This is a genomic window from Novosphingobium aquimarinum, assembly GCF_009746585.1.
GTDB classification, from domain to species: Bacteria; Pseudomonadota; Alphaproteobacteria; order Sphingomonadales; family Sphingomonadaceae; genus Novosphingobium; species Novosphingobium aquimarinum.
The window spans coordinates 1-55,404 of record NZ_WRPO01000021.1; the positions used below are offsets into that span (position 1 = coordinate 1).

The window sequence follows — 55,404 nt, forward strand, 5'->3', positions numbered from 1 at the left end:
AGTTGTCGTCCGAGAAGTCACCGTGAAACTTAACGACATGGATGTGGTCCGGCTTCGCATCCGCGATGTCGACCACCGACGCGATCTTCGACACATCATGTCCGCGCAGTCGGAACGCTCGCTCGAGATTGCTGTCGTAGTTCGTCGTGTAGATGAGGGGAAATCCGAGATCGACGATCTGGCGATGGACCTTCGAGGCGAGCAGCTTCTCGTCGGTTACGTTCCAGCTCCTGTCCATCCAGCTGCGTAGGTCTCCGATGCTCCCCTTCCGTAGTTTGTAGAATTCTGCCACCTGCAGATAGTCCGCACCTGGGCCGACCAGAATGGCAGGATCGAAATCCAGCTCTCCGGCCATGTGCTCGATCAGCTCTCCCCACGACGGGAGACCGAGCGGCCGAGACAAGCCCGCTCCTGCGAAGAGGATCACTCTGCGATCCCGAACCTCTCGTGCAAGCATATCAAGCATCGGCCTTCCCCTGCAGATGTTCCGCAAACGCGTTCAGGGCGATCCGGCGCATCGATATGTCGTTCTTTCCCTCACCCATCTCCGCGAACGTCTGCTCATGTCCGTCAGGGACGAATACGCAGTCCCATTGAAAGGAGGGATCACCCCGCGGCGCCGATGCAACGGTGCCGCGAATCTCGCCCTCGAAGTGATGGATCCGCCTGCCGTCACAGTAGCCGATCCAAGTTTTCGCGGTGAGGCTGCGTTTCTCCCCATGGCCGAACAGTTCGCAGAACCGGTCGGCCTCCAGCGAATCCCAGAACGGCTGGGTTAGGCCACCCGGAAAGCCGTTGAGCGCATCGATATAGAGGCACGTCTGCTCGACAAAGAGCCTGTGTCCGATGCGTTGGAAGGCACGCAGCACCTTGTCTCGCACGATTGCTTTCACGTCGCGGGTTTGGATCTCATCGATCGCGACGCTGATCGGAATCACCTCGGCGCCTAGCGGCTCAAGAATCTTCCGTGCCTCATCGATCTTATGCTCATTTTTCGAGAGAAATCTGATCCGCATCCCGCCTTCCACTTCGTTGCGATGGCCTTTATCGCCGCCCTTTATGCTAGTCGACCTTCACGTCCATCTCCGGGGAACGCTCGTCAGGGAAACCGTACTCTTCCTTGCGGAGCGCAACGCTGTCGCGATCCCCAAGGCCATCCTCGCCGACGCGCGATATGGCTGGCACGATTTTACGACCTTCCTGAGGGCTTACGACCTCGTCACCTCTGTGGTGCAGTCCGCCACCGACCTCGAAGTAATCACGACCTCCTATCTTAAACGGTGCGCGGAGCTGGGCGGCGGCTACGTGGAATTTATGCTGTCACCGCCGGACCTCGCTCGCACGGGCGTCCCGTTTCCCGATCAGTTGAAGGCTCTCGGGGCCGCAGCTGACCGGGCCGCCGAGGAATGGGGCGTGCGTTCGCGCCTCATCGCTACCGCGGTCCGCCATCTCGGGCCGGGAGCCGCCGTCGAGGCAGCACGTATGGCTACCTCAATTCAATCCGACATGCTGGTCGGCTTCGGACTGACCGGCGACGAGCATCAGCATGATGTGGGCGAGTTCGCCGAGGCGTTTCGTATCGCGCGGGGAGAAGGCCTGCGCGCCACCGCGCACGCCGGCGAACATCGGCCAGCCGACACGGTGATCGAGGCAATCGAGACGCTGGGTCTCGACCGCGTTGGTCATGGCATCAGAGCAGTGGAGTCGCCGGACGTCATGCGGCAGCTAGCCGAGGCCCGGATTCCGCTCGAGGTCTGCCTCGGCAGCAACTTAGCCCTCAGCCTCTACCGCTCGGTGGCGGAGCATCCGGTTGGAAGGCTGGCAGATGCGGGTTGCACAATTGTGCTCGGCACGGACGATCCTGGTTTCTTCGGCACCGATCTCGCCAAGGAGCACGCCCTCGCGCTTGAGGCCCACCCAAGTCTGGGGATTGAGACAGTATCTGCGAACGCCATCGCGGCAGCTTTCTGTGACGAGCATACTAAGGGCGTCCTCGCCCACCTGCTCGAGAGCAACCTGCGCCGCAATTCATGACCTCAAGCCGCCTAGCCGCATCCCCTGCTCCGCGTCCACCAAGCACTTTCCGGAAACCGCCGACATAGCGCTCGCTCCGATGCCTCGATTCACTCCCTGAAAGCCGCCTCCCGTTCAAATCCCGCCCTGACATCCGCTTAGTGGGGTCGCGACAGGCCGCTTTTGGATGCGGAAGGCGCAATAGCTGTCGTCAGCCTAGAAATAGGCTGACCGGCACTGCACCCGTTTAGAGGCTCGACGGTAAAGGCTCCCTCACGGCTTGTTCGAGCGAGCGCTCCAATGCTTTGGCCCGCCACCATATGGCGAGGAACGCGTGGGCCTCGCCGCTTTTCGCGTCGAACACGAACGCTCTCCGGCACGGCTGCTCCACGACTGCCATGACCCCAGACTGCGGATTGGGTACGTCGGAGCCACCGCGGCTATGCGATGCGGTCGCTTTGCCCGATACAGGTGAGCCAGCGCGTCGGACATCAAACCTCTGGCAAAAAACGGCCGACAAAGGCAGTATCAGGTCGGGGGCTTCGTGACGAAAAGCAGAAACGACCAGACGGCGAGCAAAATAGAAGAGTTGAAGCCGCCCACGCCGTGGCCGGGTGCGAACGCACGCTTGCTCGGTTTGGGCGTCGGATTGCCAATATCGCCACTCGATCGTCTCGCAAATTTCAGCGCTGCGGAGTTCGAACGCTTCACCCTGGAATGGGCTTCCGATTATCTGGCCGTGAAAAGACCAGAAATCGTCGAGGTTCAACAGCGCGGTGGCGCAGGCGATAAGGGCCGCGATGTGATCGCCTGGCATGATCCAAACACCGTCGCGGCCCGCAAATGGACGCTCTATCAGTGCAAACACTACGGCTCAGCGCTGGGGGCTGGCACAGCGGCAGCAGAAATCGGCAAGGTGCTGTTTTACAGCCACCGTGGCGACTACACCTTTCCGGAAGAGTATCACTTCATAACTCATAAGGGCGTGACCTCGCCATTCCAGGACCTGCTGGATAAACCTGAGGATCTCCGAAAGTTCATCATCGATAGCTGGGATGAGCATTGCCGGAGCAAAATCCGCAAAGATCCGCTCGAATTGACGGCCGAACTCAAGGCCCACATCGAAAGTGTCCCTTTCACGGCTTTCCGTGCGAAGCAGCCGCTGACCCTTCTGAACGAACACGCCCAGACGAAATATCATCTAACTGTTTTCGGCGCGCCGCTGATCGAGCGCCCGAAGCCGCCCGAGCCGCCATCCGAGGTGGCACCAGGCGAGAACGAATATGTCACGCAGCTCATGGAAGTGATTTCAACTGACATCGGCCACACCGTGTCGAATCTGACCGATTTCCTGCATTCGGAAAAGCATCGCCGATTGTTCGATCGGTCACGCCTGACCTTCTATCACGCCGAAGGCCTCAAGGAGCTGGCGCGGGATCAGATGGCCGACATTGCGTTCTTTGATACCCTCCTGAAGGAGTTCCACGATGGCCTGTATCACTGGCACACGAGCGAGCCTGGCGGCTATCCGCGGCTGATCCAAACCGTTAGGGCGTCTCAGAACATACAGCTCAGCAAACACGTGCTCGAGCCTCACGTTCTCCCGAACGACCGAGAAGGTATGTGCCATCAGATGGCGAACGAAGGGCAAGTCCGGTGGTGCGACAAATGAGCTTGCCGGATCAACAGGCACGACCCTTCAACACCCCGATAGAGTCGGGGCTACGGCTTCTCTTCGTCCTTGATGAAGCCAAGGGCGAAGCCTTCGATCTCCAGCGTCTGGTGTCCTACGATTATCTTCTCGTCCATTCCGGCGATGTGGAGGGCGGCCCGGCGAGCCTTCACCCCGCCGTGCCGTTCAGAGGAGGAGAGCTTCTGGTGAAGCGCGAACTCGTACTTGCGGGTCTCGACGCAATGTTCGCGAAGGAGCTTTTGGAGAAGAAATTCGAACCTACTGGCATTTGCTATCGTGCCACTGCGCTCACAGGCGCGTTCCTAAAATTGCTCGTATCCGCCTATGCATCCTCGCTGCGCGCGCGGGCGGCCTGGGTGGTTTCACACTTTGCGACTTACACGGACGAGATGCTCGAAAGTTACATGACCGAGAACGTGGGCCGCTGGGGCGCGGAATTTGATTGTCTGACGGCGATTAAGGAGCTGGAACTGTAATGCTCCAGATCAGGGAAATACGCCTAAGCGGTCCAAATGTTGAAGACGCCTCCGTCAAATTCGGCCCCGGCCCGAACGTCATCGCCGGTGAATCCGACACCGGCAAAAGCTATCTGCTTCATTGCCTCGATTACATTTTCGGAGCCGAGGAGCTGAAAAAGCGGATCCCGCAAGCCGAGCCCTATGACGAACTGAAAGTCGAATTTCAAAACACGGCAGGCGACTATCTTACCTTGGTTCGCAGCCTTGCGGGCGGCGATCTTAAGGCGCATCGATCCCAGATCGACGCCATCGACGGAGATGGCGAGGCGATCGCATACCGGCGGCACGGCACAAGCAAGGCTGATGACGTAACATCGGTTCTGTTTCCTTTCGCGGGCATCAAGGAAGCCATGCTCCGCAAGGATAACGATGGGAAAGTTCAGCGGCTCACCATCCGTACATTCTTGCCGACGATAATCGTCGACGAAGTCTCCGTGATCGAAGAGCAGTCACCGGTTCTTGGGCGGGGAGGGTTCGATGAGACGGCGCGGAAGCGCATGTTCGCCTACATGCTCTCTGGCAAGGACGACTCCAGTGTCGTCGCCAGTGAAAAGAAGGCGATCGTCACGGCTCGTTTGAATGCCCAAGTCGCGCTGATCGATGACCTGTTGGCACCATTAGAACAACAGCTCCAAGCTGTGCCGACCGATGAGACAGAGGATTCCATTGAGAAAATCGATGAGGCAATCGCCAGGGTCTCCGACGAGCTTGCCGCGATCGAAACAGAACGCGCGACCTTGCTGAATGAGCGCGACACCGCGAGCGAAATAAGAACCAAAGCCGAAACTCAAGTCTTGGCAATTGATCAGTTGCTGACACGATACCAGCTCCTCAGCGAGCATTACACCTCCGACCTGAGCCGTTTGGACTTCGTCGCAGAAGGGGCGCATTATTTCGATGGTTTGCAAACCATCGCCTGTCCGCTCTGCGGCCAGAATATGGACGACGAGCATACCCATAAGGCTGCGCAAGCCAGTGCAGAGGTTTATGCGGCCGCCAGAGCGGAAGCCGCGAAAATACTTGCTCAGCGTGCTGACCTAGAAGACGCCATTGGCAGCTTGGAACAGCGGCGCGAAGCGCGCGAAGTGGAAAGGGCGAATGCACTAGCCGCGTATCAGAGTGCCGAACGCAGGCTGGCCAGCATTTTGCAACCTGCTGCCGCGAACAGCACCGCGCAGCTTCGGCGCCTCAATGGGCGGCGACTGGAGTTGGAAACTGCCCGCAACACGAGCGACCAGGTCGAAACCTTGCGCGCGCTCAAAGCGGAAATCGAGCAGAGTAACACTAGTAAGGGTAAGGCCAAAAAGCAGTGGGAAAGCCTGCCCGGAACTTCCCTGCTGGCATTTTGTAAGGAAGTCGAAGCGGTTCTCAAAGAATGGAAATGGGAAGGCGAAGGTCGTGTCGAGTTTGACGAGAAGAATTTCGACATCAAGGTCGATGGGCAAACTCGACAGTCGCACGGGAAGGGCTTTCGAGCTGTCTTGTATTCAGCCTTCGTGATCGCGTTGGTTCGCCACTGTCAGAAGAAGAATCTACCCCATCCGGGGGTCGTGATCATCGACTCGCCATTGACCAGCTATAAGCGGCGGGGTGCGAGAGATGTGAAGGGTTCTGACAGCACAGTAAGCTCCGGCGTCGAGGCAGCTTTCTGGGAATCACTCACCAAAATTGCCAAGGATGTGCAGGTCATCATCGTCGAGAACAAGGAGCCGCCTGCCAGTGTGGCCGCCGCCGTCCACTATGAGTGGTTTGCCGGAAATGAGGCCGAACCCGGCGATCGGGTTGGCTTCATTCCCGACGCACCGGACACCTAGACCTCTTCCTGGACACCGTCAGTACCCTTCGGCAACTCACCCTAATGGCCGGGGACAGGTTTTTTCCAAACCTCATAGAACGGAGCGAAAGCGAAGTGAGCGCCGTTCGCATGCTCGATCGTATCCGAGAGCGTGAAATTTTTTGCCACCCCGCAGGATCTCCGCACCAAGATAGATTGGATCACCGCAAGGAACGTCCGCTATCCAGATCGGCGGTGCTGAAAGGAGACGTTCCGGAGTGTCCAACTTTGCAGCCAAACCACGATGAAGGTGCCGATGCTCGGTTTGGGCTTCCACGATATCGTCGAACGCAAAAACGCCGTACGCTGACCGATTTTACTCGCATGATTTCTCGGCCCGACGCCTGTAATCCGGTCGCCATTTCCCACGTCCGCCAGCACGCCACTGACTGCGATCTCTTCACGGGTCTGATCTGCCCGGGCACGGCTGCGCCTCGGTCGTCTAACCGCAACGGCGGATCGGCAACTTTCTTCCCCTGACCTTCGGTCATTCCTCGCGATTCAAGAAAGCCGCCTTCCGCCATCCTCCGCTGCGCTTCGGCCCTACGCCCACCCCAGAAAGTAGTACTTTCTGGGGACCCCGACCTGGGTGCGGCGACGCCCATCCCGGCCTTTCGATCACCCGTCGAGACCGCAAGTCCGCGGCTCGCAAAGACGGAAAGGAATTGAACATGGCTACCATCGGAACCTTCAAGAAGGCGGGCGAAGAATTCTCCGGCGAGATCGTCACCCTCTCAGTCCAGGCGAAGAACGTCCGGATCATCCCCGAAGTAACGCGCGCCAGCGAGAACGCCCCTTCACACCGGGTGTTCGCCGGCAAGGCGGAGATCGGCGCTGCCTGGGAGAAGCGCTCGAACGAAGGCCGCGACTATCTCGGCCTCAAGCTCGACGATCCGAGCTTCACCGCCCCCATCTACGCCAACCTCTTCGACGACGAAGGCAGCGAGAGCTACTCGCTCATCTGGTCCCGCCCGAACGGTCGCCGCAACGGTGACTGAGCCGAACCGACACCCCGCCCGGGTACGCCCGGGCGGGGCTGTTCGTCATTTTTCTATTGCGCCTTACGCACCTTCATCGCGTTTTGGGCGCTTCAATAGATCGGCGGCTTCCACACTGAGTTCGCGTGCGAGGCGATCGACCACATCGATCCCGGCGGCATACACGCAGCGTTCGAGTGAGCTGATATAGGTCCGGTCGATGTCGGCCCGGTGGGCAAGTTCCTCCTGCGACAGACCCGCCGCCTTGCGATAACGCTTCAGATTGCCAGCCAAGACCTCGCGGATATCCATGCAGCCGAGAGGCCACGCTTGTGGAGTATTCCGCCACGGAGTATTCTCTACAACGACTCGGCGGCAGCGGCGGTGGGCTCTCCGAACAACCGCATCAACAGATCGCTATTGATCGCGTAGGGCCATGCGATTGCGCAAGAAAGGGCGGCGCTTTACTGCGCGCCTTGCATGCAGCGATGCAGTAGTTGCGCATAGTCCAGCACGGTATTTGCTCTATTGTGGTTAACACATTTTGTGCGAGCGGGGCGCGCTATGACCAAATGCAGATTTGACGATCAGGCGCCCGATGCACCGGTTCTGACGCCGTACGACGATGACCACCTGACCGACTATCTCCGTCTGCTCGATGCCGAGGATGATGGGACCGACTGGCGCGAGACTGTCGTCGTTCTCTTCGAGATCGATCCGACCTCCGAACCTGCGCGGGCTGAACGAATGCATGCCAGCCATCTCGCCCGTGCGCGGTGGATGACCGAGGTTGGATATGCGCAACTTCTGGGCCACCAAGGCACGCTAAAGCGTTAACTTTTTGTCCGAATTTGGGCAAATGACCGGTCCGTCCGCGCATCGCTTGGTGCGGACTCGGCGCTGTCCGCTCGCATCCATGAAGCCCACGCTGCGGTTCCAAGATCGCATCAAAGGCGGTCAGGAGGATGCCATGCCGAGATCATCGAAGCGACGTGAGGCAAACAAGTCCCCGGCGCGCGGTCGCGCAGAACTCGCAGCCGAGTTTCTGAAGCGCAATCGACAATACCGATCCGAGCACGCGCGGATGCGACAACGCATCGCGCGCGGTGCCGTCGCCGAGGAAGCCGCCGAGGCGGCCTTCGCCCGGCGATGGGGGTTGTCCTTTCGCTTATGCGCCGGATGACCTCGACAGGACGATTGTCTGGCGTCCTGAGCTGACCGCGGTCACCGTCATCCTGGATACAGCGCCGGAAGGGTTCGACGCTGCAATTGGCGTCGAGCCGCGTTCGCTCGGCGCGCTGCTTGTCGACGATGCAGGCATCGACGGACGCCATGTCGTCGTTGCCGACGACGCCGGTGATCACTGGCTGTGGCTGCGCGATCCCGCACCCGACAAACCTCTCGCTGCGATCGTTCCGCTTGACAAGGATTTCGTCACACGAATGACGAGCCTGCTGCGCTTCTACCGTCGCCTGTTCGACAAGGAACCGGGCCCGCCGCCGCGCGGATGGCCGCTCAGCGCCTATCGGCTTGCGCGCCTCGATCTGATGCTGCGCGCGCTCGATTTGCGCGAGGCGGGCGCGACCTATCGCGAGATCGCGGTGGCGCTGGGGCGCGATGACGATGCGAAATTGCCCGCCACCGAGTGGAAATCGTCTGCCGGACGCTCCTTCGTCATCCGGCTCGTGCGGGACGCCACGGCCATAATGAACGGCGATTATCGCAAGCTGTTGCGCATCCGCTGATTCTGGCGGGGGTGGTCACATCGGCGCCATCGCAGATCTTCATACTCCATCGCGCCGCTCGCGATCCGCCACAAACGCCTCCTGCCGCCCGTGACCGCAGGAGTATGACCTTGGCCGATACGACGAACAATCTTCCCCCGCGCTATCTGCGGACGCCCGAAGCCGCGCGCTTTCTCGGCCTGTCCGGCCGGACGCTCGAAAAGCACCGCTATTTCGGAACCGGCCCTGCTTATCGCCGGATCGGCGGGCGGGTGATCTATTCGGTCGACGATCTTCAAGCCTGGGCTGATCTCGGCATCAAGCATTCGACCAGCGATCCCGGCCAGGACGATCTCCTGCCGCGCGAAGGCTCGGCATTCGCCCGGAGCCGCAAATGACGCGCGCGCCGGTGAGCCTCCGAACGCTCGATCCGGACGGTCTGACGCATGTCGAACTGACCTGGATCGAGAAGCGGATCGAGCACTGGATCCGCTTCGGCCGCGTGGCCAAGGATCAGATTATCGATCGCCGTCGGCGTATCGTCAGCTTCCGTCCTGGTGCGATCTTCGCGTTCGTCCGCTGGGCGGCCAACGATTACGGAACGATCATGTCGCGCATCGATGTGGTGCGTGCGGTTGCCGCGAACGAGCCGTTCACGACGCTGCCGTTTGTTCGTCCCGGTGGCGAGATTCTGCTCTCTATCCAGGGCTGGCCGAAGGTTTCGAAGGTGCTCGCCGCCATCGATACAACCGATGCGGCGGGCGTCGATCCGTGCGACGCCGCGCCCGATCACTGGCGCCATGTTCACAACCGGATCACCGCCGGACAGGAGCCGCGACCTTACACGCTGGAGCGCCACCGTGCCTGGCTCAAGCGGCGGAAGACCGGAGGATGACCCGCCGGTTCTACATACGTGCGACGGCGATCGCCGCATCGCTGTTCGCTGCCGGCTATACCGCCATTGCGATCACCGATCCGCTGCCGCGCGTCATCTGGAACGCCAGCGCCAGCGTTCCGATCGGGTTCTATCGCGTCACGCCGGATAGCGATCCGCCAATTGGTTCGCTGGTCGCGGTCGCGCCGCCCGAGCAGCTCGCGCGCTGGATGACAGAGCGTGGTTATCTCGGCGAGAACGTACCGCTTCTGAAGCATGTCGTCGCCAAGTCCGGCGCGCGTATATGCCGTATCGGCGACATCGTCAGCATCGATGCGCGCCCGGTTGCAATCGCACTTTCCAGCGACAGGCTCGGGCGTCCACTGCCTGTCTGGCAGGGCTGCCGCACGCTTCGCGATGACGAAATTTTCCTCCTCAATCCTGCGCATCCCGACAGTCTCGACGGCCGCTATTTTGGTCCGTTGGATGCGTCCGCCGTGCTCGGTCGTGCACGCCCGATCTCCAGCCGCGACGCCTCCGGCATGCCGATCGGACGGCGCTCCAACACCCCCTGATTTCGCAACCCATCCAATCCACGAAAGGACATTCCCATGCAGATCGGCAACTTCATCCGCACCGACAATGGTTATGAAGGCATGATCGAGACGGCAACCCTCGATCTTCGTATCTCCATCGTTCCGGCCGAACGGAACGATGCCGACAAAGCACCCGACTGGCGCGTCCATCGCGGTTCCGATGCCGAAGGTCCAGAGATCGGCGCGGGCTGGAACGAGACCGGCGAGCGTGCGGGCGATTATGTCTCGCTGCGCATCGACGATCCCGCCTTCGCGCAACCCTTGCGTGCCGCGCTGTTCCGCAACGAGGTCGACGAGAGTTCCTGGGTGCTGCGCTGGACCCGGCCGCAACCGCGCCGCGGCCAGGACTGAGCTTGTGCACTCGCGCCATCTATTCCCTGCCATCCTGCTGCTCGTTGGCTTCACGTCGCCCAGCATTGTCCGGGCGCAGGATATGCCTGCGAACCGCGAGTCGGCGAGCCATCCCTATGCGGGCCACGTCGCCGAAGGCGCCCATCGCTTCGGCATCCCGGCAGCGTGGATATGGGCGGTGATGCGCGTCGAGTCCGGCGGCAGGCGTACCGCCATATCGCACGCCGGTGCGATGGGCCTGATGCAGATCATGCCCGGCACCTGGGCACAGCTGCGCGTACGCCATCGCCTCGGGTCCGATCCGTTCGACCCGCGTGATAACATCATGGCGGGCGCAGCGTATTTGCGGTCGATGTACGACCGCTATGGCAATGTGACCGCGATGCTGGCGGCCTATAACGCGGGGCCGGGTCGCTACGATCAGTACCTATCGCGCGAACGTCCGCTTCCCGCCGAGACGCGCGCATACCTTAGAAGGCTAGCGTCGATATCGGGCTCTTCGGGCGCCGCGCAGGTAGTGACGGCGCCGCCTGTCGATCCGCATGTCTGGCGCCGCGCCGGACTGTTCGTTCGCACTGCGAGCACCGCCGGACTGTCTCCCACGCCGCCGCCGACCGGCATGGTCGCTGCATCTGACGGTGCTCGCGATATGCAGTCTGAGCGTGCGCAAACCGTGCACGATGACGCGTCGGCGCTGCAATCACCCGCGCCGACGGACACGCTGTTCGTCCCTCGCGCCGGCACGGGCCGACCGCAATGATCCCGGCTGTCTGCGTCATCATATCTCCACCTGTTCAGAAGGGAGGAGGAGCTGGAAAACGGGGTGGGAGACGATTGCAAGATACAAGGCGCACCCCGTTTCGCCGAAAAGTCTATGGATTTCCGTGGCTTAACATGAGGGCGTCGGTCGACGAGCGTGCCGCTCGGAAGGAAAAGGCCAGCAAAAACAATGCAATTCATGGCACCATAGGCGATTTTTGGCGGAAAGCGGTTCGGCTATGAGCGAGGACCACGACTTCCGCATCCGGCCGGGCAAGGCGAGGCGCAGCAAGGCGGGAGCGCGCAATACGCGAGGCCTGGTCGCCGAGGTGCTGCGCGTCGCCGCACTCCATGGTGGAGCGAAGCGTGCGGGCTGGGGCGGACTGCGCCGACGCGGCCAGTCGAACTTCGGCCAAGGGCGCACGGCCTTCGCGCGCAGCCGTCTGTTCGGCTCGGGCCGGCGCGTGCTGGTGAAAGCGCTGCCTGTCCGCCACCGCATCGGCGGGCGGCGCATGGCGCCGCTGTCCGCGCACGTCTCCTATTTGAAGCGTGAAGGCGTCACCCGCGATGGCTCGCCAGCGCGCATGTTCGATGCCGAGTCTGATCGGGCGGACACGTCCGCTTTCGCCGAGCGCTGCAAGGATGATCGGCATCACTTTCGGATCATCGTCTCGCCCGAGGACGCAGCCGAGCTGACCGACTTGCGTGAATACACTCGCGATCTCGTGCGCCAGATGGAGACGGACCTCGACACTCGGCTCGAATGGATCGCGGTCGATCATTGGAACACCGACAATCCGCACGTCCATCTGCTGTTGCGCGGCGTCAACGAGCATGGCGCCGATCTCGTCATCGCCCGCGACTATATCGGCCAAGGGCTGCGCTCGCGCGCCGAGGAGCTGGCCTTCGCCGAGCTGGGACCGAAGCCCGAGCACGAAGTCCAGCGCGCCCTCGATCGCGATTTGACGGCCGAACGCTGGACCCGCCTCGATACCGAGATCGGCCGCGCTGCCGACGAACTTGGCGTGATCGATCTGCGTCCCGAACGTCCCGGTCCGGACGATCCGCGCCTCCGCCGGCTGATGATCGGTCGCTTGCAATATCTGGAGACGATGGGTCTCGCCGCCGAAAGCGAGCCCGGCGACTGGGCCGTTGCAGAGGGTGCACAAACCAAGCTGCGCGAGTTGGGCGCGCGTGGCGACATCATCCGCACGATTGGCGCGGCGCTGAAAGATCACGGGCAGGATCGACCGCTCGACAGCTATGCCGTCGTGATCGGCGCGCCCGAGAAACCGATCGCCGGAAGGCTGATCGACAAGGGATTGCAAGACGAGTTGACCGGCACAGCCTATGCCGTGATCGACGGAACCGACGGCCGCACGCATCATGTCCGCATGCCGGGCATCGAGGCGCTGGAGTACAGCCCGGCGCTCGGCGGCATCGTAGAGCTGCGCGCGATCGCAAGGCGGGACGGCAAGGGGGCGATGCCATTCCTCGCTACACGTTCCGATCTCGATCTTAAGAGCCAAGTCAAAGCAGAGGGTGCGAGCTGGCTCGACCATCGGCTCATCGAGCGCGGCAAGGATGTAGCGGACACCGGCTTTGGTGCCGAGGTGCGCCGCGCCATGGATGCGCGCACCGACCATCTCGTGAGCGAAGGGCTGGCTCGGCGCTTCGGCGAGAGAACCGTGTTCGAGCGCGGGATGCTCGACACGCTACGCAAGCGCGAGATCGATAAGGTCGGCGCGAAACTCGCCAGCGAGACCGGTTTGACCCACCGCAGAACGGAGCCCGGCGAAAAGATCGCGGGCGTCGTGCGCCAGCGCCTAGCGCTCGCCTCGGGTCGCTTCGCCATGATCGATGACGGCCTCGGCTTCCGCCTTGTGCCCTGGTCGAACGGCCTCGAACGCCAGCTTGGCCAGCAGGTGTCGGGCGTCGTCCGGAGCGGCGGCGGCCTCGATCTCATGCTCGGCCGCAAGCGCGGCCTCGGCCGGTAACCCGGGAAGAGGAGATGGCCATGTCCGCCACGAAAATCCTGTGGGGCCAGATCATCATTGTTTTCCTGATCGTGCTTGCCGCCGTGTGGGGCGCGACGCAATGGACCGCCGCCGCGCTCGCATATCAGTCCGAACTCGGGCCACCGTGGTTCATGCTCGGCGATTGGCGCGTCTATCCGCCTCCAGCCTTCTTCTGGTGGTGGTTCTCGTTCGACGCCTACGCACCCGAAATCTTCAAGACCGGCGCATTTATCGCCGCATCGGGCGGGTTCGCCTCGATCGCCGTCGCCATCGGCATGTCGGTCTGGCGCGCGCGCGAACTCAAGAACGCCGAGACCTACGGCTCGGCGCGCTGGGCGACCGAACGAGAGGTTCGCGTCGCTGGGTTACTCGGCAATAACGGCGTGGTGTTGGGCAAGCTGAGCCGCGACTATCTCCGCCACGACGGCCCCGAGCATGTGCTGTGCTTCGCACCGACCCGGAGCGGCAAGGGTGTGGGACTCGTAATACCGTCCCTTCTGACCTGGCCGGGCTCGGCGATCGTGCACGACATCAAGGGCGAGAACTGGCAGCTCACCGCAGGCTTCCGCTCGCGCCACGGCCGGGTGCTGCTGTTCGATCCGACCAATGCCGCCTCGGCAGCCTACAATCCGCTGCTGGAGGTGCGGCGAGGCCAATGGGAGGTGCGCGACGTGCAGAACGTCGCGGACGTGCTGGTCGATCCCGAAGGCAGTCTCGAGCGCCGGAACCACTGGGAGAAGACATCTCACTCGCTGCTGGTCGGCGCGATCCTCCATGTCCTTTATGCGGAAGCAGACAAGACGCTCGCCGGGGTGGCGTCCTTCCTTTCCGACCCCTCGCGCACGATCGAGCAGACGCTGGCCGCGATGATGGCGACGCCGCACTTGGGGCAGGCTGGCGTGCATCCCGTCGTCGCCAGCGCGGCGCGCGAGCTCTTAAACAAGTCGGACAACGAGCGTTCGGGCGTGCTCAGCACGGCCATGTCCTTCCTTGGCCTCTACCGCGATCCCGTCGTTGCGCAGGTCACGCGCGCCTGCCAGTGGCGCATAGCGGATCTGGTCGAGGGCGAGCGGCCGGCGACGCTCTATCTGGTTGTGCCGCCCAGCGACATCTCGCGCACCAAGCCGCTGATCCGCCTTATCCTCAATCAGATCGGGCGCCGACTGACCGAGGAGCTGACCCCGAAGCAGAGCCGCCATCGCGTACTGCTGATGCTCGACGAGTTTCCGGCGCTAGGCCGGCTCGACTTCTTCGAGAGCGCACTGGCGTTCATGGCGGGCTACGGCCTCAAGGCATTCCTGATCGCTCAATCGCTCAACCAGATCGAGAAGGCTTACGGGCCGAACAACGCGATCCTCGATAACTGCCATGTGCGGGTGAGCTTCGCCACCAACGACGAGCGGACCGCCAAGCGGGTGTCGGACGCGCTCGGCACTGCAACCGAGATGCGGGCGATGAAGAATTATGCCGGGCATCGCCTCTCGCCGTGGCTGGGGCATTTGATGGTGTCGCGGCAGGAGACCGGGCGCCAATTGCTGACCCCCGGCGAGGTCATGCAGTTGCCGCCGGACGACGAGATCGTGATGGTCGCGGGCGTCCATCCGATCCGGGCGAAGAAGGCGCGCTATTTCAAGGATCGAAGGTTCGCGGAGCGGATTATCGACGCGCCGACGCCATCGGTAGCACCGATCCGGCCTGACGACTGGACCGGACGAACGGCCGCAGCTGAGCTGAAGCAGGTCGCGCGCATCGGTGGTGATGCCGAAGATACCGCCAATGGCGGATTACGCCGCGAACCCGAGCTGCCCGAACATGTCGATGTCGCGAAGGAGAAGGACGCCTCGCCCGCAGAAGAGTTTGCGATCGTCGAAGACGATCCCGACGAGGTGGCGCGTGCCTCGGCATTACGCCGACGTGCGCAAGGACTGGCACGCCAAGCCTCACTCAATCCGAACGACGGCATCGATCTTTAGGAGTTGACGATGCGAACCCGGCTCAATGTGTATTTTCCACCCGAACTCGCCAAACAGGTCAGCGAACTGGCAATCCGCAAGCGCATCTCGCGTTCGGCCATCATCGAGGCGGCGGTCACGTCCTATATGTCACCCGACGGCTCCGACCGGCTCGAAGCTGCGTTTGCGCGCCGGATGGACCGGCTTTCGCGCCAGGTGCAGCGGCTCGAACGGAACACCGGTCTCACCACCGAGGCGCTCACGCTGTTCGTCCGGTTCTGGCTCTCCGTGACGCCGCCATTGCCCGAAGAGGATCAGGCGGCCGCGCAGGTGAAAGGCCGCAAGCGCTATGAGGGTTTTGTCGAAACGCTCGGTCGGCGCTACGCGAGCGGCAAAAGCTTGATGGACGAAATCCCTGAGGATGTTTGGCCGCGTTCGTCTCCTGATCCGGAACAGGTCTACCCGAAATCAGAATGACCATTAGCTTGATCGTACCGGGTGCGGGCATGACCGACCATGTCGCGGTGTTCGTCGGCCCACCGTGCAAGAGGAGCTAACTGTGCCACGAGCGAACGCCCGAGATCGGTCAGCTCGTAATCGACTCGCGGCGGGATGGAGGGCGTCACCTCGCGAGTGACGTAACCGTCGCGTTCGAGCTTGCGCAAGGTCTGCGTCAGCATCCGCTGCGAGACGTCCGGCACCAGCCGCTTGATCTGCGAGAACCGCTGCCGATCTGCCTTCAGACCGGCTAGGATCAGGATCGTCCACTTGTCGGCAATCCCCTTCAGAACATGGCGAACGGGACAGATCTCCGGATCGTATTCGCCCCGGTAGATGCCGTCGAGGTAATCGTCCGGCCAAGCGCGATCGGTTCCCTCCGGGGAACTAAGGCGAGAAATAGTGCCGTCTTCCATAGTCTTGCTCCGCGGCTACAGTCCGGTCTCACATTGTAACCAAGTCTCGGCTCGGAACCAAGGAGATCGTCATGAAAGCTGCCATTATCACTCGGTTCGGGTTGCCCTCCGTGTTCCAGACAGTCGCCCTGCCTCGCCCAAAGCCTGGCGCGGGCGAGCTTCTGATCCGGGTCGAGGCGGCTGGGCTGAACCGTCTCGACCACTACATCCGTGAGGGTGGCGTGAACCCGAACCTTACCTTTCCGCACGTTCTGGGCTCCGACGCCGTCGGAATTGTGGAGGAAATGGGAGACGACGTCTCTGGCTTCTCCATCGGCGATCGTGTCATCCCGATGCCTGGCTATCCCACCGACCCGACCGACCTGGGTGCAGAAGTTTTGAGCACGTCGCGGTCGTACGCGATCCGCGGCCTCGCGGAGAACGGCAGCTATGCTGAATACATGACCGCACCCGCGCGCTGGTCGGTCAAAGCACCCAATGAACTGTCGTCAGTCGACCTGGCGACGCTGCCGATGGCCCTTGTCACTGCGGTGCGAGCAGTCAAGGTCGTAGGCGGCGTGCGCGCGGGTGACACAGTTCTGATCCAGGCGGGCGCCTCGGGTACGGGCTCGTTCATGGTGCAGGTTGCGCGCGCCCTCGGCGCTCGCGTCGCTGCGACGGTTCGATCGGACTCCAAGCGCGCCTTCGTCGAGGAACTCGGCGCGGAACTCGTCGTCGGCATGGAGGATGGCGCGCTCGACAGGGTGCGCGAATGGTCGGGAGGAGGCGTCGACGTGGCCGTGGACAACCTGGGCGGTGCAAGCCTTGCTCGCTCCGTTGACGCAACGCGGCCACTCGGCCTGACGGTTCTAATGGGCAACGTGCTAGGGCTGGAATCAGTTCTGCGCGTCCGCGACGTGTTCTTTCCACAGAAGCGGATCGCCGGCACGCTCATGGGGGGTGTCGCGGATCTGGAGTGGGGGATTGAGGAGGTTCGCGCGGGGCGCATCCGCCCGACGCTCGATCGGACCTTCACGCTCGACGAGGCGGAAGCAGCCCACACGCGACTGGCGGCGGGCGACGCTGTAGGCAATATCGTCTTCGCGGTGTCCTGAGCCGTGGCCGGTGTATCGCTCCCTGAGCCGCCCGCACCTGTGGGCGCCTACGCGCCGGTCGTCATCCGTCGCGGTATCGGCTTCGTCTCGGGGCACTTTCCTTTTCGAGATAACGTGCTTGCGTTCCGTGGCCGGGTGGGTGCTGAGTTGTGCGTGCGGAATGGAGAGGAGGCCTGCCGGATCACGGCGCTTAACGTGCTTGCGCACATCGCTGCGGTAACGCGACAATTCGCCGACCTTGGCGGACTGCTGCGGCTGGACGGTTACGTGGCGAGCGCGGAAGGTTTCTACGCGCAGGCGGCAATCCTCGATCACGCATCGCACCTGTTTGTCGAAGCTCTCGGGACGAAGGGAGAGCACGCCCGCACGGCATTCGCGGTCCCGCGCCTGCCGCTAGACGCGCCTATTGAGTTGAGCGTCACGTTCGCTTTGGCAGCCAACTAAAGAACTGCGCCCAATATCGAATAGCCTTAGCTTTGCTCTTCCGCGCCGACGAGCGCACCGACCAGAACATCGAATCGTAGCGTTGTCGCGCAATCAAACGTGACGGAACCAGTCACGTAGGCTTAGCCGCCGGCAAGCAAATCCGCCGACGACATCCAATCTGCCGCCTCCTCTACTACGCCGTCAAACACCTGTTGCGGAACAGGCATTTCTGCGTCTCTTGATGTGCTCCTGACGCCGGGCGGCGGTTCGCCCGGTCCATTCCAGGGGCCAGTCCTTGACCGTTCACCCGATCCGATCCGAAGCGAAATCACGCGGCGCACGGATGCTGCGCACGGCGCTCGGGCCGTCGATCGCGGCTTGGCTCGACGATCCGGCCGTCATCGAGGTGATGCTGAACCCGGACGGCCGACTGTGGCTCGATCGGCTCGGCGAGGGCATCAGCGACACCGGCGAGTTGCTGTCAGCCGCCGATGGCGAACGCATCGTCCGCCTGGTCGCGCACCATGTCGGCGTCGAAGTTCATGCCCGTAGCCCGCGCGTCTCGGCCGAGCTGCCGGAAGGAGGCGAGCGGTTCGAGGGACTGTTGCCGCCCATCGTCGCCGCGCCCGCTTTCGCGATCCGCAAGCCCGCCGTCGCCGTGTTCACGCTCGACGACTATACGGCGGCCGGGATCATGTCGGGGTGCCACGCCGAGGCGTTGCGGCATGGCGTCGAGGCGCGCGCCAACATCCTCGTCGCCGGCGGCACCGGCAGCGGCAAGACCACGCTGGTCAACGCGCTGCTGGCCGAAGTCGCCAAGACCACCGACCGCATTGTCTTGATCGAAGACACGCGCGAGCTGCAGTGCGCCGCGCCCAACCTCGTGGCCATGCGGACCAAGGATGGCGTCGTCTCGCTGTCCGATCTCGTGCGGTCCAGCCTGCGGCTGCGGCCCGACCGCATCCCGATCGGCGAGGTGCGCGGCGCGGAGGCGCTCGACCTTCTCAAGGCCTGGGGCACCGGCCATCCCGGCGGCATCGGCACGATCCATGCCGGGACCGCGCTTGGAGCGCTCCGCCGCATGGAGCAGCTCATTCAGGAAGCCGTCGTGACGGTCCCGCGCGCGCTGCTCGCCGAGACCATCGATCTCGTCGCCGTGCTCGTCCGCGACGGACACGGCCGACGTCTCGCCGAACTGGCCCGAGTCGAAGGGCTCGACCCCGCCACCGGCGATTACCTTCTCATCCCGCCTTCTCACCCCCAGCCAGGAGTCCTGTCATGATTCATGCCATACGGCACGGCGCACGTCGCGCCATGCCTGCCGCCTTCGCCAGCCTGATCGCGCTGACCATATCCGGTCCAGCCCATGCGGGCGGATCGTCGATGCCGTGGGAAGCGCCGCTCCAGGCGATCCTCGAAAGCATCGAGGGGCCGGTGGCCAAGATCATTGCCGTGATGATCATCATCATAACCGGCTTGACCCTTGCGTTCGGCGACACGTCGGGCGGCGCCCGGCGGCTGATCCAGATCGTGTTCGGTCTCTCGATCGCGTTCGCGGCCAGTTCCTTCTTCCTCAGCTTCTTCAGCTTCGGCGGCGGAGCGCTGGTCTGATGCACACCGCCGAGCCGATCCCCGGCTACTTCGCGCCGGTTCACCGGGCGCTGACCGAGCCGATCCTGCTCGGCGGCGCTCCGCGCTCGCTCGCCATCGTCAACGGCACGCTGGCGGGCGCGATCGGCCTTGGCCTGCGGCTCTGGATCGCCGGCCTGGTCATCTGGGCGATTGGCCATGCGCTCTCGGTCTGGGCCGCGCGCCGCGATCCGCAATTCGTGGACGTCGCCCGGCGCCACCTCCGTTACCCGGCATGGATTCGGCCATGATGAGCTTGCGCGAATACCGCAGGCAAGCCGAAACCCTTGCCGACTTCCTGCCCTGGGCCGCGCTGGTCGGGGAAGGCGTCGTCCTCAACAAGGACGGCTCGTTCCAGCGCACCGCACGCTTCCGCGGCCCCGATCTCGACAGCGCCACACCGGCCGAGCTGGTGGCGACAACCGCGCGGCTGAACAATTCGCTGCGTCGCCTGGGCTCGGCCTGGGCGATCTTCGTCGAGGCGCAGCGCACGCCTGCGCTCGACTATCCCGACGCCGAGTTCCCCGATCCCGTTTCGGCGCTGGTTGATATGGAGCGACGCGAACAGTTCCGCGAAGAAGGCGCTCACTTCGAGAGCGCCTACTATTTGACTCTGCTGTGGATGCCGCCAGCGGAGGAAGCCGCGCGTGCAGAGGGCTGGCTCTACGAGGGCCGGGCCACAAAGGGCGTCGATCCGCGCGAGCTGCTCAAGAGCTTCGCCGACCGCAGCGACCGCGTGTTGAACCTGGTCGAAGGGTTCATGCCCGAGGTTCGCTGGCTCGATGACGCCGAGACGCTGACCTATTTGCACAGCACGATCTCCACCCGCCGCCAGCGCGTCCGCGTTCCCGAAACCCCGATGCATCTCGACGCGCTGCTGGCCGATGAGCCGCTGACCGGCGGGCTCGAACCGCGCCTGGGCGAGCATCATCTCCGCACGCTCACCATCACCGGCTTTCCCAGCGTCACCTTTCCGGGCCTGCTCGACGAGCTGAACCGTCTCGCCTTCGAGTATCGCTGGTCCACCCGTGCGATCATGCTCGACAAGTCCGACGCGACCAAGCTTCTCACCCGCATCCGCCGCCAGTGGTTCGCCAAGCGCAAGTCGGTCGCCGCCATCCTGAAGGAGGTGATGACCAACGAGGCATCGACGCTGCTCGACAGCGACGCCTCGAACAAGGCCGCCGATGCCGACACCGCCCTGCAGGAGCTGGGCGCCGACTATGCCGGCATGGCCTACGTCACCGCCACGGTGACAGTATCGGACCGCGATCCGGCCATCGCCGCCGAGAAGCTGCGGCTGGTCGAGAAGGTTATCCAAGGCCGCGATTTTACTTGTCTTGCCGAGAGAATGAACGCGATCGAGGCATGGCTGGGGAGTCTGCCCGGCCATACCTACGCCAACGTCCGCCAGCCCCCGATTTCCACCATCAATCTCGCCCACCTGATCCCCCTGTCAGCGGTATGGGCGGGGCCGGAACGGGACGAGCATTTTGGACAACCCCCCTTGCTCTATGGTAAGACCGAAGGCTCGACCCCGTTCCGGTTTTCCCTTCACGTCGGCGATGTCGGCCACACGTTGATCGTCGGCCCGACCGGCGCCGGCAAGTCGGTCCTGCTCGCGCTCATGGCGATGCAGTTCCGCCGCTACGAGAACGCCCAGGTCTTCGCGTTCGACTTCGGCGGCAGCATACGCGCGGCCGCGCTCGGCATGGGCGGCGACTGGCAGGATTTGGGCGGAATGCTCGCCGAGGAGGCTGGCGATGGCGTCCAGCTTCAGCCGCTCGCCCGTATCGACGACCCCGCCGAGCGGGCATGGGCGGCGGAATGGCTGGCGGCGATCCTGGCGTCCGAAGGAGTCGCGGTCGATCCGCAGGCTAAGGAGCATATTTGGTCCGCGCTGACATCGCTCGCCACCGCGCCGGCTGCCGAGCGCACGCTGACCGGCCTGGCCGTGCTGTTGCAGAGCCAGCAGCTCAAACAAGCTATTGCCCCCTATTGCATCGGCGGGCTGTGGGGCCGGTTGCTCGATGCCGAGGTCGAACGGCTCGGTGAAGCATGGGTCCAGGCGTTCGAGACTGAGGGGCTGGTCGGCGCCGGCTCGGCCGCCGCCGTGCTCTCCTACCTGTTCCATCGGATCGAAGGCCGACTGGATGGCTCGCCCACGCTCATCATCATCGACGAGGGCTGGCTGGTGCTCGACAGTCCCGCCTTCGCCGCGCAGCTCCGCGAATGGCTGAAGACGCTGAGGAAGAAAAACGCCAGCGTGGTGTTCGCGACGCAGAGCCTCGCCGATATCGAGACCAGCAGCATCGCGCCGGCCATAATCGAAAGCTGTCCGACGCGCATCTTCCTCCCCAACGAGCGCGCCGCCGAACCGCAGATCGCGGCCATCTACGAGCGGTTCGGACTCAATGCGCGCCAGATAGAGATACTGAGCCGGGCGACGCCGAAGCGCGATTATTACTGCCAGTCGCGGCGCGGCAACCGATTGTTCGAGTTGGGACTGGGCGAGGTCGCGCTCGCCTTCGCCGCAGCCTCGTCCAAGACCGATCAACTCAAGATCGCCGAACTGATCGAATCCCACGGCCAGTCCGCGTTCGCCGCCGAATGGCTGCGGCATCGCGGGGCTTCCTGGGCGATCGACCTTCTTCCCGCACCCGAACCGCAATCGCTGGCGCGCGAGCGGGAAAACGCTCGCCAGCAATCCCCGAAGGAGACAAACTCATGAACCGACCCAAGTTGCGCCGCGCCTTGATGGCCGGCGTCCTCGCCGCCACCAGCATGCTTGGCGTTGTCGCCATGAATACGCCCGCCCACGCGCAGATGATCGTCAAGGATCCGACCAATTACGCGCAGAACGTGATCCAGGCCGCACGTGCGCTCGAACAGATCAACAACCAAATCCAGAGCCTCCAGAACGAAGCGGCCTCGCTTTTGAACGAAGCGCGCAACCTCACCTCGCTGCCCTTGAACCAGCTGCAGGAGTTGCAAGGACAGTTTCAGCGCACGCAGCAATTGCTCGGTGAGGCGCAGCGGCTCGCCTATGACGTCCAGTCGATCGACCGGGCCTTCGCGCAGAACTATCGCGGCACCAATCTGAGCGGCAGCGACCGTCAACTCGTCGCCGATGCGCAGAGCCGCTGGCAGACGAGCGTCGCGGCCCTTGAGGACGCACTGAAGGTCCAGGCGGGCGTCGTCGGCAATCTCGATGGGTCGCGGGGCACCCTCGAACGGTTGGTGACCGCCAGCCAGTCGGCGACCGGCGCGCTGCAAGCGGCGCAAGCAGGCAACCAGCTCGTCGCGCTCCAGTCGCAGCAGCTCGCCGACTTGACCGCGCTGATGGCGGCGCAAGGCCGCGCGCAGGCGCTCGACATGGCCGAGCGCGCCGCCGCGAAGGCGCAGGCGCGCGAGCAGCTCCGCCGCTTCCTTACGCCCGGCACCGGTTACCGGCCGGGCAATGCGCGCATGTTCCGCGACTGAGCCGAAAGATGGACCATAAGCTCCTCGCGCGCATCGGCGCCATTATCTTCGTCGCCATCGCGGTCACCATGACCGCGATCGAGATGAGCCGCGCGCCCGAACAGCCGCGCGAGGAGCCGGTCTCCGAGATCGAACGTGCCGGTACCGACCCGCTGCTCGCCGAACTGCGCCGCTGTCAAGGCCTCGGGGCTACCGGCGCGGAAGACCGCGACTGTCTCGCTGCCTGGGCCGAGAACCGCCGGCGCTTCTTCGATGGCAGCGCGCGCACCATTGCGCCTGCCGACCCAGCACCGGTCGAGGAGAACTGAGATGGGCGGCACCGGCGTCGTCGATCGCTTTCTGGACGTCTTCACCCGCTATATCGACAGCGGGTTCGGCCTGCTGGGCGGCGAGGTCGCGTTCATCGCCACCACGCTGATCGTCATCGACGTGACCCTCGCCGCGCTGTTCTGGACCTGGGGCGCGGACGACGACATCCTCGCGCGCCTGATCAAGAAGACGCTGTTCGTCGGCGTCTTCGCCTATATCATTTCCAACTGGAACGCGCTCGCACGCATCGTCTTCGAAAGCTTCGCGGGGCTCGGCCTGAAAGCGTCCGGTACCGGCTTCACCGCCGCCGAGCTGCTTCAGCCCGGCCGCGTAGCCCAGGTCGGCCTCGAAGCCGGACAACCCATCCTCGAATCCATCTCCGACCTCATGGGCTATGTCGCCTTCTTCGAGAACTTCATCCAGATCGCCGTGCTGCTGATCGCCTGGCTGTTCGTGATCCTCGCCTTCTTCATCCTTGCGATCCAGCTTTTCATCACCCTGATCGAGTTCAAGCTCGCGACGCTCGCTGGGTTCGTGCTCATCCCGTTCGGCCTGTTCGGCAAGACCGCCTTCATGGCCGAGCGCGTGCTGGGTCTCGTCGTCTCTTCGGGCATCAAGGTGCTGGTGCTCGCGGTCATCGTCGGCATCGGCTCGACTTTGTTCGAGGAGTTCCGCGCCGGCTTCGGCGGCGCGCAGCCGACCATCGAGGACGCAATGACCATCGTGCTCGCCTCGCTCTGCCTGCTCGGGCTCGGCATCTTCGGCCCGTCGATCGCCAACGGCATCGTCTCGGGCGGCCCGGCTCTCGGCGCGGGCGCGGCGGCAGGCACGGCCCTTGCCGCAGGCGGTGTGATCGCCGGCGGTGCGGCGGCGGCAACGCTCGGCACCGGCGCGGCGCTCGGAGCGGCTGCGGGAGCCGCGAAGGGAGGCGCGTTCGCCGCCGGCGGGACGCGCAGCGCCTACGCGCTCGGTTCGGCCGGAAAGAGTGGCGGGGCGGCGGTGGCGAGCGGAGCCGCCGGTGTCGGCAAGGCCGCTGTGGGTGCCGCCATGTCTCCGCTGCGCAAGGCCGCCGCTTCGATGAAGGACAGCTACCGTTCGGGCGGGCGTGCGGGTGCGACCGCCGCGGGGGCAACGATCTCGGGCGGCGCGCCCGCAGCCGCATCTGCTGCTGGAGGTCAGCCCGCCTGGGCCGCCGCGATGAAGCGGCGCCAGACCATGTCCCACGGCGCGAGTGTCGCCGCCCACACGCTGCGCTCCGGCGATGGCGGCGGCGGCGGCGCGTCGGTCGATGTCAGAGAGAAGGATTGATGCAAATGTTCAGGCGACCCACCATCCGCTACGGCCAGACGCCCGAGCCGGTCACGCCCTATCAACGCGCCGCGCAGGCTTGGGACGACCGCATCGGCTCGGCGCGCGTGCAGGCCAGGAACTGGCGGCTCGCTTTCTTCGGCACGCTGGCGCTGTCGGGCGCGCTTACCGGCGGCCTTGTCTGGCAGTCCGCGCGCGGCCACATCGTGCCCTGGGTGGTCGAAGTCGATGCGCTTGGCGAGGCGCAGGCGGTCGCGCCCGCCGAAGTCGGCTACAGCCCGACCGATCCCCAGATCGCGTTTCATCTGGCGCGCTTCATCGAGCAGGTGCGCAGCGTTCCCGCCGATCCTGTCATCGTCCGCCAGAACTGGCTTCGCGCCTACGACTTCACCACCGATCGCGGCGCGCTTGCCTTGAACGATTACGCGCGCGCCAACGACCCCTTCGCCGATATCGGCCGGATGCAGGTGGCGGTCGACGTCTCCAGCGTCATCCGCGCCTCGCCGGGCAGCTTCCGCGTCGCCTGGACCGAGCGCCGCTATCAGGAAGGGCAACTTGCCGCCACCGAGCGGTGGTCGGCGATCCTCACCATCGTGGTGCAGCCCCCGCGCACCCCCGACGCCCTGCGCAAGAACCCGCTCGGCATATTCGTGCATTCCCTCAACTGGTCGAAGGAGCTGTCGCAATGACGCGTCCACCTTTCTCCCGAGCCGCTGCGGCGGCTTTGCTCGCCTCCGCTGCTGCGCTTGCCGGCTGCGCTACCACGTCCGCCGAGCCGCCGGACATCGCCTATGACGAACCGCCGAGCGAAATCCTGGCGACACTCGCAACCGAAGCGCCGCGCGCGGTCGAGGTGGTAGCGATCCCCGAGCCGCTGCCATTGCCCGGCCAATTGAAGCCGGTGACGCCATCCGCGCCGGTGCCCGAATCCGCCGATCCGCGCCGTCGCATCGGCGATGCCAATGACGCGGCGCGCATGCAGCCGGTTCGCGACGGCTTCCTCAACGCCATCCAGCACTACCCTTGGGTGCCGGGCGCGCTCTATCAGGTCTATACCGCGCCGGGGCAGGTGACCGACATCGCGCTTCAGGAGGGCGAGCAGCTTGTCGGGCCAGGGCCGGTCGCGGCCGGTGACACCGTGCGCTGGATCATCGGCGATACGGTGAGCGGCACCGGTGCGACCGCTCGCGTACACATCCTGGTCAAGCCCACCCGGCCGGATCTGTCGACCAACCTCGTCGTCAACACCGACCGGCGGACCTATCATCTGGAACTGCGCGCCACGCCTTCGACCTATATGGCGTCGGTCTCCTGGACCTATCCGCAGGACGAGCTGATCGCGCTGCGTGCCACCAACGCCGCCGCTGCATCCGCCGCGCCGATCGCGACCGGCGTGGACGTGTCCGCGCTCGATTTCCGCTACCGGATCGAAGGCGATCGCGTGCCCTGGAAGCCGCTCCGCGCGTTCGACGACGGGCGGCAGGTGTTCATCGAGTTCCCCGCCGGGATAGCGCAGGGCGAGATGCCGCCGCTGTTCGTGACCGGCGCGGCCGGCGATGCCGAACTGGTCAATTATCGGGTCCGCGGCCGCTACATGGTGGTCGATCGCCTGTTCGCCGTCGCCGAACTGCGGCTCGGTGATCGGCGCAGCGAGCGGCGCGTGCGCATCGTCCGCGACGGCGCGGAGACGCGCCGGGAGCGGCGGCGATGAGCGACGATACGCACGCGCCTGACGCCGAACCGGTCGCTCCGCCGGCGACGTCGCAGACGGTGCCTCCCGATCCGCGCCCGTTCCAACTCCGCGGCGATCCGCCGCGGGTCATGCGCCTGTCGCGCAAGGTGCTCGCGGTCGTGGGTGTCGTCGCCGGACTCGGCATCGGCGGGTCGCTGATCTACGCGCTCCTGCCCGCCGAGGAGCGCGCTTCGGAAGAGCTCTACAACACCGAGAGCCGATCGCAGTCCGAGGCGGTCACCTCAGGGCCGCGCGACTATGCTGATGTCCCGCAGCTTGGCCCGCCGCTGCCCGGCGATCTTGGCGGACCGATCGTCTCGGCGCAGCAGCGCGGCGAGGACGTGCCGCTGCCGCCGGTCGGCACCCAGGCTACGCCGCCCGATCCGCGTGCCCAGGCCCAGGAAGCGGCACGCCAGCGCGCCGCGCAGGAGCGCGACGCCGCGCGCACCAGCAACGTGTTCCTTGGCGGCAGCTCCGCCACCGCTGGAGCAGTACCGGCACCGTCCTTTTCGCTGAATGAGTCCGTGCAGCCGCCGCAGCAGCCCACAGATTCTGGAGGCGAGCAAGCCGCCAAGCTTGCGTTTCTGGAACGGACGTCCGGTCGGCGCACGGTCAGCGTGGAGCGCGTGACCGCGCCGGCTTCGCCCTACATCGTGCAGGCCGGCAGCATCATTCCGGCCGCGCTCATCACCGGGATCCGTTCCGATCTTCCCGGCCAGATCACCGCGCAGGTGACGGCGAACGTCTATGACAGTCCGACCGGCCGTATCCTGCTCGTTCCGCAGGGCGCGCGGCTGATCGGTGAATATGACAGCGAGATCGCCGCCGGGCAGACCCGCGTGCTGCTCGCCTGGAACCGGCTTATCATGCCGGGTGGCCTTTCGATCATTCTCGAGCGCCAACTCGCCGCCGACGCAGCCGGCTTTGCTGGGCTGCAGGACCGCGTCGACCAGCGCCGGGGCAATCTGCTCAGGGCCGCGGCCGTCTCGACGCTGCTCGGCGTCGGCGCCGAATTGGGCGCGGACGGGGAGGACGATCTCGTCCGCGCACTGCGTCGCGGTCCGCAAAGTACGATCAACCAGGCCGGCCAGCGGATCGTCGATCGGCAGCTCAATGTACAACCAACGCTCACCATCAGGCCCGGCCATCCGCTTCGGGTGATCCTGACCCGCGATCTGATCCTCGAACCCGTCGGAGGAAATCGATGACCAAACTCAAACTCGGCCCGCTGGTCGACGACAAGCCGGTCAAGCTTAGCGTCGAGCTTCCGGCTGCGGTGCATCGCGATCTTGTCGCCTATGCCGACGCGCTTGCGGCTGAAACCGGCGGCGATGCCGTCGCGCCGGAGAAACTGGTCGCGCCGATGCTGGCGCGGTTCATGACAACCGATCGCGGGTTCGCCAAGGCGCGGCGCAAGGCCAGCGGCTGACAGCTATCAGAAGCTCATTCGCCAAGAAACCGCCTGCGGCGTTCCTCTGCGTCGTTCTTGATCAATGCCTCTTCGGCATCGGCACATTCCGTGCCGCGCACCGAGCCGTCGCGGCAGTCTACGACGACCTGCCGCGCTTCTGCCACGTGCTCAACGAAATTCTGGACGCCGCGCGGCTCATTTGACCCTGACCCGGAAACTGGCGACGGAACCGACGGGGCGGCGGGAAGAGCGATGATCGGACGTAAGTACGAATCCCGCGCGGAACCCGATCTCCAGTACGACGAGCATGATGATCCCAGCCTTGCTTTGCGTCATGGCCGTTCTCTTGGAGACTATATCCTTTCTGTGGTCGCCGCGATCTCGAACGACAGTGCGTAGCGACTGCGCACGAAAGCGAGGAACCGCTTGAGGGCAGGGTTGGGGTTGTCTTCCCGCCAATATCCCGAATATGCGATCAGCGCCGGACCTTGCTCGCCATGCACCGGGCGATAGGTGACATCGGGATAGAGGGCGCCGGTCGTGCCCGCGCAGGAAACCGAAAGCATTCGGGTCTCTCCAAGAAAGCTGAGGATCGTCTCGCGACTGACCGGACGGAGCTGAATGTCCGGACGCGCGCCCGACTGCCAAAGTCTACCGATCAGCATGTCGCGGATGTCCGGGCCGGGATCGGCGGTCGGCAGCATAAAGCGCTGCCCACGCAGATCAGTCCAGTTGACAGTGTCACGCTCATAGAGTGCGTGACCCTTCGACATCGCAGCGACGACGTGCTCGCTCCAGAACGAGGCGTGCCGACAATCATCGCGGGCGATCTCGCCCATCAAGATGGCTATATCGATCTCGCCGCTGTCGAGACCCGCGAAAAGTGCACTGCGGTCCGATTCGACGCCGTTGATTTTAAGGTCAGGGTTCTCGCGTTGCGCGGCGACCAGCGTAGCACGAAGGTTTCCAGCAGAGACGGAGTTGTTGAACCCGACAACGAAACCTCCTGCACGGCCACTGCCCGCCGCGCGCGTGTTGGCGATCATCCGGTCCGCATTGGCGACCATAGGTCGGGCGCTGCGCAGAAATCGCAACCCGGCGGTCGTTGGAGCTACACCCGAGTGTGACCTCAAGAATAGCTGAGCGCCGACCGATCGTTCGAGCTTCATAACTGAGCGACTGAGCGTTGATTGTTCAACATCAAGGGCGCGGGCGGCGCGATAAAAGCTGCCGTGATCCGCTGCAGCGATTGCATATCTTAGTTGACGAATGTCGAATGCCAATTACGAGCCCCGGATGTTGACGGTACAATCATCACTTTCCTGATTTCGAGCTGGCGGACTGTGCGCCAAAGAACCACGCGTACAGAACGGGCACCGCGCCCAATGTGATTGCCAGAGCAAACACCAAACCAAACGCGATAGCGCTGGCCAAGCCGTAGAAAAGCACGTCCTGTCCGATGATGAGCGGTAGGAGTCCGAGGATCGTGGTGATCGTCGTCATCAGGATTGGTCGGAACCGGCGCATGCCGGCCTGGACCACCGCTTCGGCTACTTGCTCAACGTCAGCATCGTCGCGCGTTTTGCCTTCATCGTGTGCACGTTTCTCCGCTTCACTGCGCTCGATCTCGCAGCGGTCGACGAGAACGATGGCATTGTTGATGATAATGCCAAACAGAGCGAACAGGCCGAGGATCACCATGAAGCCGAAATCGGCCTGCATGATATGAAGCCCGGCTGCCGCACCGATCACGCCCAGAGGAACGACTAGGAGAACGACACCGGCCTGTCGGAACGCACCGAACTGGATCACCAGCATGATGACGATCAGCCCCATCATCAGGGGCAGATTGGCGAGCAGCGCGCTGGTGCCTTCCGAGCTCTCGGCGATAATGCCGTCCCATTCTATATGATGACCCGGCGGCAGCATCGCCTCGAGCTCGTCGAGCTTGTCCTGCACCATCGGAACCATGTCCTGCGGGGTGACCGAGGTAGGACGCGCTTCGACCGTGAGCGTCTTGATCAGGTTCTCGCTCTGGATGCGTCCCCGTTGCGGGACAAGCGAAGCCATCGCTACTTCACCCAACTGTACGACCGCTCCTTCCGCCCCGACAAGCGTCACCGCTTCCAGTCGGGCCGGATCGGTGCGCTCGATTTCGGGAGCACGAATGACGATCGGCGCGAGATCATCGCCGTCGCGATAGACGCCTACGGATTGCCCCGAGAAATAGGTCGTGAGCGCACGCGAGACGTCGGCCGAGGTCACGCCCGCCGCACGCGCGGCCGCTTGGTCGACCTCGACCCTGTATTGCATGGACGGTTCTTCCCAATCGGAGAAGATGTCGATCGTCCCTTCGACCTCGCGCAGGATGCCCGCGAGCTTGTCGCCCGTTTCAAGCAGGACATCGGGGTCCGGGCCGCGAACCTGCACCTGGATCACGTTGGGATCGCTCGGCCCGAGGAACATCCCCGCGATCCGCATCCGAGTGTCGGGAAAGGCCACGGCCATGTCCTGCCGCAATTGCTCGACACCGGCATCGCGCACCTCCGCGTCCTTCGCGTTGATGACGAGGAAACCCCTATTGGGGGCTGGGTCCGATGGTGCGAGCGACAGCACGAAGCGCGGTCCCCCAAACCCTGAATAGGAAGCCACGCTGTCGAAGTCTGGATAGCGCTCGTCATCGTCAATGAACTCGGAGATCGCCTGAACCTTTTCGTCCATCGCAACGCTCGAGGTTCCTACGGGCATGTCGGCATAGACGAGTATCTGCGCACGGTCGGACGAGGGGAAGAATTGTTGCGGAACCAGCTGCAGCGATGCCGCTGCGATAGCAAACAGCGCGGCCATGCCGCCAAGATAGAGCTTGCGATGCGCGAGCGCCCAGCGAAGAAGCTTCTCGTAGCGCGCCGATCCCCAGTCGAACGTTTCGTCAACCTTGGCCCTGATCTTGCCCTTCTGTTGCTCCTCGGGTGGCCTGGCGAACCAATAGCACAGGGTGGGGATCACCGTGACCGCGATCAGCCAAGAGCTCGACAGAGCGATCAGGATGACGAGCGAAATGTTGCGCGTGTATTCACCCGATTCCTGCTGCGCGAGCATGAGCGGCAGGAACACAAGGATAATGGTGAGTGTCGACGCGAGGAGCGGCCCGGCGAGTTCTCCGCCCGTCTGACCGATAGCCTTGCGCCGGTCGATGCCTTCGGCGAGGCGCTGTTCGAAATCCTCCGCGATCACAATGCCGTTATCGACCAGCAGGCCGAGCGCGATAACGATGGTTGCAAGGCTCATACGCTCTAGCTTGATGCCGTACATGCCCATGATTGCGAGTGTGATCAGCACGACCGCAGGAACCACTGCGCCGATTACGAGCCCCGTGCGAAGGCCAAGGAAGAGGATCATGGTCGCAAGCACGATGGCGAGCGTCTGGAGGACGTTGAAGCTAACCCCGTAGACAGCGTTCTTCACCTGCTCGGCCTGCCAGGTCATGGTTTCAAGCGTTATGCCCGCGGGCAGCGACTGGCGCACGTCGTCGATCGTTTCCTGCGCGCGATCGGCGTAGTTGATCACGCTTTGCGCCTCGTCCATCGAGATGGCGAAGACGATGGCAGGATCACCGTTGAAATAGGCGCGCTGCAACGGAGGATCGATAGATCGTTTGCTGACCTGCGCGTAATCGCCGAGCCGGATGGTCCCTGCCGGGCCGAGGTCGAGATAAAGGTTTCTGACGTCTTCAAGTGTTTCGAAGGCGCCCGACGGTTCGATCGACAATCGGCGGCTTTCGGTCTCGATTGCGCCACCGGGCGCCACGACGTTCTGCTGTGCGAGCGCCGCAGCGACCGCATCGAGCGGAACGCCGAGTTGGGCGAGCACCGCATTGCTCATCTCGATATAGACCCGCTCCTGCGGTCGACCCAGGATGTCGACGCGCTTGGTGCCGGGAATGGTGTAGAGCTGGTCGCGCACATGCTCCGCAAGATCGCCCAGCTCGTCCATCGGGAAATCGGCAGATTGCAACGCCAGCGTAATGACCGCGACATCGCCGAACTCGTCGTTGATGATTGGCGCCATCGTACCTTCGGGGAACTGGCCCACAGTCTCCTCGACCTTTTCGTCCAGTTCGTCCCACGCCTGATCAAGATCGTCGGTGGCGAAGGCGACTTCGGCATGGATAATCGATTGTCCCTCCATTGAAGTGGCACGCACTTCGTCGACCTCGGGCATCGTCTTGATAGCTTCGGCGAGCGGGGTGGTGATGAGGGTCTCGACCCGTGTCGCGTCCATCCCCGGATGCGCGGTAACGACCACGGCTTCGCGGACAGTGATCGTGGGGTCCTCGCGCGCGGGAAGCGTGAAATAGCTCGCGACGCCGTAGATCATCGCGAGCACGACGATGAGTAAAACCGCCGCGCGGTAGCGGAAGCCGAGTTCCGAAAGATTGCTCACGATGCGAACCGCCGCGCGCCGGCGCCGATCAGACTGACGCGCTCACCGGTTTGCAGAAAGGCTGCTCCCTTGCTGACGACGACGTCGCCGCTCTTCAGCCCGCTCGTTACCGTAACGCGGTTCTCGCTCGCCGCTTCGAACCGGATGGTGCGCGCGGAAACTTTATCGGTTTGCGTGTCGACGACCCATACCTCTCCGCGATCGGGACCGGTGGGCATGATGGCGGTCAGCGGTATCGCGTAAGTGGCGGACTGTGGCCGCGGTTCTTCGTTACCGGCGTCGCGAGACAGGCGAACCTCGGCCACCTCGCCGGGCTCGATCGTCCCTTCACCGGCCATCACCCGTGCGACGATTTCGAAGGCGCCCGGCCCGCTGCCGCGGCTGGAAATCTCGGTGATGGTCGCCGCAAGAGCTGGCACGTCGCGTCCCGGTCGGAGCACCTCGACCGATTGACCGGTGGCAAGCCGATCGCGCAGCGTTCCGGGGACGCTGAAGACCACTTCGGTTCCGAAACCGTCGAGCTCGAGCACCGGCTGGCCGGGGGAGACCTGGGTGCCCGGCTCGACGATCCTGCGCGCCACACGACCCGAAAAGGGGGCGCGCAATCGGGTATCGGAAAGCGTCTCGCGCGCCGAGCCAGCCTGCGCCTGCCCGGCATCTAGAAGGGCCTCGAGACTGTTTACCTCGGCATCGGCGGTCTCCAGCCGCGTCTCGGAGGTTGCACCCTCGGCAAAGAGCGCGCGCTGTCGCTCCGCTTCCTGTCGGGCGCGCGCAAGCCGCGCGCGGGTTTCGACGACCTGCGCGTCGGCAGACGCGGCATTGAAGCGATAGGTCGCGGAATCGAGTGTCGCGACCACCGCGCCGCGTCCGACCCGATCGCCGATCTCGGCGCGTACGGAGGTGAGGGTCCCACCGACTTCGAAGCTGAGTGACGCGCGCTGTTCGGCGCGTACGCGCGCCGGGAAGGTCACTTGATCGTCGGATGTGGTTTCCGAAGCGCCGACTTCGACCCAGGCGACAGGTCTGGGCTCGGGCGGTTTTTCCGTTTCGGAACAGCCAGCCAGCAAGAAGGCTGACCCAAAAAGGGCGAGGGTATGTTTCACGATGGGTCTCCCGATGGTGCGGCCTGCCAGCCGCCGCCGAGTGCGGCGTACAGCCCCGCCATGGCAAGACTCGCCTGGCGATAGGCAATCGCTCGGCCGCGTTCCGCATTCCGCAGACCCCGCTCAGCCTCTTGCAAGCGAAGCTGGTCGATCGCGCCGTACTGGAACTGGATGCGGGCGAGGCGGTAATTTTCTGCCGAAAGGGTCGCGGCGCGCTCGCTCAGTGCAAGTGCCTCACGTCCCAGGTCGTAGCGGGCGATGGCCGTCTCGGTTTCCTCGAGCGCGGTTAGAATGCTTTGCTCGTAAGCAAGCGCAGCCCGGCGCGCTTCCAACTGAGCGAGATCGATTTCCGCGCGGATTCGACCGCCTTCGAAGACGCGCCACGACAAAAACGGCACGATGGAATAGCTGGTGCTGTCGCCATCGAAGAGCGTATCTAGCGCGATCGATGAGAAGCCCCCTGCCGCGTTGAGGCGCAGCTGCGGGAAAAGCTCGGCCCTCGCGACGCCAATCTCGGCGGTCTCGGCCGCCAGTTCGCGTTCAGCGCGCGCGATATCGGGGCGCCTTCGGAGCAGATCGGCGCGCAGGCCGACAGGCACGTCGAGCAGCGCGACCTCGTTCCGATCCTCGGTCGCGAGCGCGATCTCTCGTTCCGGCAACCCGCCGATCAGCGGCCCGAGAGCCAGGGCAGCAGCCCTTATCTCGACATCGAGGCGCGGAAGCTCGGCTTCGATGCGGGCGAGCTCGCTTTCAACGAGCAGCAGGTCGGCACGCGATATTTCGCCCTCGCGAAGCTGAATATTCGAGAGCGCCAGCAGTTCGCGCTGCGCCGCGATGCTGGCGAGAAGCGCGCCGCGCTCGGATTGGTATCCGATCAGGGCAAGATAGGTCGAAGCCGTCTCGATGGCCACGGCGAGCCGTGCACCGTTGGCGGCTGCAATCGCGCCTTCGATGCGCGCATCGCCCGCTTCCAGAGCGCGGCGCGTTTGGCCCCATAGGTCGATCTGCCAGGCGAGCGACCCCCCGACATCGTAGATTTCAAGTTCTCGCTGAAAGCCGGGGATCTGTGCAAAACCCGGATTGGCGTTGAGGCTTTGCTGCAGCGCGGTGACGGAGGCATCGGCTCCGACCGATGGAAGCGCGGAAGCCCTGATTTGCGCGCGTCGCGCCCGCGCTTCCTCGACCCGAAGGAGTGCCTGTCGGATCGTCAGATTGTCCTGCAGCGAAGCTTCGACCAGCCGAGTGAGCACCGGATCGCCCAGATTGCGCCACCAGGCGATGAATTCCGCTTCGGCGACCGGTACGCTTTCCCGATCGATCCAGTCGGTCGCTGTCGCCTCGATAGGAGGCCGCTCGTAATCAGGACCGACCGTGGCGCAGCCTGCCAGACCCGCCGAAAAAACGGCGGCTATCCATCGGCGATGGTGGCCTGGTCGCATTGTGAGTCTGATCATAATGGGCTGGCCTGCTAGGCGATTCGCTCTGAACCGTCTAGTACAATCTAGAACGAATTTGCTAAGTCAGTCGCTTGTTCCTGAAGGATTTCAGCAGCCGCTCCTGCGCGAAAGTCGCGTTAAGGCGCCGAGAAGATACGAAATATGTCGAATAACTTAGCGAGAGATCAATAGGTATATCGATTCCGAACGCCAAGCAGAAAAGCTACCCAAAAGTTCATCATGAACCTTCGGGTTGGCTTTCTGAAACCGAATCGCCTATGGCCACTTTCAGATCGGAACGAAGTGGAGCAGATGAACAAGATCACGCAGACGAAGAAGCGGGCGGCTATTCTCGCCGGGGCTCAGCGCGTGTTCGTACGCGAGGGGTTCGAGGGTACCAGCATGGATGCAGTGGCGCGCGAGGCGAAAGTCGCCAAGCCGACGCTCTACAATCACTTTCGCGACAAGAACGCACTTTACGTTGCGGTGGTCGAGCATTCCTTGACCCGGGTGCGCAGCGAGATCGTACCACCGGAATTGCGTGACATGACCGCGACCGAAGGTCTCAAGGTCATCACCACGCGCCTCGCACGCATGTTCGGGCGTGACGACGACGTGCTGCGTCTGTGCCGCATCTGCATCGGCGGCTTCGACCGCTTTCCGCTCGCTACTTCGACCTTCATGTATAACGGCCCCCAACGCGGCAACCGCGAAGTAGCGAGCATGATCGCGCTATGGGCCGGGCGGGGCGAGCTAGCGTGCGACGATCATGAACTTGCCGCCCAGCAATTGGGTGAACTTTGCAAGGTCGGGATTTTCGATCCGCGCTTGTACGGCTCGCGCGAGAAGGCGTCGATCGACGAATGTCACCGGATTGCTGCGGCCGCGTATCAGACCTTCATGGCGCGATATGGCAAATAGGAGCATGCGACGCAGGCCTGGTATCGCCTCGCGGATACCAAGACGGACATCGCCGAGAGCGATGCTTTTGATCGTCCTTTCTGCCGCGCTCGGTGCCTGCGCAACTCTGCCCGAGCGCGAAGACGTTTCCTCGGCGGCGCGGATGGGTGGACAACTCGTTGATTTCACCGGCACGCGGTTCGATACAGAGGCATCAATCGAGATTATCCGGCCATGGCATGATCGCTGGATGGCGGAGAGGCGAGCCTCGGGTGACGACGAACCGATCGACCTGCTGGCCATCTCCAGCGGGTCGGACAAAAGAGCCTTCTCGGCAGGCTTCCTTACGGGCTGGAGCAAACGCGGCGACCGGCCCGACTTCGATCTCGTCATCGGGGTCAGCACCGGCGCGCTTATCGCGCCTTTTGCTTTTCTAGGTCCAAGCGAGGACGACGCTTTGCGCCGCCTCTACACGACAATCGACGCGGACGACATCTACCGTCAGCGTGCGATCTCCGGGCTGCTCGGTGGACCAGCTTTTGCAACCAGCCGTCCCTTGCTCGAAATGATCGAGCGCGAGGTTTCGCCCGAACTTGTCGAGCGGATCGCAGAGGAACACCGGAAGGGTCGCCGCCTTCTGGTAACTACGACCAATCTTGACACGCAGCGCGGCACGATCTGGGATCTGGGTTCTATCGCCGTCTCGCCGATGCCCAACCGCGAGCATCTTATCGAGAGTCTCCTTCTAGCCTCCTCGAGCGTCCCTGCGCTGATGCCGCCCGTAATGATCGATGTCGAGGCGGACGGGCAGCCCTTCCGCGAAATGCATGTTGACGGCGGCACCGCAGGAAGCTTCCTCGCGATACCGCCCAGCATCCTGTGGGGACAGGCCGAGCTCCGTGAGCGAGCGGATGTGACTAACGGCTCCTTCACCATTCTGTATAATGGCCGCCTTGCGCCGCAGGTCGAAGGCGTCGAGCCAACGGCTTTTTCGATCCTGCGCCGCTCGATCGAAACCATGATCGCCCATGCCGATAGGAACATCCTACGGTCCTATCGCGAATTCGCCGTCCATCATGGCGTAACGCTTGCGGTCTACCAGATCGGTGACGATTTCGATGATGACGCCTTCCCAGACGAGCAGTTCGATTCCGCATTCATGCAGGCCCTGTTCGCCCATGGCGAAGAGCAGGGACGTCAGTGATGATGTAGGGGCCTGCCGGCCTCCTACGGCGTTGGCCGTCGGGTTGCGAAGGCCAGCAAAAAGCATCTGTCAATGCCAGCGGACGCTGCATCTGAATGCTAATTTTTGTTCTCTCGGGCCTGCTGGTAGTTGCATTGAACTGCGCGAAACAGGTCACCTTCATGGGCGCGGCTATCGCTTTGCTCAACCGGTTGGTCGCGGATCGCGTCAAACCGACAACGCTCCAATTCATGGTCGCGGTCGTTCTAACTGCATTCTGGCTGATGCTTGGGTTGGTTTGCTCAGTCTGCCTTTGGGCGTCACGTCAGTCTGGAGAAGTAGGGCCGACGCACCCATGAAGCATCTAGCTAAACCGGACATCATCGCAACTCCGCTTGAAGGCGTTACCAGTTGCGGTTGGGTTCTGACAGACAGCGGTCTGGGTCTCAACCCGCGCAGACCGGATCGCAACTCTGTCGAAGAAGTCAGCCGATATCTCGCGAGGTTGCCTGGTTTTGACGTCGAACCGCTACAGCGTACTTGGCTGATGGTAAGTGTGATGGTTCTAAGCCTGAGAGGCTGAATGAAGAACTCCAGAAATCAACGTGTTAGGCGGCCCGATCGAGTCCTCTTCTGGTCGGATCTGCCGCTAGGCATCGACCAGCTACGTCACAAGGCAAGGACAGAACTGTAGCGAACGAAAGACGCTTCGCCTCCGACAGACTGCGTCATTCGCCATCCAACAAAGTCGCGATTTCCGTGGAGACTCGCTCCACAGCGGACTCTACAGCTTGATCGAGATGCACATAACGTCCGGTCACGGACCCAGCAGAATGTCCAAGCATCGCCGCGATCGTCAGTTCGGAATACCCAAACTCGCCAGCGATACTTCCGAATGTATGCCGCAGTGTGTGCGGCGTCACGTCAGCCCAGCCCAAGCGCTGACAGATACGACCAAGGACCCCGCTCGCGGCGACGAAATGCGATTGGCCTCCATCCGAAGGGAAGATGAACGGCTCATCACCCAAGGGCGGCTGAGCCTTCAGCAACTCTAGCGCTGGACTACCAATCAGCCTGATCTGCGCGCCCGTCTTCGTATCACCAAAGGCAATATATCCCTCATCGAATAACCAATTGCGCTCGACACTCTGCGCCTCGTTGAGGCGTAGCCCGGTAAGGGCAAGCAGTCGAATAATGGCCAAACCGACCGGATGTTCGAAATCGGCAACATCTCGCATCGCGTGACCAAGTTTGCGTATTTCTTCGCGGCTCAGCCTCCTGGTCTTTTTCTGATCCGGGAATTTGCGCACCCCAACGGCGGGATTGGAATCGATCAAGCCGGCGCGCCGGGCATGCGCAAAGATGCTGTGGAGCATAGAAATCGATCTTGCCGCCACGCCCTTGCCGCCTTGCGTGGTTCCACCCCGACCTTCTCCTCGGGGCCGCGCGGTTTTTCCCACGGCAATATCGTTTTGCATGGCCTCGATATCGGGAAGTCGAAGAGCTGCAACTTTCCTCCGACCGAGAAGTGGGCGTACATGCGACTCTATTCTACTTCGATCCATTGCGAGCGTTGAGGCTTTGATCGGCGTCCGCTTGCGACCGAGAATTCGGCCTGCCTCTGCTTCGCACAAATACCAATCACACACTTGGCCGACAGTTGCGCCATCGCGAATAGCCCGCTTCTCATCTGCAGGATCCGTTCCGCGCGCGACTTCACCGAGTTTGATGCGGGCCTCGGAGCGTGCTTCTTCCAAAGTCATAACACCGTATCGACCAAGGACGAGACGGCGCTTCCTCTGTTCCGAGTTTCGATACTGAAGCACGAACGACTTTGTCCCTCCTGCCTCGACCTTGATACCAAACCCGCGAAGTTCCTTGTCCCAAAGAAAGATCGGCTTGCCGGAAGCAGGCTTTGCGTCGTCAATCATCCTCTTTGTTAAACGTCCCGATGTCGCCATGTGACCTTCCAAACCTCAACCAAAACCTTCGAAGGTTCGTATCCAATCACCATACTCCCGCATCCAATTAGTATCCAGATTCAATCGAGCCGACGGCGGTGGGCGGCGGAAGAAAAGTAGGAAGGCCTCGCTTAATTATCTGCTTTGCCTATGGAAATCGTATATGCGCGTAAAGCGCGGCGGTCGCTGGCGGCTTGCCCCATAATTTTGCCAAGGTTGGGGTCGAGGGTTCGAATCCCTTCGCCCGCTCCAGATTTCCTAAGAAAATCAGCATATTAGCGCCACGGCGCACCCTCTTTCGCTGGAGGCAAAGCCCGCTGCGAAGGCTGTTGTCTCCACATTGTCTCCAGAAAATCGGCAAAATCAGGTTGGTTCTGGCGTCGAATAGCGAAGATTGCGGCGGCGTCGCCCTTTGGGCCGGGCTTTCGGTTTGCACCGGAGCCAGGCGTTGCCTGTCTCCGCCATGCGGCTTCAATCCCTGACGCGAGCGACGTTTCACGTCATGTCGTAAATCCGCATCTGCGAATTCGCGTCGTTCTCTGGATGCGGAGATCGGGCCAGGGCTGCGCCGACCCGATCGCGTTGTTTGTATCTCTCCCCGTCGGTGGGGTGGGCGACGCTTCCCTTTAGGTTCGCCGCGCCGGGGCGCAACGCGCTTTGCGCTTACTTTCTCTTCGTTTCAGCCCTCCGGGTGCGCCCCGGCTCTCACAGCGAACCAGCAGGTCGCTCCTTCGCCGCCCACCCCATTCCGGGGTGAGTGTGTGTTGAAGGAGAAGTGTGATGAACGCTGTTACCGAAACCACTGCTGCCGAGCCTGTGTCGGGCGTCGAGATTTTCGTGCCATTGAACAAGCTCAAGAAGTCCCCGCGCAATGCGCGCAAGGTGCCGCATGGGACAAGTGCCATCGAGGCGCTGGCCGCATCCATCGCGCACAAGGGGCTGATCCAGAACCTTGTGGTGGAACCCGAAGTGACGGAAGACGGAACGCCTACCGGCCTTTATTTCGTCACCGCTGGCGAAGGCCGCAGACAGGCGATGCTGCTGTGCGCCAAGCGCAGGAAGATGAAGAAGTCCGATCCGGTGCGCTGCTGGCTCGATACCGAGAACGATCCATCCGAGATCAGTCTGGATGAGAATGTGACCCGGACACCCATGCACCCAGCCGATCAGTTCGAGCGGTTCCTCGAGCTTTCCGAAACCAAGGGCTGGGGTGCGCAGGAAATCGGCGCGCGGTTCGGTGTGTCCGCCCATGTGGTGAAGCAGCGGCTTCGCCTTGGTGCCGTGTCTCCCAAGCTGTTGCAGGTCTACCGCGAGGATGGGCTTACGCTGGACCAGTTGATGGCCTTTGCCATTACCGAGGACCACGAACGCCAGGAACAGGTATTCGAGAGCCTGCATCATAACCGCGAGCCGTGGATCATCCGGCGTGATCTGACCGCCGCCAATGTTCCCGGCCATGATCGCCGGGCGATCTTCGTGGGCGAAGCAGCCTATGAGGAAGCGGGCGGCACCATCATCCGCGACCTGTTTGCCGATGAGGGCGGCGGTTATTTCGAGGATGCGGGTTTGCTCGACATGCTTGCTATCGAGAAGCTGCGCGAGGTTGCTGCCGAAGTGCAGGCCGAGGGCTGGAAATGGGCCAAGGCGCATATCGACTATCCTCATGCCCACGGCATGCGGCGCTTCTATCCTGAACCCGTTGCCCTGTCCGGTGAAGACGAGAAGCGGTTGGAAGCGGCATCGGCCCGGTATGACCAGCTTGTCGAGGGCTACGATAGCTACGACGAAATGCCGGAAGAGGTGGCGGCGAAGGTCGAGGCGCTGGACGCGGAGATCGACGCGATTTCCGACAAGCGCCATGCCTATGACGCCAATGTGATCGCGCATGGCGGCGTGTTCGCGGTGCTCAACCATGACGGCACGGTCACGATCGAGCGTGGCTTCGTTCGCGCCGAGGATGAAGCGCTGGCCGATCCGCAGCCCGAAGGTGAAAGCGAAGATGCCGCACCTGATACTATCGAGGATGAGCAGACCGAGGACGGTGGTGAGGCCGAGCAGGAAATCGAGGACGAGGAAGTCGGCAAGCCGATTTCCGATACCTTGACCCGCGACCTGTCCGCGCACCGGACGCTGGCGCTTCGCGTCGCGCTGGGCGAGCGGCCCGACATGGCGGTGATCGCGCTCACCCACACGCTGACCTCGCAACTGTTCTACAGCTATGCCGAGGCGGGTTGCCTTGAGGTTCGTCCGACCGTGACCCCGCTGGGCAGTCATGCGGACGGGATCGAGGATACGCCGTTGGCCGCCAAGGCAAACGCGGCGCACGAGGCATGGGCGGAACGGATGCCTCGTGATGTCGCGGACCTGTGGGCGTTTATCGTCGCGCTGGACGACGAGGACCGGATGGTATTGCTGGCGCATTGTGTATCCTGCACCGTCAATGCGTTGCGTCTGCCGTGGGATCGCAAGCCCCGCTCGCTGCAAACCGCCGACAGGCTGGCAAGCGCACTGTCGCTCGACATGGCGAAGGACTGGACGCCCACCGTGGACAGCTATCTTGGCCGCGTCATCAAGGCGCACATCGTCGAAGCCGTTACCGAAGGTGTATCGGAGGATGCCGCGTGCCGGATCGCGGACATGAAGAGGCAGGACATGGCGCAGTCCGCCGAGCAGCTTCTGGCCGGGACCGGATGGTTGCCTGCGATCCTGCGGACGCCGGAAGCGGATACTTCCGAAGTGCAAGCAGAGGACGGCGAGGACTTCTACGCGGTTGCCGCCGAATAGCGGCATGAGCCGGGGCCGCGCGAGCGGTCCCGGCTTTCATTCGTCACCTGCTGAAAAATTGCGGCCGCGCCCGATGGGGCGCGCCCGTATTGTTATGCGTCGGATCGACGCCGCTGGGAATTAACCCGGTACACCAGTTCAAATAGAACGGGGACCAAGTAGGATAATGGCCGCCCCGACAAGACAGATGGAGGCACCGGCAATATCCCATCGATCGGGGCGCAGCCCTTCAATCGCCCACAGCCAGCCCAGTGAGGCAGCAATATAGACGCCGCCATAGGCAGCATAGGTACGTCCCGCTGCATCGCTGTCGACCAGGGTTAGCAACCACGCGAACAAGGCGAGCGAAATCATGCCTGGGACAAGCCAAAAAGGTGACTTGCCGAGCCGCAGCCATGCCCAGAAGGAGAAGCAACCTGCGATCTCGGCCAAGGCTGCCCCGAGATAGGCGAACGGTGTGAGGTTCACTGGGTCTCTCCTGAAGTAGCAGGCGGAGCCAGTGCCTCGATTATCCGACAATCCCCGACCGTGCCGCCCTCACAGGAGTCGAGTAATGCGGACAGCTCGCTCCGAAGCGCAGTCAGATCGACGATCTTGCGCTCGACCTCAGCAAGGTGATCGCGGGCCAGCGCATCGACCGTGGCGCAGTCGCGTGTGCGATCATCCGACAGTGACAGCAGCGCCTGCACCTGGCCGAGCGGGAAGCCGAGATCGCGTGCCCGGCGAATGAATGAGAGCCGGCCCAGTTCCGCCTTCCCATAGGAGCGGTAATTGCCCGAAGTTCGTTCAGGCTTCGCCAGCAATCCGATCCGCTCGTAATAGCGGATCGTTTCGACCTTGGTCCCCGTCGCCTTGCCCAGTTCGCCGATCGTGAATGCCATGCCCTTGACCCTGTAGTTGCTACAGGGTGCATATATGCGGTCGCATCGGAAGAATCGAGGTGACGGATATGGCAGGCGGATGCTGCGGCGGTTGCGAAACGACCGTACCGACCAAGGACAAGGCATGGCGGCGGGTGCTGTGGATCGTGCTGGCCATCAATGCCGTTATGTTCGGCGTCGAGATGATGGCGGGCGTCGCAGCGCATTCGGCATCGCTCAAGGCCGACGCGCTCGACTTTCTCGGTGATGCGGCCAACTATGCGATCAGTCTGGGCGTTGCCGGCATGGCACTGCAATGGCGCGCTCGGGCCGCATGGCTCAAGGGCGCCTCGCTGCTCCTGCTCGGCCTGTGGATTCTCGGCAGCACCGTATGGATGGCGCTTGCCGGCACGCTTCCAAAGGCGGAGACGATGGGCATTATCGGCGTGCTGGCGTTCATCGCCAATCTTGCTTGCGCGATCATGCTGTGGCGGCACCGCGACGGCGACGCCAACCGCAGGTCGGTATGGATCTGCTCGCGCAATGACGCGATCGGCAATGTGGCCGTGGTCGCCGCCGCGCTCGGCGTGTTCGGCACGGGTACCGCTTGGCCTGACATCGCCGTTGCCATGATCCTCGCCAGTCTTGGTGTCAGTGGCGGATGGCAGATCGTCCGGCAGGCGCGGTCTGAGCTGCGAGAACTTCCGGGAAGAAGGGAACGCGCTGCCACCTGAGGTGCGCAATTTGCCCTTGTGCGGTGTGGAGAGTGTTCCGTTCGACAGGCGCCGAAACACCTGCGCCTGTAGCGTAGCGATTCCGACCGCGTGTCTGTCATCTCTGTTCCCTGCCGTCAGGACCAAACTCACACCGCCTCTCTCATGGCTGGTCTGACCGGAGACGGCTTCGCCCGATCGGCTATGCCGCAATGGCGGGTGCGCCGCTTTTTTCCGCCGCCTGTCAGCTTTGCATCGCGAAACAAAAAAGCGGCGTCCCGCCATCCTCCGCTTCGCTGCGGTCCCTTTGGGATGCGCCGCCGATCGCCCCGGTTCTTTCAACCGCCATCGAGGCCGCGATGAGCGCGGTCCGAGCAACACGAAAGGAACTGTGACATGGCTACCATCGGCACCTTTACCGTCAACGACAACGGCGAACTGGGCGGCACCATCAGGACGCTCACCCTCAACACCCAGGCACTTCTCCGCCACGTCGACAAGGACGGCGAGAAGTCTCCCGACTTCCGCGTCAGCACCGGCGATCTCGACATCGGCGCTGCCTGGAAGAAGACCAGTCGCGAAGGCCGCGACTATATCTCGGTCAAGCTGGACGATCCGAGCTTTCCGGCACCGGTCTATGCCACGCTATCGGAGACCGACACCGCGGGCGAATACGCCCTCATCTGGTCGCGCTGACGGCCACCAGCGCCCCGCCCGTTCGGGCGGGGCGCATCGGTCATCGGATGGATCGATCGGCTTTCGTCTTGCGGTTACCGTCATCGCCAGCTAATACTTGCGAGTGAATCGCAATAAGCGACATGAGGGGATAGCGCAGAAAGGACAGATCGATGACCCGCCACTTCCCGCCGCCAAGGCTCGAGGATGCCGCGCATGGTTCATTGCTGGTTGAGGCGGCACGGTGCTGGCGCAATGCGCGTGACACAGGTCAGTCTGCTCAGCCCTGTCTCTACAAGATCCTGGCGTCCCATAATTGCGAGATGCTTGTCCCCGTGTTCGATAGTCTGATGCACCTGTGCGAAGATGCACTCGGGCGTCCGGTCTCTGTCGGTGAAGCCGCGGCACTGTCGGGCGACGAGCATCTGCTGCTTGGCCTGATCGACGGATCGAAGACGCGCCGCGTCTGCATCGACTGCACCGAAGGCGCGGCCTCGGCCCTCGATTGTGCCATCTGCTCGACACGCATCATGATGGACCTCGCTTTTGCCCATGCCGCTGGCGATGTTTCTGGCCGCTTTATGCCCACGCAATCCGTCCCACCCGTTATGCACTGAGGGGCGGATACGGCAGGATGGGCAAATATGATGCACTGGGCACTTTCCTGAGACGCTGGCGGCGGCGCAACGATGCCGAAGGCGTCGAACTGCGCTTCGCGCATATCGAGGACATTATCGGCGGCCTGCTGCCGCGCGGCGCGGCCGAGCCTGAATGGTGGTGCGCGAACGGGCGCGCCGACACCCATGCGCCGCATCGCCGCGCCTGGCTCGATTCCGGGTTCGAGGCGATTGCCGAACCCAAGGCCGAGACGGTCTATTTCAAGAAACGGCCCACGCTCTGACCAGCGTGGGATGATCTCTGTCGGCGCGGCTGACGCTGCGCCGTGATGGCTAAGGGCGTTGCCCTCGCGCCGGTCAAGGGAAGCTGCGCCGTCCTGGCCGGTGTCCCCCGCCTTCCTCCATTTCATTACGTGCAGGCCAGGCGATCCCCCTCCGGCCCGGTCGCCCTTGCCCGTTGCTACCCCTGTCTCGCCGACGGGCAGGGTTTCAGCGCGGCGCTTCCCGCTGCGCGGAAACCCAGACCCAAGGAAGGGAAAGACCATGAACATTCATCACCTTGCTACCCGGTTCGGTCGCAACAGCCATCAGATCGGCGGTTATGAGGCGCTCGACAACGAGGCGCTCTACAGCCACGTCCCGTCCATCTTCGCCCGCGAGGCGCACGACAGCCGTTCCGAGCGGTATGTCTATGTTCCCACCATCGACATTGTGGAGGGGCTGCGCCGGGAAGGATGGTTCCCGTTCTTCGCCGTGCAGTCGGTGCCGCGCGATGGTTCGCGCCACGGCCATGCCAAGCATATGCTGCGTCTGCGCCGGGATGAAGGTATCGGCAAGCCCGAGGCCGCCGAAGTCATCATCGTGAACAGCCATGACGGGACGAGCGCCTATCAGATGTTTGCCGGAATGCTCCGGTTCGTCTGCACCAATTCCATGATTGCGGGCGAGCGCTTCGAGGAAGTGCGCGTGCCGCACAAGGGCAACATCCAGCATGATATCATCGAGGGCGTTTACACCGTGGCCGAGGACTTCCCCCGGTTGATCGATGCCAGCGAAAGCATGAAGGAAATCCAGCTTGGTGAAGATGAGCAGCGCGTACTGGCCGAGGCCAGCCTTGTCGCCCGCTATGGCGAGGACGAAAGCCCGCTGCGGCCCGAACAGATCATCGAGCCGCGCCGCCGCGAGGATATGGACCGGAGCCTTTGGACCACGTTCAACGTCATTCAGGAGAATGTCATTCGGGGCGGCTTGCAGGGCCGCAAGCGCAATGCCCAAGGGCGCATTCGTCGCAGCCGCTCGCGGCCGATCAACGGCATCGACCAGAATGTGACGCTCAACCGGGCGCTCTGGACGCTGGCCGAGGGGATGCAGCGCCTCAAATCCGCCTGATCGCGACGCCGTAGGGTCGGTTCCGGCCCTACGGCTTCCGCCGACTGCGCAGGCTACCGACCCGGCCGGCTCCCGGCGCGCAGCCCAAGGCCCGCGCGCCGGGCGAAGCGGACGGGCTCGCCGGACGTTCGCCCGGCTCGCGTCTTAATGTTCTGATTGGCTCACAAGTGTATGACGAACGGTGGTCAGGCCTGATCGTCGGGCTGCACCAACTCGACATGGCTCACGCCAAGAGCCTGAGCCAATTCATACAGCGTGATGACCGTTGGATTCCTTTTGCCGCGTTCGAGGCTGCTCAGATATTGCTGACTGAAGCCGGACCGCGCTTCCACCTCTTCCTGGGTCAGCCCCTTGTCTCGGCGCAAACGCGCGAAATTCCGGCCAACCAATTTGCGCATATCCATGCGCTGCAGGATCGGGATTTACATACTTTGAGTTTATCAACTATAGTATGTAAACAACCTTTGCTGTGTCGGCGTCCATCAGGTTCGCCCACCACGACCATGTGCATGTATCACCGGCGAGATGCCTCAGCCTATGGATAGAAGCGCGACCGAGTTATCCGCAAATCATCATGTTGCGATAGCGAATGCGGTAGGATTGCTTCGGTCCATTCCGGTGTATGTTTGGTGAATCTGCACAAGCCTGGATCGGGGTCGAGGCAAAGAGGTAAGCGATGGGAATACTCGACTTCGACGATCACGCCCCGGACGCGTCCTACGTCACGCCTTACGACGAACGCCACCATCAAACCTATTGGCGGTTGCTCGATGCGGCCGAGGAAAAGGCCGACTGGCAGGAGGCGGTTCGCATCATCTTCGGCCTAGACCCGGCGGCCGACCCGGACCGCGCGAAGACCGTCTATGATAGCCATTTCGCTCGTGCTCGCTGGATGTGTGAGAGTGGTTATCGCCACTATTTGCGGCCCTGATCCAATCCATCAAATACACGCACCGCGCCGGAATTCTCCTCTGCCGCTGTCTTAATTCCGCTATGTACCTGAGTGCGCAGCGGAACTTCCCTGCGAACGCCAGCCCAAACAACATCCCTCGTCGCGCTCCGCAGAGGGCCATGCTTGGGAGGGGCCTATGCCGCCTGAGAGGGACTGGCGCGCGCCCCCGGACGAAGCCGGGAGCGATGCGCTTGCATATTCCGATATCGCCCTCGGCTATCTCAGCCGCAACCCGACTTACCGCGCCGACTACACCCACGCGCTACGGCGTGTGAAGCGCGGGACGATCACCGCTGACGACGCCACTACCAGACTGGTGCGGCGCTGGGGCATCAGCTTTCACGCAGAACCGGCGACAGCCTTCGATCCGAAGTTGGCAGTTGCTCGGCCGGACCTGTCGCCGGCCAGCATCGTCCTGGCTCCAGCGCCGCCCGACATCGGCGCGATGCCCGGCATCGACGAAAAGCGACTCGGCACAATCCGCGCACGAATGCGAATCGGCAAATATATGCACGTCATTCTCGCTGATTCCGATGGCGACGAGCACATCTGGATCGCGGGCGCGCTGGACGGCCCGTTGGCAATGATGCTGCCGATCGAGGCCGATCCGTTTGCTCGTCTTGCCGCAGCCGAGCGGTTTTGCCGCCGCCTCAACGGCATGGCGGCGGGACCGCCGACATTGCGGCCGCCACCCTTTCGGCGCCTGCACCTGCTCACGCTGCTGCAGGTGCTCGACGGCCTGCAGGCGGGCGCCACGCAGCGGGAGCTGGCCGCATCGCTCATTCACCAGAAGGTTCGCCGTTACAGCGCCGCAGACTGGGTTGAAAGCAGGGAACGCAAGCGCGTCCGCCGCTGGATCGCCGAAGCCGTCGAGCTGCGCGACGGCGGCTATGTCCGTCTGCTGCGTGGCGGCTGAGGGGACGTTTTCACGCCCACCGGCAATGTCCCTTCTTTAGACAGCGGTCGTTTCGCCATCATCGCCTCCTGACCGCCGGCCTTCCTTGCGGGTGCCGGCCATCACCAGGAAGATCATCATGACCGAACCTGTGGCCGTGACCACGCCGCGCTACCTCAAGACGCCCGACGCGGCGATCCACCTTGGCCTGTCGGCCCGGACGCTGGAAAAGCACCGCTGCTTCGGCACCGGGCCTGTGTTTCGCAAGCTCGGCGGCCGCATCGTCTATGCGATCGACGACCTAGAAGCCTGGGCGGCGCTGGGCACCCGTCGCTCGACCTCCGACACTGGCACCGGCGTGGTCCATCCCGCCAAGCGCCAGCCCACCGATTGCGTCCGGCGCTGACAGGTCCATGCAGGCTGCACGTTCCCATTCCGGGCGAACCAGCGCTGAGCGGACGCAGCTTGAGCTGTTCCGCTCCGTCCCCGGCGACCTTGCCGCGCGCGACGCTCAGGACCTGATGTCGTGGCCTTTCTTCAGCCTGGCCAAGACCAGACGGCAGGCGCCGATCGACTTTCGGATGGGCGCCACATGGATCTCGGTCGAGGCCGTCCCCGAGCATGGCATGGCGACGATCTGGGATGCCGACGTGCTCATCTGGGCTGCCAGTCAGCTCGTTTCCGCGCGGGATGCAGGACGGCCGACCTCGCGCCTTATGGTGACGACGCCACACGAGATACTGGCATTCACCCGGCGCGGCACCGGTAAGGCGAGCTATGAGCGGCTGAAAGCCGCGCTCGACCGTCTCCAATCCACCACCGTCGCCACCTCGATCCGCCAGGAGCACCAACGCCGGCGCCACCGTTTCTCATGGATCAACGAGTGGCGCGAACTGGCGGACGGCAACGGCCGTGCGCTGGGCATCGAACTGATCCTGCCCGACTGGTTCTATGCCGGCGTGCTCGATCGCGCGCTCGTTCTGACGATCGATCGCTCCTATTTCGACCTGACGGGTGGTCTCGAACGCTGGCTCTACCGCATCGTGCGCAAGCACGGCGGACGGCAGGCCGGTGGCTGGAGCTTCGACGTCCCGCACCTTCATCTCAAGTCGGGCGTGCTCTCGCCGCTGCGCCGCTTCGCGTTCGAGCTTCGCGCCATCGTCGCCCGCCAGCCACTGCCCGGTTACGTCCTCGCGCTTGAACATGCGCTCGGCCGCGACCGGCTGAATTTCACGCCGATTCCGGTCGATCCGTTCGATGCCGCCATGCGCCGCGTCGGTCTCAAGCCTGTGGAGAACCGGCCATGAGACACGGACTATCAGGAACGCCCGGAGTCGGACGATCAGGAACGGGAAACACGGACTATCGGGAACACTTCTCTCCCGAAAACCCGCAGAAAACCGCGCGGAATCGGCCCCTCTCTAACTGTCCTAATAGAAAAGAATCCTTCGGATTCTTGCTAACGGCGCGCGCGGCTGTGGAAGACACGGCGTCGTTCGGCCAGCGGCCCGCCTGCCGCCATCGCGCAGCGCTCATCCCAGGAGACAAAAGATGACCGACGACCGGCCCCTGGCTGGCCGCCCGGGCGCGTTCCGCGCGCTCGCCCGCGACGGCCTCACTCATGTCGAACTGACCTGGATCGAGAAGAAGCTGGAGCACTGGATACGCTTCGGTCGCATCGCGGAGGATCGTATCCTGACGCGCCGGACGCGCGTGGTCGGCTTCCGGCCAGGTGCGGTTTTCGCCTTCGTTCGCTGGGCGTCCAACGACTTCGGCACCATCGTCTCGCGTATCGACGTGGTGCGCGCGGTGGCGGCGAACAAGCCCTACACGACGCTGCCCTTCGTGCGGCCGGGCGGCGATATCCTGCTCAAGATCGAAGGCTGGCCGAAAGTTCAACAGGTACTCGTCGCGATCGACGCTGTGGAGGCCGCTGGCGTCGATCCGTGCGACGCCGCGCCCGATCACTGGCGGCATGTGCACCAGCGTATCACTGCCGGACATCAGCCGCGACTCTACACGGTCGAGCGCCATACCGCCTGGCTCAAGCGCCGGGAGATCGAAGGATGACGCGCCGCCGCTATGTTGTGGCGACGGCCATCGCCGCGTCGGCTTTCGCAGCCTCGTTCGTTGCTGTCGCCGTCGTCCATCCGAGGCCGCGCCTCGTCTGGAACGCCAGCGCCAGCGCACCGATCGGTCTCTATCGCATCCAGCCCGACCGCGATCCGCCCATTGGCGCGCTGATCGCTGCGATGCCGCCCGACGGACTCGCGCGCTGGCTTGCCGGACGCCGCTATCTGCCGGCCGGACTGCCGCTTCTCAAACACATCGCGGCCAAGGCCGGACAACGCATCTGCCGGCATGGCGCTGTCGTGAGCATAGACGCGCGTCCCGTCGTCATCGCCCGCGCACGCGATGGCCGAGGCCGCCCACTCCCGGTCTGGCACGGCTGTCACACGCTGCAAGCCGGCGAGTTGCTGCTGCTCAATCCGAAGGTCCCGGACAGTCTGGACGGCCGCTACTTCGGCCCCCTGCCGGCGTCAGCCGTCATCGGACGCGCCCTGCCGCTGCACCTCAGCACCCCTCTGCCACGCCTTCACCCGTCAAGCCCGAAGGAGACTGACCATGCCCGTGAACATCTTTGAGCCGACCGACAACGGCTATGCTGGCCGCATCCGGCTGTTCGCGATCGACGAAGCGATCATGCTCGTTCCGGCCGAACCGAGCGACGCCGAGGACGCGGCCGATTACCGCATCCATCTCAACGACGCAGACGGTCCGATCGTCGGTTTCGCCCGCAAGCGCACCAGCGAACGGGCCGGCGACTACATCGCGCTGGAGATCGAAAGCCCGCTCTTTGCGCGTTGGCTCAAGCCCAAGCTGTTCCGCGCGGACGCCGAGGCGCGGACATTCCGGCTGTCGTGGCGCCACCCGCGATCCAGCCAGGATCGGAGCTGATCGGTGCCTGACCCGATCATCCCTTTGTTCGCGGAAAAGCCCTCTCATCCCTCCGTGCCGCTCGGCCCCGGACCGGCCGGTGCGCGCAACGAAGGTCAAGGGCGGCCATCGGCCGGCGCTCTGCGCGCACCCTTTACCGGAGCGAGCACATTGGCAGGCTGGCGGCGAAGCGAAGTCGGATCGGTCGTCGCTCTGGTGATCCTGCTACTGGCCTCGCCGGGCACGGCGCTGGCGCAGAATGCGCTGGCTGGAGAGACAACCGCGAGCACCCCCTATGCCGCACCCATCGCCGAGGCGGCGCAGCGCTTCGACATCCCCGAGCGCTGGATATGGGCCGTGATGCGCGCGGAGAGCAATGGCGACCTCCGCGCCGTCTCCACGGTCGGGGCGATGGGGCTGATGCAGATCATGCCCGCCACCTGGGTCAGCCTGCGCGCACGTTATCGGCTCGGTTCCGACCCGTTCGACGTGCGCGACAACATCCTGGCGGGCGCGGCTTACCTGCGCGAGATGTACGACCGCTATGGCGATGTGACCGCCATGCTGGCCGCCTACAATGCTGGCCCTGGCCGCACCGACGAATATCTTTCGCGCGGTCGTCCGCTGCCTGTAGCCACGCGCGCTTACATCGCGAAGTTGGCGTCGATCACGGGTGGTTCGGACGTCACCCGGCTCGCGGTCGCGCAACCGCCCGATCCCTTTGCCTGGCGCCGCGCGACTCTGTTTCCGGCGCGCGCGGGTGGGTCTTCTACTGCCGCTACCGCACCTTCGGAAGGTGCGCCGGCCGTTCCATCACTCGTCGCCGCAGAGCCTGTCGCGCTTCGCCAAACCAGCTTGTTCGTCCTCCTTTCCGACGAGATCGCACGATGATCGCGCGTGATCTTCAGCGTTTCGTCCGTCGATTTGCCGTCAGTGACGGTATTCACGCGCCCTGGCTTTGCCCGTCGCAGCGTCTCGCAGCGCCGGAAGGGAGAAGGCGTCAGCTTTGGCAGAGGAAAGGTCGAGGGCAAGATAAAGGGCGGCAATGTGCGAAGCCCCTGCGCCCCGGTCGTAGCCTTGATTTTCAAGGCTTTTGGGCATTGCTGCGCAATGTGTGCGGAAATCCCGCACTGTGCGGCACTATCCGAAACTCAGTTCCCGCCTCGGTTTTTCGCACTGTGCGGAGCGCCGCCGCATGAGTGGCGACGAGAATTTCCGCATTCGGCCTGGCCGCATCCGCTCGCGCGGCAGCCAACGTGCGCGGCCGATCATCGCCCAGGCGCTTGCCGCCGCGCAGCGCGCCGGGGGCCATATTTCGCGACGCGGCCGGATCATTGCGCCGGGCCGTGCGACCTTCGGGCGTGGCCGCGTCGCCAGCCTGCGCGCTACGCACCGGCTCGGCCACCGATCGCGCCAGGTCGTCGTCAAGGCGCGGGTGGTCCGCCACGGCGGCCGCGCCTCGCTCGCGGCGCACCTCAACTATCTACAACGCGATGGCGTCACTCGCGACGGCGAGAAGGGCGTGTTGTTCGGCGCCGACGCCGAGGGTCTCGATCGCAACGCATTCGCCGCGCGCTGCGAGAACGACCGGCACCACTTCCGCTTCATCGTCTCGCCCGAGGATGCGCCCGACATGGGCGACCTCAAGGGCTTCACCCGCGAGCTGATGACGCGAATGGAAAAGGATCTCGGCACCCGTCTCGACTGGCGAGCCGTCGAGCACTGGAACACCGATAACCCCCATGTCCATGTCATCGTGCGCGGCGTGGCCGAAGACGGCCAGAACCTCGTTATCTCGCGCGACTATATCGGCGAGGGAATGCGCGCCACCGCGCGCGAGATCGTCACCCGCGAGCTGGGGTTGCGCCGCGACCTCGACATCCGCACCTCGCTGGAGCGACAGGTCGACGCCGAACGCTGGACCGAGATCGACCGCGACCTCTCGCGCACGCTTGGCCGCGAGGGCGTCATCGACATGGCGCCCGAACCGGGCGTGCGGCCGGACGGGGATCACACGCTGCGGATCGGACGACTGCGCAAGCTGGAGGGGCTCGGCCTCGCCAGCGAGATCGCGCCGGGCCAGTGGACGCTTGCGGACAATGCGCAGGCCGCGCTGCGCGAGCTGGGTGAGCGCGGCGACATCATCAAGCGGATGCACAAGGCGATGAGCGATCGCGGCGTTGACCGGGGCGCCGCCAGCTATGTGCTCCAACCCGATCCCGCCCAGCCCGTCATCGGCAAGCTGGTCGACCGCGGACTCCATGACGAGCTGACCGGCCGCGCCTACGCGATCGTCGACGGGATCGACGGACGCACCCACCATGTCCAGTTTCCCGACATCGAGGCGACCGGCGATTGCAGGCCCGGCGCGATCGTCGAGCTGCGCCGCTTCGAGGACCGCAAGGGCCGCCAGCGGGTGGCGCTTGCCGTGCGATCAGACCTGGATTTGCCGGGACAGGTCCATGCGCCGGGAGCCACCTGGCTCGACCGCCGTAACCTGTCGAGCGAAGGCCGCGATCTCGGCGGCGGCTTCGGGACCGAAGTGCGCGCGGCGATGGAAGCACGCGCCGAACATCTCGCCGATATCGGCCTCGCGCGGCGACAGGGGCAACGCATCATTTTCGCACGCGGCCTGCTCGACAGGCTGAAGCGTCGCGAACTGGACGCGGCGGCCAAGGACCTGTCGGCCGATATCGGTCTGCCGCACACGCCCTCAAAGGCCGGCGAATATGTCGCCGGCACGGTGCGGCAGCGCCTCACGCTCGCCTCGGGCCGCTTCGCCATGATCGACGACGGCCTGAGTTTCCAGCTCGTCCCCTGGACCCCGTCGCTCGACCGCCAGATCGGCAAGCACATCTCCGGCGTCATGCGTGGCGACGGCGGCGTGGACTGGTCGCTCGGTCGCGGCCGGGGGCTCGGGCTGTAACCCTCCCAGGGAGATTGAATATGCCCGCCAGCAAGATTCTTTGGGGCCAGGTCGTCACCGTCCTCGCGATCATCGTTGCGACGCTCTGGATCGCCACCCAATGGACGGCCGCGGCGCTCGACTATCAGCCGCAACTCGGCCCGCCCTGGTTCGTCGTCTTCGGGTGGCCAGTTTATCCACCCTACGCCTTTTTCGTCTGGATGTTCTTCTACGACGCCTATGCGCCCAGGATATTCGAGACCGGCGCGCTGATCGCCGCTTCGGGAGGCTTCCTCGCCTTCATCGTCGCCATCGCCATGTCGGTGCGCCGCGCCCGCGAACTGAACAACGCTGAGACCTATGGCTCGGCCCGCTGGGCGGAGCGCCAGGAAGTGGAGGCCGCCGGCCTGCTCGGGCCAAACGGCGTCACGCTGGGCCGGCTGGGACGCGACTATCTGCGCCACGACGGCCCCGAGCATGTGCTGTGCTTCGCGCCGACCCGAAGCGGCAAGGGCGTGGGTCTGGTGGTGCCGACGCTGCTGACCTGGCCGGAGAGCTGTATCGTCCACGACATCAAGGGCGAGAACTGGCAACTCACCGCGGGCTTTCGCGCACGCCACGGCCGCGTATTGCAGTTCGATCCGACCGACGCGCGCTCGGCCGCCTACAACCCGCTGCTCGAAATCCGCAAGGGCGCCCTGGAGGTGCGCGACGTGCAGAACGTCGCCGACGTGCTGGTCGATCCCGAAGGCAGCCTGGAGAAGCGCAACCACTGGGAAAAGACCTCCCATGCGCTGCTGGTCGGCGCGATCCTGCATGTCCTCTATGCCGGTGAGAACAAGACCCTGGCCGGCGTCGCCGCCTTCCTGTCGGACCCACGCCAGCCGATCGAATCCACCCTGCGCGCGATGATGACCACGCCGCATCTTGGGCGAGTCGGCGTCCATCCCGTCGTGGCCTCGGCCGCGCGGGAGCTGCTCAACAAATCGGCCAACGAACGATCCGGCGTCCTCTCGACCGCGATGTCGTTCCTCGGCCTCTATCGCGATCCGGTCGTCGCCGAGGTGACGAGCCGCTGCGATTGGCGCATCGCCGATCTGGTTGAGGGAGCGTTGCCCACCACGCTCTACCTAGTCGTCCCGCCCTCCGACATCTCGCGCACCCGGCCGCTGATCCGGCTCATGCTCAATCAGATCGGGCGGCGCCTGACCGAGGATCTGAAGCCCGCGGCCGAGCGTCACGAACTGCTCATTATGTTCGACGAGCTACCGTCCGAGGGGCGCTTGGATTTCTTTGAAAGCCAGCTCGCCTTCATGGCCGGCTACAAGATCAAATGCTTCCTGATCGCGCAGTCGCTCAATCAGATCGAGAAGGCTTACGGCCCCAACAACGCGATTCTCGACAACTGCCATGTCCGGGTCTCGTTCGCCTCCAATGACGAGCGCACCGCCAAGCGCATCTCCGACGCGCTCGGCACCGCCACTGAAATGCGCGCGATGAAGAACTATGCCGGCCATCGGCTCTCGCCATGGCTAGGCCATTTGATGGTGTCGCGCTCCGAGACTGCCCGCCAGCTCCTCACGCCCGGCGAGGTGATGCAGCTCCCGCCCGACGATGAGATCGTGATGGTGGCGGGTGTGCATCCGATCCGCGCCAGGAAGGTTCGCTACTTCAAGGACCGGCGGTTTACCGAGCGGCTGCTGCCGCCGCCGGACCCCAAGGCCGGCGTCGGAAAGCCGCGCCCCGATGATTGGAGCGGCATGCCGCCAATCGCGGCGCCGCCGATGCCCGAGCCGACCGAGGAGAAGGCGCCGAAAAAGCCGAAGAAGAAAAAGGCGACCAGGAAAGCAGGAGCGGAGGGTGATGCGGAGAATGCGGACCTGCGCCGCGAGCCTGATATGGAGCGGCATATCGACATCGCGCCGCCACCGGGCCCGACGCCCGCCAACGAGTTCGAGCTGGACGAGCAGGACACCGACGCGGTGCGGCAGGCAACAGTGCGGCGACAGATGCGGGGCATGGCACGGCAGGCGTCG

The 55,404-nt window shown here is 63.8% G+C and carries 60 protein-coding genes and 1 pseudogene (1 of these 61 only partly in view); 47 read left to right on the top strand and 14 right to left on the bottom strand.

The window, feature by feature from the left end:
• A partial coding sequence (locus tag GQO94_RS16620; RefSeq protein ID WP_198046009.1) for an SIR2 family protein occupies positions 1–466 on the bottom strand: 466 nt, incomplete at its 3' end.
• The gene (locus tag GQO94_RS16625) at positions 459–1,016 is read right to left on the bottom strand and encodes a non-canonical purine NTP pyrophosphatase (RefSeq protein WP_156842564.1); all 558 of its coding nucleotides are present in this window, start codon (positions 1,014–1,016) and stop codon (positions 459–461) included. The genes GQO94_RS16620 and GQO94_RS16625, both read right to left, overlap by 8 nt.
• Before the next feature lie 43 nt (positions 1,017–1,059).
• Between GQO94_RS16625 and add the strand changes: the two genes are divergently transcribed.
• The 5 genes from add (at position 1,060) to GQO94_RS16650 (ending at position 7,056) form a co-directional block, all read left to right on the top strand.
• Positions 1,060–2,034 carry an adenosine deaminase gene (gene add, locus GQO94_RS16630; RefSeq protein WP_156842565.1) on the top strand — a complete coding sequence of 325 codons (975 nt, stop codon included), beginning with the start codon at positions 1,060–1,062 and terminating at the stop codon, positions 2,032–2,034.
• Positions 2,035–2,557: 523 nt separating this feature from the next.
• On the top strand, positions 2,558–3,685 hold the full coding sequence (locus tag GQO94_RS16635) for an ABC-three component system protein (protein WP_156842566.1): 1,128 nt from the start codon (positions 2,558–2,560) through the stop codon (positions 3,683–3,685).
• Positions 3,682–4,182 (top strand): ABC-three component system middle component 2, encoded by a 501-nt coding sequence (locus GQO94_RS16640; protein WP_156842567.1) that lies wholly within the window; start codon positions 3,682–3,684, stop codon positions 4,180–4,182. Before GQO94_RS16635 ends, GQO94_RS16640 begins: the two co-directional genes overlap by 4 nt.
• A complete protein-coding gene (locus tag GQO94_RS16645; RefSeq protein WP_156842568.1) occupies positions 4,182–6,038 on the top strand; it encodes a hypothetical protein in 1,857 nt (618 codons plus the stop codon). The genes GQO94_RS16640 and GQO94_RS16645 overlap by 1 nt, the downstream gene beginning before the upstream one ends.
• 691 nt (positions 6,039–6,729) lie before the next feature.
• Complete coding sequence (locus GQO94_RS16650) at positions 6,730–7,056, top strand: DUF736 domain-containing protein (protein WP_156842569.1); 327 nt, start codon at positions 6,730–6,732, stop codon at positions 7,054–7,056.
• A 63-nt stretch (positions 7,057–7,119) separates the two neighbouring features.
• Here the strand turns inward: GQO94_RS16650 and GQO94_RS16655 are convergent, their stop codons facing one another.
• Positions 7,120–7,347 (bottom strand): helix-turn-helix domain-containing protein, encoded by a 228-nt coding sequence (locus GQO94_RS16655; RefSeq protein ID WP_156842570.1) that lies wholly within the window; start codon positions 7,345–7,347, stop codon positions 7,120–7,122.
• A gap of 252 nt (positions 7,348–7,599) precedes the next feature.
• On the opposite strand from GQO94_RS16655, the gene GQO94_RS16660 reads away from it, so the two are divergent.
• The 11 genes from GQO94_RS16660 to GQO94_RS16705 all read left to right on the top strand — a co-directional run bounded on the left by GQO94_RS16660 (position 7,600) and on the right by GQO94_RS16705 (position 15,786).
• A complete protein-coding gene (locus GQO94_RS16660; RefSeq protein WP_156842571.1) occupies positions 7,600–7,872 on the top strand; it encodes a DNA -binding domain-containing protein in 273 nt (90 codons plus the stop codon).
• 133 nt (positions 7,873–8,005) lie between these two features.
• Positions 8,006–8,218, top strand: coding sequence for a transcriptional regulator domain-containing protein (locus GQO94_RS21070; RefSeq protein WP_232332985.1), 213 nt, complete (start codon positions 8,006–8,008; stop codon positions 8,216–8,218).
• Positions 8,142–8,780: a DUF2285 domain-containing protein gene (locus tag GQO94_RS16665; protein ID WP_232332986.1), complete on the top strand. Its 639-nt coding sequence runs from the start codon at positions 8,142–8,144 to the stop codon at positions 8,778–8,780. Before GQO94_RS21070 ends, GQO94_RS16665 begins: the two co-directional genes overlap by 77 nt.
• Positions 8,781–8,884: 104 nt before the next feature.
• On the top strand, positions 8,885–9,157 hold the full coding sequence (locus GQO94_RS16670; protein ID WP_156842572.1) for a helix-turn-helix transcriptional regulator: 273 nt from the start codon (positions 8,885–8,887) through the stop codon (positions 9,155–9,157).
• A complete protein-coding gene (locus tag GQO94_RS16675) occupies positions 9,154–9,654 on the top strand; it encodes a DUF2840 domain-containing protein (RefSeq protein WP_156842573.1) in 501 nt (166 codons plus the stop codon). The genes GQO94_RS16670 and GQO94_RS16675 overlap by 4 nt, the downstream gene beginning before the upstream one ends.
• Complete coding sequence (locus GQO94_RS16680) at positions 9,651–10,208, top strand: S26 family signal peptidase (protein WP_156842574.1); 558 nt, start codon at positions 9,651–9,653, stop codon at positions 10,206–10,208. The genes GQO94_RS16675 and GQO94_RS16680 overlap by 4 nt, the downstream gene beginning before the upstream one ends.
• Positions 10,209–10,244: 36 nt before the next feature.
• Positions 10,245–10,580 carry a DUF736 domain-containing protein gene (locus GQO94_RS16685; RefSeq protein ID WP_156842575.1) on the top strand — a complete coding sequence of 112 codons (336 nt, stop codon included), beginning with the start codon at positions 10,245–10,247 and terminating at the stop codon, positions 10,578–10,580.
• Positions 10,581–10,662: 82 nt separating this feature from the next.
• Complete coding sequence (locus GQO94_RS16690) at positions 10,663–11,340, top strand: lytic transglycosylase domain-containing protein (protein WP_156842576.1); 678 nt, start codon at positions 10,663–10,665, stop codon at positions 11,338–11,340.
• 238 nt (positions 11,341–11,578) lie between these two features.
• Positions 11,579–13,336, top strand: a complete 1,758-nt coding sequence (locus GQO94_RS16695; RefSeq protein WP_156842577.1) for a relaxase/mobilization nuclease domain-containing protein — start codon at positions 11,579–11,581, stop codon at positions 13,334–13,336.
• A 20-nt stretch (positions 13,337–13,356) separates the two neighbouring features.
• A complete protein-coding gene (locus tag GQO94_RS16700; RefSeq protein WP_156842578.1) occupies positions 13,357–15,330 on the top strand; it encodes a conjugal transfer protein TraG in 1,974 nt (657 codons plus the stop codon).
• A 9-nt stretch (positions 15,331–15,339) separates the two neighbouring features.
• Positions 15,340–15,786: a ribbon-helix-helix domain-containing protein gene (locus tag GQO94_RS16705; RefSeq protein ID WP_156842579.1), complete on the top strand. Its 447-nt coding sequence runs from the start codon at positions 15,340–15,342 to the stop codon at positions 15,784–15,786.
• Here the strand turns inward: GQO94_RS16705 and GQO94_RS16710 are convergent.
• A complete protein-coding gene (locus GQO94_RS16710) occupies positions 15,768–16,223 on the bottom strand; it encodes a winged helix-turn-helix transcriptional regulator (RefSeq protein WP_156842580.1) in 456 nt (151 codons plus the stop codon). The genes GQO94_RS16705 and GQO94_RS16710 overlap by 19 nt on opposite strands.
• A gap of 71 nt (positions 16,224–16,294) precedes the next feature.
• Here GQO94_RS16710 and GQO94_RS16715 point away from each other — a divergent pair, with 71 nt between their 5' ends.
• The 13 genes from GQO94_RS16715 (at position 16,295) to GQO94_RS16775 (ending at position 27,633) form a co-directional block, all read left to right on the top strand.
• Positions 16,295–17,317 (top strand): quinone oxidoreductase family protein, encoded by a 1,023-nt coding sequence (locus tag GQO94_RS16715; protein WP_156842581.1) that lies wholly within the window; start codon positions 16,295–16,297, stop codon positions 17,315–17,317.
• Between the two features lie 3 nt (positions 17,318–17,320).
• A complete protein-coding gene (locus tag GQO94_RS16720) occupies positions 17,321–17,761 on the top strand; it encodes a RidA family protein (protein WP_156842582.1) in 441 nt (146 codons plus the stop codon).
• 277 nt (positions 17,762–18,038) lie between these two features.
• A complete protein-coding gene (gene trbB, locus GQO94_RS16725; protein ID WP_156842583.1) occupies positions 18,039–19,025 on the top strand; it encodes a P-type conjugative transfer ATPase TrbB in 987 nt (328 codons plus the stop codon).
• The gene (locus GQO94_RS16730) at positions 19,022–19,354 is read left to right on the top strand and encodes a TrbC/VirB2 family protein (RefSeq protein WP_156842584.1); all 333 of its coding nucleotides are present in this window, start codon (positions 19,022–19,024) and stop codon (positions 19,352–19,354) included. The genes trbB and GQO94_RS16730 overlap by 4 nt, the downstream gene beginning before the upstream one ends.
• The gene (locus tag GQO94_RS16735; protein ID WP_156842585.1) at positions 19,354–19,623 is read left to right on the top strand and encodes a VirB3 family type IV secretion system protein; all 270 of its coding nucleotides are present in this window, start codon (positions 19,354–19,356) and stop codon (positions 19,621–19,623) included. The genes GQO94_RS16730 and GQO94_RS16735 overlap by 1 nt, the downstream gene beginning before the upstream one ends.
• Positions 19,620–22,103, top strand: coding sequence for a conjugal transfer protein TrbE (gene trbE / locus GQO94_RS16740; protein WP_156842586.1), 2,484 nt, complete (start codon positions 19,620–19,622; stop codon positions 22,101–22,103). Before GQO94_RS16735 ends, trbE begins: the two co-directional genes overlap by 4 nt.
• Positions 22,100–22,855 (top strand): P-type conjugative transfer protein TrbJ, encoded by a 756-nt coding sequence (gene trbJ, locus GQO94_RS16745; RefSeq protein ID WP_156842587.1) that lies wholly within the window; start codon positions 22,100–22,102, stop codon positions 22,853–22,855. The genes trbE and trbJ overlap by 4 nt, the downstream gene beginning before the upstream one ends.
• Positions 22,856–22,863: 8 nt before the next feature.
• The gene (gene trbK-alt, locus GQO94_RS16750; protein WP_156842588.1) at positions 22,864–23,163 is read left to right on the top strand and encodes a putative entry exclusion protein TrbK-alt; all 300 of its coding nucleotides are present in this window, start codon (positions 22,864–22,866) and stop codon (positions 23,161–23,163) included.
• Position 23,164: 1 nt separating this feature from the next.
• Positions 23,165–24,472: a P-type conjugative transfer protein TrbL gene (gene trbL, locus GQO94_RS16755; RefSeq protein ID WP_156842589.1), complete on the top strand. Its 1,308-nt coding sequence runs from the start codon at positions 23,165–23,167 to the stop codon at positions 24,470–24,472.
• Between the two features lie 5 nt (positions 24,473–24,477).
• Positions 24,478–25,161, top strand: coding sequence for a conjugal transfer protein TrbF (trbF, locus tag GQO94_RS16760; RefSeq protein WP_156842590.1), 684 nt, complete (start codon positions 24,478–24,480; stop codon positions 25,159–25,161).
• Positions 25,158–26,183: a P-type conjugative transfer protein TrbG gene (gene trbG, locus GQO94_RS16765; protein ID WP_156842591.1), complete on the top strand. Its 1,026-nt coding sequence runs from the start codon at positions 25,158–25,160 to the stop codon at positions 26,181–26,183. Before trbF ends, trbG begins: the two co-directional genes overlap by 4 nt.
• Positions 26,180–27,412 (top strand): TrbI/VirB10 family protein, encoded by a 1,233-nt coding sequence (locus tag GQO94_RS16770; protein WP_156842592.1) that lies wholly within the window; start codon positions 26,180–26,182, stop codon positions 27,410–27,412. The genes trbG and GQO94_RS16770 overlap by 4 nt, the downstream gene beginning before the upstream one ends.
• Positions 27,409–27,633 carry a DUF2274 domain-containing protein gene (locus GQO94_RS16775; protein WP_156842593.1) on the top strand — a complete coding sequence of 75 codons (225 nt, stop codon included), beginning with the start codon at positions 27,409–27,411 and terminating at the stop codon, positions 27,631–27,633. Before GQO94_RS16770 ends, GQO94_RS16775 begins: the two co-directional genes overlap by 4 nt.
• A 177-nt stretch (positions 27,634–27,810) precedes the next feature.
• Here the strand turns inward: GQO94_RS16775 and GQO94_RS21075 are convergent, their stop codons facing one another.
• The 6 genes and pseudogenes from GQO94_RS21075 to GQO94_RS16795 form a co-directional block, all read right to left on the bottom strand.
• Positions 27,811–27,951 (bottom strand): hypothetical protein, encoded by a 141-nt coding sequence (locus GQO94_RS21075; protein ID WP_006833868.1) that lies wholly within the window; start codon positions 27,949–27,951, stop codon positions 27,811–27,813.
• 17 nt (positions 27,952–27,968) lie between these two features.
• The gene (locus tag GQO94_RS16780; RefSeq protein WP_006833869.1) at positions 27,969–28,682 is read right to left on the bottom strand and encodes a LysR family substrate-binding domain-containing protein; all 714 of its coding nucleotides are present in this window, start codon (positions 28,680–28,682) and stop codon (positions 27,969–27,971) included.
• Positions 28,683–28,721: 39 nt separating this feature from the next.
• Positions 28,722–28,898: pseudogene (locus tag GQO94_RS21425) on the bottom strand (helix-turn-helix domain-containing protein); the annotation flags it as partial.
• A gap of 31 nt (positions 28,899–28,929) precedes the next feature.
• On the bottom strand, positions 28,930–32,058 hold the full coding sequence (locus GQO94_RS16785; protein ID WP_198046011.1) for an efflux RND transporter permease subunit: 3,129 nt from the start codon (positions 32,056–32,058) through the stop codon (positions 28,930–28,932).
• Positions 32,055–33,161: an efflux RND transporter periplasmic adaptor subunit gene (locus GQO94_RS16790; RefSeq protein ID WP_192796942.1), complete on the bottom strand. Its 1,107-nt coding sequence runs from the start codon at positions 33,159–33,161 to the stop codon at positions 32,055–32,057. Before GQO94_RS16790 ends, GQO94_RS16785 begins: the two co-directional genes overlap by 4 nt.
• Positions 33,158–34,615, bottom strand: a complete 1,458-nt coding sequence (locus tag GQO94_RS16795; RefSeq protein ID WP_066842334.1) for an efflux transporter outer membrane subunit — start codon at positions 34,613–34,615, stop codon at positions 33,158–33,160. Before GQO94_RS16795 ends, GQO94_RS16790 begins: the two co-directional genes overlap by 4 nt.
• 294 nt (positions 34,616–34,909) lie before the next feature.
• Here GQO94_RS16795 and GQO94_RS16800 point away from each other — a divergent pair, with 294 nt between their 5' ends.
• Together GQO94_RS16800 and GQO94_RS16805 are read left to right on the top strand one after the other, a co-directional pair.
• Positions 34,910–35,518 carry a TetR/AcrR family transcriptional regulator gene (locus tag GQO94_RS16800; RefSeq protein WP_198046012.1) on the top strand — a complete coding sequence of 203 codons (609 nt, stop codon included), beginning with the start codon at positions 34,910–34,912 and terminating at the stop codon, positions 35,516–35,518.
• A 61-nt stretch (positions 35,519–35,579) separates the two neighbouring features.
• A complete protein-coding gene (locus GQO94_RS16805) occupies positions 35,580–36,701 on the top strand; it encodes a patatin-like phospholipase family protein (protein WP_198046013.1) in 1,122 nt (373 codons plus the stop codon).
• Between the two features lie 707 nt (positions 36,702–37,408).
• Here the strand turns inward: GQO94_RS16805 and GQO94_RS16810 are convergent.
• A complete protein-coding gene (locus GQO94_RS16810) occupies positions 37,409–38,611 on the bottom strand; it encodes a tyrosine-type recombinase/integrase (RefSeq protein WP_232332987.1) in 1,203 nt (400 codons plus the stop codon).
• An 810-nt stretch (positions 38,612–39,421) separates the two neighbouring features.
• Here GQO94_RS16810 and GQO94_RS16815 point away from each other — a divergent pair.
• Positions 39,422–41,425: a ParB/RepB/Spo0J family partition protein gene (locus GQO94_RS16815; protein ID WP_156842597.1), complete on the top strand. Its 2,004-nt coding sequence runs from the start codon at positions 39,422–39,424 to the stop codon at positions 41,423–41,425.
• A gap of 138 nt (positions 41,426–41,563) precedes the next feature.
• On the opposite strand, the gene GQO94_RS16820 is transcribed toward GQO94_RS16815, so the two are convergent.
• Together GQO94_RS16820 and GQO94_RS16825 are read right to left on the bottom strand one after the other, a co-directional pair.
• Entirely contained in the window at positions 41,564–41,893 is a 330-nt protein-coding gene (locus GQO94_RS16820) for a YnfA family protein (protein WP_156842598.1), read from the bottom strand.
• Positions 41,890–42,306 (bottom strand): MerR family transcriptional regulator, encoded by a 417-nt coding sequence (locus tag GQO94_RS16825; RefSeq protein ID WP_156842599.1) that lies wholly within the window; start codon positions 42,304–42,306, stop codon positions 41,890–41,892. Before GQO94_RS16825 ends, GQO94_RS16820 begins: the two co-directional genes overlap by 4 nt.
• Before the next feature lie 68 nt (positions 42,307–42,374).
• Between GQO94_RS16825 and GQO94_RS16830 the strand changes: the two genes are divergently transcribed.
• From GQO94_RS16830 to GQO94_RS16850, 5 genes are all read left to right on the top strand, one after another.
• Entirely contained in the window at positions 42,375–43,019 is a 645-nt protein-coding gene (locus tag GQO94_RS16830) for a cation transporter (protein WP_156842623.1), read from the top strand.
• Positions 43,020–43,394: 375 nt separating this feature from the next.
• Positions 43,395–43,694, top strand: a complete 300-nt coding sequence (locus GQO94_RS16835) for a DUF736 domain-containing protein (RefSeq protein ID WP_024020567.1) — start codon at positions 43,395–43,397, stop codon at positions 43,692–43,694.
• Between the two features lie 152 nt (positions 43,695–43,846).
• Entirely contained in the window at positions 43,847–44,290 is a 444-nt protein-coding gene (locus GQO94_RS16840; RefSeq protein WP_156842600.1) for a hypothetical protein, read from the top strand.
• A gap of 17 nt (positions 44,291–44,307) precedes the next feature.
• A complete protein-coding gene (locus GQO94_RS16845) occupies positions 44,308–44,574 on the top strand; it encodes a DUF7662 domain-containing protein (protein WP_156842601.1) in 267 nt (88 codons plus the stop codon).
• Positions 44,575–44,833: 259 nt separating this feature from the next.
• Positions 44,834–45,679, top strand: coding sequence for a DUF932 domain-containing protein (locus GQO94_RS16850; protein ID WP_156842602.1), 846 nt, complete (start codon positions 44,834–44,836; stop codon positions 45,677–45,679).
• Between the two features lie 185 nt (positions 45,680–45,864).
• Here the strand turns inward: GQO94_RS16850 and GQO94_RS16855 are convergent, their stop codons facing one another.
• The gene (locus GQO94_RS16855; protein WP_120323806.1) at positions 45,865–46,083 is read right to left on the bottom strand and encodes a helix-turn-helix domain-containing protein; all 219 of its coding nucleotides are present in this window, start codon (positions 46,081–46,083) and stop codon (positions 45,865–45,867) included.
• Positions 46,084–46,355: 272 nt separating this feature from the next.
• On the opposite strand from GQO94_RS16855, the gene GQO94_RS16860 reads away from it, so the two are divergent.
• The 10 genes from GQO94_RS16860 to GQO94_RS16905 form a co-directional block, all read left to right on the top strand.
• Positions 46,356–46,610: a DUF2285 domain-containing protein gene (locus GQO94_RS16860; protein ID WP_156842603.1), complete on the top strand. Its 255-nt coding sequence runs from the start codon at positions 46,356–46,358 to the stop codon at positions 46,608–46,610.
• A gap of 157 nt (positions 46,611–46,767) precedes the next feature.
• Entirely contained in the window at positions 46,768–47,547 is a 780-nt protein-coding gene (locus GQO94_RS16865; protein WP_156842604.1) for a DUF2285 domain-containing protein, read from the top strand.
• A gap of 118 nt (positions 47,548–47,665) precedes the next feature.
• Positions 47,666–47,932: a helix-turn-helix transcriptional regulator gene (locus GQO94_RS16870; protein ID WP_133496991.1), complete on the top strand. Its 267-nt coding sequence runs from the start codon at positions 47,666–47,668 to the stop codon at positions 47,930–47,932.
• 7 nt (positions 47,933–47,939) lie between these two features.
• Positions 47,940–48,833 (top strand): replication initiator protein A, encoded by an 894-nt coding sequence (locus tag GQO94_RS16875; protein WP_156842605.1) that lies wholly within the window; start codon positions 47,940–47,942, stop codon positions 48,831–48,833.
• 244 nt (positions 48,834–49,077) lie between these two features.
• Complete coding sequence (locus GQO94_RS16880; RefSeq protein ID WP_156842606.1) at positions 49,078–49,596, top strand: DUF2840 domain-containing protein; 519 nt, start codon at positions 49,078–49,080, stop codon at positions 49,594–49,596.
• Complete coding sequence (locus GQO94_RS16885) at positions 49,593–50,171, top strand: S26 family signal peptidase (protein WP_156842607.1); 579 nt, start codon at positions 49,593–49,595, stop codon at positions 50,169–50,171. Before GQO94_RS16880 ends, GQO94_RS16885 begins: the two co-directional genes overlap by 4 nt.
• The gene (locus GQO94_RS16890) at positions 50,152–50,484 is read left to right on the top strand and encodes a DUF736 domain-containing protein (RefSeq protein ID WP_156842608.1); all 333 of its coding nucleotides are present in this window, start codon (positions 50,152–50,154) and stop codon (positions 50,482–50,484) included. Before GQO94_RS16885 ends, GQO94_RS16890 begins: the two co-directional genes overlap by 20 nt.
• 3 nt (positions 50,485–50,487) lie before the next feature.
• Positions 50,488–51,354, top strand: a complete 867-nt coding sequence (locus GQO94_RS16895; RefSeq protein ID WP_156842609.1) for a lytic transglycosylase domain-containing protein — start codon at positions 50,488–50,490, stop codon at positions 51,352–51,354.
• 304 nt (positions 51,355–51,658) lie between these two features.
• Complete coding sequence (locus GQO94_RS16900) at positions 51,659–53,389, top strand: relaxase/mobilization nuclease domain-containing protein (protein WP_156842610.1); 1,731 nt, start codon at positions 51,659–51,661, stop codon at positions 53,387–53,389.
• Positions 53,390–53,409: 20 nt separating this feature from the next.
• Positions 53,410–55,404, top strand: partial view of a conjugal transfer protein TraG gene (locus tag GQO94_RS16905; protein ID WP_156842611.1) — the 5' portion only. 30 nt of this gene lie beyond the right edge of the window; only the first 1,995 of its 2,025 coding nucleotides appear in the window; the start codon lies at positions 53,410–53,412; its stop codon lies off the right edge, out of view.

Excerpts from the sequence above, each read along its gene's own strand:
- GQO94_RS16625 (WP_156842564.1), bottom strand. The coding sequence starts at position 1,016 with ATGCGGATCAGATTTCTCTCGAAAAATGAGCATAAGATCGATGAGGCA.
- add (WP_156842565.1), top strand. The coding sequence starts at position 1,060 with ATGCTAGTCGACCTTCACGTCCATCTCCGGGGAACGCTCGTCAGGGAA.
- GQO94_RS16640 (WP_156842567.1), top strand. The coding sequence starts at position 3,682 with ATGAGCTTGCCGGATCAACAGGCACGACCCTTCAACACCCCGATAGAG.
- GQO94_RS16645 (WP_156842568.1), top strand. The coding sequence starts at position 4,182 with ATGCTCCAGATCAGGGAAATACGCCTAAGCGGTCCAAATGTTGAAGAC.
- GQO94_RS16650 (WP_156842569.1), top strand. The coding sequence starts at position 6,730 with ATGGCTACCATCGGAACCTTCAAGAAGGCGGGCGAAGAATTCTCCGGC.
- GQO94_RS16655 (WP_156842570.1), bottom strand. The coding sequence starts at position 7,347 with ATGGATATCCGCGAGGTCTTGGCTGGCAATCTGAAGCGTTATCGCAAG.
- GQO94_RS16660 (WP_156842571.1), top strand. The coding sequence starts at position 7,600 with ATGACCAAATGCAGATTTGACGATCAGGCGCCCGATGCACCGGTTCTG.
- GQO94_RS21070 (WP_232332985.1), top strand. The coding sequence starts at position 8,006 with ATGCCGAGATCATCGAAGCGACGTGAGGCAAACAAGTCCCCGGCGCGC.
- GQO94_RS16670 (WP_156842572.1), top strand. The coding sequence starts at position 8,885 with ATGACCTTGGCCGATACGACGAACAATCTTCCCCCGCGCTATCTGCGG.
- GQO94_RS16675 (WP_156842573.1), top strand. The coding sequence starts at position 9,154 with ATGACGCGCGCGCCGGTGAGCCTCCGAACGCTCGATCCGGACGGTCTG.
- GQO94_RS16680 (WP_156842574.1), top strand. The coding sequence starts at position 9,651 with ATGACCCGCCGGTTCTACATACGTGCGACGGCGATCGCCGCATCGCTG.
- GQO94_RS16685 (WP_156842575.1), top strand. The coding sequence starts at position 10,245 with ATGCAGATCGGCAACTTCATCCGCACCGACAATGGTTATGAAGGCATG.
- GQO94_RS16690 (WP_156842576.1), top strand. The coding sequence starts at position 10,663 with ATGCCTGCGAACCGCGAGTCGGCGAGCCATCCCTATGCGGGCCACGTC.
- GQO94_RS16695 (WP_156842577.1), top strand. The coding sequence starts at position 11,579 with ATGAGCGAGGACCACGACTTCCGCATCCGGCCGGGCAAGGCGAGGCGC.
- GQO94_RS16700 (WP_156842578.1), top strand. The coding sequence starts at position 13,357 with ATGTCCGCCACGAAAATCCTGTGGGGCCAGATCATCATTGTTTTCCTG.
- GQO94_RS16705 (WP_156842579.1), top strand. The coding sequence starts at position 15,340 with ATGCGAACCCGGCTCAATGTGTATTTTCCACCCGAACTCGCCAAACAG.
- GQO94_RS16710 (WP_156842580.1), bottom strand. The coding sequence starts at position 16,223 with ATGGAAGACGGCACTATTTCTCGCCTTAGTTCCCCGGAGGGAACCGAT.
- GQO94_RS16715 (WP_156842581.1), top strand. The coding sequence starts at position 16,295 with ATGAAAGCTGCCATTATCACTCGGTTCGGGTTGCCCTCCGTGTTCCAG.
- GQO94_RS16730 (WP_156842584.1), top strand. The coding sequence starts at position 19,022 with ATGATTCATGCCATACGGCACGGCGCACGTCGCGCCATGCCTGCCGCC.
- GQO94_RS16735 (WP_156842585.1), top strand. The coding sequence starts at position 19,354 with ATGCACACCGCCGAGCCGATCCCCGGCTACTTCGCGCCGGTTCACCGG.
- trbE (WP_156842586.1), top strand. The coding sequence starts at position 19,620 with ATGATGAGCTTGCGCGAATACCGCAGGCAAGCCGAAACCCTTGCCGAC.
- trbJ (WP_156842587.1), top strand. The coding sequence starts at position 22,100 with ATGAACCGACCCAAGTTGCGCCGCGCCTTGATGGCCGGCGTCCTCGCC.
- trbK-alt (WP_156842588.1), top strand. The coding sequence starts at position 22,864 with ATGGACCATAAGCTCCTCGCGCGCATCGGCGCCATTATCTTCGTCGCC.
- trbL (WP_156842589.1), top strand. The coding sequence starts at position 23,165 with ATGGGCGGCACCGGCGTCGTCGATCGCTTTCTGGACGTCTTCACCCGC.
- trbF (WP_156842590.1), top strand. The coding sequence starts at position 24,478 with ATGTTCAGGCGACCCACCATCCGCTACGGCCAGACGCCCGAGCCGGTC.
- trbG (WP_156842591.1), top strand. The coding sequence starts at position 25,158 with ATGACGCGTCCACCTTTCTCCCGAGCCGCTGCGGCGGCTTTGCTCGCC.
- GQO94_RS16770 (WP_156842592.1), top strand. The coding sequence starts at position 26,180 with ATGAGCGACGATACGCACGCGCCTGACGCCGAACCGGTCGCTCCGCCG.
- GQO94_RS16775 (WP_156842593.1), top strand. The coding sequence starts at position 27,409 with ATGACCAAACTCAAACTCGGCCCGCTGGTCGACGACAAGCCGGTCAAG.
- GQO94_RS21075 (WP_006833868.1), bottom strand. The coding sequence starts at position 27,951 with ATGACGCAAAGCAAGGCTGGGATCATCATGCTCGTCGTACTGGAGATC.
- GQO94_RS16780 (WP_006833869.1), bottom strand. The coding sequence starts at position 28,682 with ATGGTCGCCAATGCGGACCGGATGATCGCCAACACGCGCGCGGCGGGC.
- GQO94_RS16795 (WP_066842334.1), bottom strand. The coding sequence starts at position 34,615 with ATGATCAGACTCACAATGCGACCAGGCCACCATCGCCGATGGATAGCC.
- GQO94_RS16800 (WP_198046012.1), top strand. The coding sequence starts at position 34,910 with ATGAACAAGATCACGCAGACGAAGAAGCGGGCGGCTATTCTCGCCGGG.
- GQO94_RS16805 (WP_198046013.1), top strand. The coding sequence starts at position 35,580 with ATGCTTTTGATCGTCCTTTCTGCCGCGCTCGGTGCCTGCGCAACTCTG.
- GQO94_RS16810 (WP_232332987.1), bottom strand. The coding sequence starts at position 38,611 with ATGATTGACGACGCAAAGCCTGCTTCCGGCAAGCCGATCTTTCTTTGG.
- GQO94_RS16815 (WP_156842597.1), top strand. The coding sequence starts at position 39,422 with ATGAACGCTGTTACCGAAACCACTGCTGCCGAGCCTGTGTCGGGCGTC.
- GQO94_RS16825 (WP_156842599.1), bottom strand. The coding sequence starts at position 42,306 with ATGGCATTCACGATCGGCGAACTGGGCAAGGCGACGGGGACCAAGGTC.
- GQO94_RS16830 (WP_156842623.1), top strand. The coding sequence starts at position 42,375 with ATGGCAGGCGGATGCTGCGGCGGTTGCGAAACGACCGTACCGACCAAG.
- GQO94_RS16835 (WP_024020567.1), top strand. The coding sequence starts at position 43,395 with ATGGCTACCATCGGCACCTTTACCGTCAACGACAACGGCGAACTGGGC.
- GQO94_RS16840 (WP_156842600.1), top strand. The coding sequence starts at position 43,847 with ATGACCCGCCACTTCCCGCCGCCAAGGCTCGAGGATGCCGCGCATGGT.
- GQO94_RS16845 (WP_156842601.1), top strand. The coding sequence starts at position 44,308 with ATGGGCAAATATGATGCACTGGGCACTTTCCTGAGACGCTGGCGGCGG.
- GQO94_RS16850 (WP_156842602.1), top strand. The coding sequence starts at position 44,834 with ATGAACATTCATCACCTTGCTACCCGGTTCGGTCGCAACAGCCATCAG.
- GQO94_RS16855 (WP_120323806.1), bottom strand. The coding sequence starts at position 46,083 with ATGGATATGCGCAAATTGGTTGGCCGGAATTTCGCGCGTTTGCGCCGA.
- GQO94_RS16860 (WP_156842603.1), top strand. The coding sequence starts at position 46,356 with ATGGGAATACTCGACTTCGACGATCACGCCCCGGACGCGTCCTACGTC.
- GQO94_RS16865 (WP_156842604.1), top strand. The coding sequence starts at position 46,768 with ATGCCGCCTGAGAGGGACTGGCGCGCGCCCCCGGACGAAGCCGGGAGC.
- GQO94_RS16870 (WP_133496991.1), top strand. The coding sequence starts at position 47,666 with ATGACCGAACCTGTGGCCGTGACCACGCCGCGCTACCTCAAGACGCCC.
- GQO94_RS16875 (WP_156842605.1), top strand. The coding sequence starts at position 47,940 with ATGCAGGCTGCACGTTCCCATTCCGGGCGAACCAGCGCTGAGCGGACG.
- GQO94_RS16880 (WP_156842606.1), top strand. The coding sequence starts at position 49,078 with ATGACCGACGACCGGCCCCTGGCTGGCCGCCCGGGCGCGTTCCGCGCG.
- GQO94_RS16885 (WP_156842607.1), top strand. The coding sequence starts at position 49,593 with ATGACGCGCCGCCGCTATGTTGTGGCGACGGCCATCGCCGCGTCGGCT.
- GQO94_RS16890 (WP_156842608.1), top strand. The coding sequence starts at position 50,152 with ATGCCCGTGAACATCTTTGAGCCGACCGACAACGGCTATGCTGGCCGC.
- GQO94_RS16900 (WP_156842610.1), top strand. The coding sequence starts at position 51,659 with ATGAGTGGCGACGAGAATTTCCGCATTCGGCCTGGCCGCATCCGCTCG.